At 63.0% G+C, this 57671-nt stretch carries 51 protein-coding genes (1 of these 51 cut by a window edge); 26 read left to right on the forward strand and 25 right to left on the reverse strand.

Going from position 1 to position 57671, the window contains the following annotated elements:
* From ACBG85_RS28125 to ACBG85_RS28135, 3 genes are all read right to left on the reverse strand, one after another.
* Positions 1–241, reverse strand: partial view of a glycosyltransferase family 87 protein gene (locus tag ACBG85_RS28125; protein ID WP_030537124.1) — the 5' end (the start) only. It extends 1337 nt beyond the left edge of the window; the window shows 241 of its 1578 coding nt (coding positions 1–241); it begins with the start codon at positions 239–241; its stop codon lies beyond the left edge, outside the window.
* 39 nt (positions 242–280) lie between these two features.
* Positions 281–2431 (reverse strand): transglycosylase domain-containing protein, encoded by a 2151-nt coding sequence (locus tag ACBG85_RS28130; protein WP_064689047.1) that lies wholly within the window; start codon positions 2429–2431, stop codon positions 281–283.
* Positions 2432–2993: 562 nt separating this feature from the next.
* On the reverse strand, positions 2994–3413 hold the full coding sequence (locus ACBG85_RS28135; protein WP_042448217.1) for a DUF5318 family protein: 420 nt from the start codon (positions 3411–3413) through the stop codon (positions 2994–2996).
* Positions 3414–3541: 128 nt separating this feature from the next.
* Between ACBG85_RS28135 and ACBG85_RS28140 the strand changes: the two genes are divergently transcribed.
* The 6 genes from ACBG85_RS28140 (at position 3542) to ACBG85_RS28165 (ending at position 8970) form a co-directional block, all read left to right on the forward strand.
* Positions 3542–4381 carry a DUF1707 domain-containing protein gene (locus tag ACBG85_RS28140; protein WP_372025632.1) on the forward strand — a complete coding sequence of 280 codons (840 nt, stop codon included), beginning with the start codon at positions 3542–3544 and terminating at the stop codon, positions 4379–4381.
* Positions 4382–4390: 9 nt separating this feature from the next.
* Complete coding sequence (locus tag ACBG85_RS28145) at positions 4391–5212, forward strand: DUF1707 domain-containing protein (RefSeq protein WP_075834979.1); 822 nt, start codon at positions 4391–4393, stop codon at positions 5210–5212.
* Positions 5213–5221: 9 nt separating this feature from the next.
* Positions 5222–5992, forward strand: coding sequence for a DUF1707 domain-containing protein (locus tag ACBG85_RS28150; RefSeq protein WP_064689044.1), 771 nt, complete (start codon positions 5222–5224; stop codon positions 5990–5992).
* Positions 5993–6108: 116 nt separating this feature from the next.
* Positions 6109–6672, forward strand: a complete 564-nt coding sequence (locus ACBG85_RS28155; RefSeq protein WP_003946014.1) for a PadR family transcriptional regulator — start codon at positions 6109–6111, stop codon at positions 6670–6672.
* Positions 6665–7768 carry an inositol-3-phosphate synthase gene (locus ACBG85_RS28160; RefSeq protein WP_003945979.1) on the forward strand — a complete coding sequence of 368 codons (1104 nt, stop codon included), beginning with the start codon at positions 6665–6667 and terminating at the stop codon, positions 7766–7768. The genes ACBG85_RS28155 and ACBG85_RS28160 overlap by 8 nt, the downstream gene beginning before the upstream one ends.
* 143 nt (positions 7769–7911) lie before the next feature.
* A complete protein-coding gene (locus tag ACBG85_RS28165; protein WP_019746062.1) occupies positions 7912–8970 on the forward strand; it encodes an isopenicillin N synthase family oxygenase in 1059 nt (352 codons plus the stop codon).
* 7 nt (positions 8971–8977) lie between these two features.
* Here ACBG85_RS28165 and ACBG85_RS28170 read toward each other — a convergent pair whose 3' ends face one another.
* The gene (locus ACBG85_RS28170; protein WP_372025635.1) at positions 8978–11095 is read right to left on the reverse strand and encodes an FAD-dependent oxidoreductase; all 2118 of its coding nucleotides are present in this window, start codon (positions 11093–11095) and stop codon (positions 8978–8980) included.
* Between the two features lie 59 nt (positions 11096–11154).
* Positions 11155–12540, reverse strand: coding sequence for a PLP-dependent aminotransferase family protein (locus ACBG85_RS28175; RefSeq protein WP_372025636.1), 1386 nt, complete (start codon positions 12538–12540; stop codon positions 11155–11157).
* Positions 12541–12637: 97 nt separating this feature from the next.
* On the opposite strand from ACBG85_RS28175, the gene ACBG85_RS28180 reads away from it, so the two are divergent.
* On the forward strand, positions 12638–13345 hold the full coding sequence (locus ACBG85_RS28180) for a pyridoxamine 5'-phosphate oxidase family protein (protein ID WP_019746065.1): 708 nt from the start codon (positions 12638–12640) through the stop codon (positions 13343–13345).
* Positions 13346–13410: 65 nt separating this feature from the next.
* Here the strand turns inward: ACBG85_RS28180 and ACBG85_RS28185 are convergent, their stop codons facing one another.
* From ACBG85_RS28185 to ACBG85_RS28200, 4 genes are all read right to left on the reverse strand, one after another.
* The gene (locus tag ACBG85_RS28185; RefSeq protein ID WP_372025638.1) at positions 13411–14649 is read right to left on the reverse strand and encodes a DUF222 domain-containing protein; all 1239 of its coding nucleotides are present in this window, start codon (positions 14647–14649) and stop codon (positions 13411–13413) included.
* Positions 14650–14708: 59 nt separating this feature from the next.
* Positions 14709–15524 carry a slipin family protein gene (locus ACBG85_RS28190; protein WP_003946040.1) on the reverse strand — a complete coding sequence of 272 codons (816 nt, stop codon included), beginning with the start codon at positions 15522–15524 and terminating at the stop codon, positions 14709–14711.
* Entirely contained in the window at positions 15521–15991 is a 471-nt protein-coding gene (locus ACBG85_RS28195) for an NfeD family protein (protein WP_054781168.1), read from the reverse strand. Before ACBG85_RS28195 ends, ACBG85_RS28190 begins: the two co-directional genes overlap by 4 nt.
* A gap of 118 nt (positions 15992–16109) precedes the next feature.
* Positions 16110–16859 carry an IclR family transcriptional regulator gene (locus tag ACBG85_RS28200; protein WP_030537941.1) on the reverse strand — a complete coding sequence of 250 codons (750 nt, stop codon included), beginning with the start codon at positions 16857–16859 and terminating at the stop codon, positions 16110–16112.
* Between the two features lie 247 nt (positions 16860–17106).
* Here ACBG85_RS28200 and ACBG85_RS28205 point away from each other — a divergent pair, with 247 nt between their 5' ends.
* The 9 genes from ACBG85_RS28205 to ACBG85_RS28245 all read left to right on the forward strand — a co-directional run bounded on the left by ACBG85_RS28205 (position 17107) and on the right by ACBG85_RS28245 (position 26319).
* The gene (locus ACBG85_RS28205; RefSeq protein WP_064113624.1) at positions 17107–18159 is read left to right on the forward strand and encodes an NrtA/SsuA/CpmA family ABC transporter substrate-binding protein; all 1053 of its coding nucleotides are present in this window, start codon (positions 17107–17109) and stop codon (positions 18157–18159) included.
* 4 nt (positions 18160–18163) lie between these two features.
* Entirely contained in the window at positions 18164–19021 is an 858-nt protein-coding gene (locus ACBG85_RS28210) for an ABC transporter permease (RefSeq protein ID WP_003946011.1), read from the forward strand.
* On the forward strand, positions 19018–19860 hold the full coding sequence (locus ACBG85_RS28215; protein WP_007735504.1) for an ABC transporter ATP-binding protein: 843 nt from the start codon (positions 19018–19020) through the stop codon (positions 19858–19860). The genes ACBG85_RS28210 and ACBG85_RS28215 overlap by 4 nt, the downstream gene beginning before the upstream one ends.
* Positions 19844–20884, forward strand: coding sequence for an ABC transporter substrate-binding protein (locus ACBG85_RS28220; protein ID WP_007735503.1), 1041 nt, complete (start codon positions 19844–19846; stop codon positions 20882–20884). Before ACBG85_RS28215 ends, ACBG85_RS28220 begins: the two co-directional genes overlap by 17 nt.
* Positions 20881–21990: an LLM class flavin-dependent oxidoreductase gene (locus tag ACBG85_RS28225; RefSeq protein ID WP_372025641.1), complete on the forward strand. Its 1110-nt coding sequence runs from the start codon at positions 20881–20883 to the stop codon at positions 21988–21990. The genes ACBG85_RS28220 and ACBG85_RS28225 overlap by 4 nt, the downstream gene beginning before the upstream one ends.
* Positions 21987–23141: an LLM class flavin-dependent oxidoreductase gene (locus ACBG85_RS28230; RefSeq protein WP_007735501.1), complete on the forward strand. Its 1155-nt coding sequence runs from the start codon at positions 21987–21989 to the stop codon at positions 23139–23141. The genes ACBG85_RS28225 and ACBG85_RS28230 overlap by 4 nt, the downstream gene beginning before the upstream one ends.
* Positions 23138–23845 (forward strand): class II aldolase/adducin family protein, encoded by a 708-nt coding sequence (locus ACBG85_RS28235; RefSeq protein WP_054781166.1) that lies wholly within the window; start codon positions 23138–23140, stop codon positions 23843–23845. Before ACBG85_RS28230 ends, ACBG85_RS28235 begins: the two co-directional genes overlap by 4 nt.
* Positions 23846–23886: 41 nt before the next feature.
* Entirely contained in the window at positions 23887–24828 is a 942-nt protein-coding gene (locus tag ACBG85_RS28240) for an ABC transporter substrate-binding protein (RefSeq protein ID WP_003946000.1), read from the forward strand.
* A gap of 240 nt (positions 24829–25068) precedes the next feature.
* Positions 25069–26319: a reverse transcriptase family protein gene (locus ACBG85_RS28245; protein ID WP_372025643.1), complete on the forward strand. Its 1251-nt coding sequence runs from the start codon at positions 25069–25071 to the stop codon at positions 26317–26319.
* A 13-nt stretch (positions 26320–26332) separates the two neighbouring features.
* On the opposite strand, the gene ACBG85_RS28250 is transcribed toward ACBG85_RS28245, so the two are convergent.
* Genes ACBG85_RS28250 through ACBG85_RS28260 form a run of 3 tightly spaced genes read right to left on the reverse strand, consistent with a single transcriptional unit; the run spans position 26333 to position 28353 of the window.
* Positions 26333–26719 (reverse strand): RidA family protein, encoded by a 387-nt coding sequence (locus ACBG85_RS28250; protein ID WP_003946047.1) that lies wholly within the window; start codon positions 26717–26719, stop codon positions 26333–26335.
* 42 nt (positions 26720–26761) lie between these two features.
* Complete coding sequence (locus ACBG85_RS28255; protein ID WP_007735499.1) at positions 26762–27574, reverse strand: alpha/beta fold hydrolase; 813 nt, start codon at positions 27572–27574, stop codon at positions 26762–26764.
* 2 nt (positions 27575–27576) lie between these two features.
* The gene (locus tag ACBG85_RS28260; RefSeq protein ID WP_007735498.1) at positions 27577–28353 is read right to left on the reverse strand and encodes an IclR family transcriptional regulator; all 777 of its coding nucleotides are present in this window, start codon (positions 28351–28353) and stop codon (positions 27577–27579) included.
* 195 nt (positions 28354–28548) lie between these two features.
* Here ACBG85_RS28260 and ACBG85_RS28265 point away from each other — a divergent pair, with 195 nt between their 5' ends.
* From ACBG85_RS28265 to ACBG85_RS28285, 5 genes are read left to right on the forward strand one after another with little or no spacing between them, the layout of a single operon-like run.
* Positions 28549–29553, forward strand: coding sequence for an ABC transporter substrate-binding protein (locus ACBG85_RS28265; RefSeq protein WP_054781165.1), 1005 nt, complete (start codon positions 28549–28551; stop codon positions 29551–29553).
* A 10-nt stretch (positions 29554–29563) separates the two neighbouring features.
* Positions 29564–30346, forward strand: coding sequence for an ABC transporter permease (locus tag ACBG85_RS28270; protein ID WP_003946012.1), 783 nt, complete (start codon positions 29564–29566; stop codon positions 30344–30346).
* A gap of 2 nt (positions 30347–30348) precedes the next feature.
* Positions 30349–31131, forward strand: coding sequence for an ABC transporter permease (locus tag ACBG85_RS28275; RefSeq protein WP_218959922.1), 783 nt, complete (start codon positions 30349–30351; stop codon positions 31129–31131).
* Complete coding sequence (locus tag ACBG85_RS28280) at positions 31131–31940, forward strand: ABC transporter ATP-binding protein (protein WP_372025646.1); 810 nt, start codon at positions 31131–31133, stop codon at positions 31938–31940. Before ACBG85_RS28275 ends, ACBG85_RS28280 begins: the two co-directional genes overlap by 1 nt.
* 22 nt (positions 31941–31962) lie before the next feature.
* Positions 31963–32973, forward strand: a complete 1011-nt coding sequence (locus ACBG85_RS28285) for a YdcF family protein (RefSeq protein WP_050656900.1) — start codon at positions 31963–31965, stop codon at positions 32971–32973.
* Between the two features lie 6 nt (positions 32974–32979).
* Here ACBG85_RS28285 and ACBG85_RS28290 read toward each other — a convergent pair whose 3' ends face one another.
* From ACBG85_RS28290 to ACBG85_RS28335, 10 genes are all read right to left on the reverse strand, one after another.
* Positions 32980–33813 carry an NmrA family NAD(P)-binding protein gene (locus tag ACBG85_RS28290; RefSeq protein WP_003945973.1) on the reverse strand — a complete coding sequence of 278 codons (834 nt, stop codon included), beginning with the start codon at positions 33811–33813 and terminating at the stop codon, positions 32980–32982.
* A gap of 14 nt (positions 33814–33827) precedes the next feature.
* Positions 33828–35771, reverse strand: coding sequence for a hydantoinase B/oxoprolinase family protein (locus ACBG85_RS28295; RefSeq protein WP_007735492.1), 1944 nt, complete (start codon positions 35769–35771; stop codon positions 33828–33830).
* Positions 35771–37870, reverse strand: a complete 2100-nt coding sequence (locus tag ACBG85_RS28300) for a hydantoinase/oxoprolinase family protein (protein WP_372025648.1) — start codon at positions 37868–37870, stop codon at positions 35771–35773. The genes ACBG85_RS28295 and ACBG85_RS28300 overlap by 1 nt, the downstream gene beginning before the upstream one ends.
* 281 nt (positions 37871–38151) lie before the next feature.
* Positions 38152–38823, reverse strand: coding sequence for a carbon monoxide dehydrogenase subunit G (locus tag ACBG85_RS28305; RefSeq protein WP_007735490.1), 672 nt, complete (start codon positions 38821–38823; stop codon positions 38152–38154).
* Positions 38820–41342, reverse strand: a complete 2523-nt coding sequence (gene cutA / locus ACBG85_RS28310) for an aerobic carbon-monoxide dehydrogenase large subunit (RefSeq protein ID WP_065456445.1) — start codon at positions 41340–41342, stop codon at positions 38820–38822. The genes ACBG85_RS28305 and cutA overlap by 4 nt, the downstream gene beginning before the upstream one ends.
* Complete coding sequence (locus ACBG85_RS28315; RefSeq protein WP_003946048.1) at positions 41339–41983, reverse strand: (2Fe-2S)-binding protein; 645 nt, start codon at positions 41981–41983, stop codon at positions 41339–41341. Before ACBG85_RS28315 ends, cutA begins: the two co-directional genes overlap by 4 nt.
* 2 nt (positions 41984–41985) lie before the next feature.
* Positions 41986–42888, reverse strand: coding sequence for a xanthine dehydrogenase family protein subunit M (locus ACBG85_RS28320; protein WP_047271858.1), 903 nt, complete (start codon positions 42886–42888; stop codon positions 41986–41988).
* 89 nt (positions 42889–42977) lie between these two features.
* The gene (locus tag ACBG85_RS28325; protein WP_003945984.1) at positions 42978–44417 is read right to left on the reverse strand and encodes a uracil-xanthine permease family protein; all 1440 of its coding nucleotides are present in this window, start codon (positions 44415–44417) and stop codon (positions 42978–42980) included.
* A 292-nt stretch (positions 44418–44709) separates the two neighbouring features.
* A complete protein-coding gene (locus tag ACBG85_RS28330) occupies positions 44710–45933 on the reverse strand; it encodes an aspartate aminotransferase family protein (RefSeq protein ID WP_261256158.1) in 1224 nt (407 codons plus the stop codon).
* Between the two features lie 40 nt (positions 45934–45973).
* Positions 45974–47452, reverse strand: a complete 1479-nt coding sequence (locus tag ACBG85_RS28335) for an amidase (protein ID WP_047270153.1) — start codon at positions 47450–47452, stop codon at positions 45974–45976.
* On the opposite strand from ACBG85_RS28335, the gene ACBG85_RS28340 reads away from it, so the two are divergent.
* Positions 47444–47584: a hypothetical protein gene (locus ACBG85_RS28340; protein ID WP_155277953.1), complete on the forward strand. Its 141-nt coding sequence runs from the start codon at positions 47444–47446 to the stop codon at positions 47582–47584. The two genes, ACBG85_RS28335 and ACBG85_RS28340, sit on opposite strands and share 9 nt — an antisense overlap.
* Here ACBG85_RS28340 and ACBG85_RS28345 read toward each other — a convergent pair.
* A complete protein-coding gene (locus tag ACBG85_RS28345) occupies positions 47578–48687 on the reverse strand; it encodes a ring-opening amidohydrolase (protein ID WP_007735206.1) in 1110 nt (369 codons plus the stop codon). The genes ACBG85_RS28340 and ACBG85_RS28345 overlap by 7 nt on opposite strands.
* 223 nt (positions 48688–48910) lie before the next feature.
* Here ACBG85_RS28345 and upp point away from each other — a divergent pair, with 223 nt between their 5' ends.
* The 4 genes from upp (at position 48911) to ACBG85_RS28365 (ending at position 54348) form a co-directional block, all read left to right on the forward strand.
* Positions 48911–49534 (forward strand): uracil phosphoribosyltransferase, encoded by a 624-nt coding sequence (upp, locus tag ACBG85_RS28350; RefSeq protein ID WP_007735207.1) that lies wholly within the window; start codon positions 48911–48913, stop codon positions 49532–49534.
* A gap of 92 nt (positions 49535–49626) precedes the next feature.
* A complete protein-coding gene (locus ACBG85_RS28355; protein WP_003946020.1) occupies positions 49627–51324 on the forward strand; it encodes a PucR family transcriptional regulator in 1698 nt (565 codons plus the stop codon).
* 289 nt (positions 51325–51613) lie between these two features.
* Complete coding sequence (locus ACBG85_RS28360; protein ID WP_007735210.1) at positions 51614–52840, forward strand: CaiB/BaiF CoA-transferase family protein; 1227 nt, start codon at positions 51614–51616, stop codon at positions 52838–52840.
* Positions 52837–54348, forward strand: coding sequence for a carboxyl transferase domain-containing protein (locus ACBG85_RS28365; RefSeq protein ID WP_204855182.1), 1512 nt, complete (start codon positions 52837–52839; stop codon positions 54346–54348). The genes ACBG85_RS28360 and ACBG85_RS28365 overlap by 4 nt, the downstream gene beginning before the upstream one ends.
* An 87-nt stretch (positions 54349–54435) precedes the next feature.
* On the opposite strand, the gene ACBG85_RS28370 is transcribed toward ACBG85_RS28365, so the two are convergent.
* Both ACBG85_RS28370 and ACBG85_RS28375 read right to left on the reverse strand, forming a co-directional pair.
* A complete protein-coding gene (locus ACBG85_RS28370; RefSeq protein WP_064075502.1) occupies positions 54436–55869 on the reverse strand; it encodes a uracil-xanthine permease family protein in 1434 nt (477 codons plus the stop codon).
* A 148-nt stretch (positions 55870–56017) separates the two neighbouring features.
* Complete coding sequence (locus ACBG85_RS28375) at positions 56018–57661, reverse strand: PucR family transcriptional regulator (RefSeq protein ID WP_007735212.1); 1644 nt, start codon at positions 57659–57661, stop codon at positions 56018–56020.
* Positions 57662–57671: the final 10 nt, after the last annotated feature.

Raw genomic sequence — 57671 nt, forward strand, 5'->3', positions numbered from 1 at the left:
CCTTGGCGAACCAGCCGAAAGCCAAGAACACCACGGCGAGCAGAAGGATCACTCGCATCGGTGTGAAGAAGCGAGTGCGCCCGATCAGTGCGTGACGACCTACCGGACCGCCGACGGTTCCCGACAGCGCAGACACCATCGCGTCGTTGCGACTGGGAACGTCCCGCCAATCCGCCGAACGAAGATCTTCGGCCAGCGGAGCGGGGGAGGTCGGTTCGGCATCATCAGCATTCGCGGCCACTCCGCGAGGTTACCGTCTTTCGAACCGACCACCCTCCAACTACTGGCCGGGGCTCACACCTGCCGGTTCTTCCTCGGTGGTCTCGCCTGCCCCTGGTACCTGTGGCGTGGTTGTCGTCGGCCGGGAGATGCCCGGAATCGGGATCGTGATGCCCGGCAGAACCTCGACCTGCGTCGTTGTCACCACGGGCGGCGGAGTGGTTTCCGTCGTCGTCGGTGCGGTGGTCGGCGGCGCCGACGTCTTGGGCGGTGCGGGAGCCGTGTACTCCGGAACACCACCGGCTTGACCGTTGATCTTGCCCGGCGTCGGGAACTTCTCGTTGTCGGTGCCCTCGAGGGCGCCGTCCATCGTGTCCTTCCAGATGTCCGAAGGCAGACCCGAGCCGTAGATCATCGCGCCACCGGAATTGGTGATCGCTTCACCGTCGGGAGTTCCGACCCAGACCGCGGTCGAAAGCGACGGCGTGTAGCCGACCATCCACGCGTCCTTGTTGGCTCCGGTGTCACCGAGCTGCGCAGTACCTGTCTTCGACGCCGACAGACGTCCGCCGGCCAGGTTGTGACCGCGCGAGTACGCCGCGATCGGCTGCATCGCAGCCGTCACGTTGTCCGCCACGGCAGCGTCGATGCGGTCTTCACCGGCGGGCGCGCCGCGGTCCAGCAGCACGGTGCCGTCGGCCGCGACGACCTTCTGCACGAAGTGCGGTGCGTGATACGTACCGGACGCGGCGAGTGTCGCGTACGACGACGCCATGTCGAGCACGCGGGCCTGGTACTGGCCGAGCACGATGCCGTTGTTGGGGCCGGAACCGTCGGCCTCGGTGAGCGACGGGCCGACACCCGGGATGTCCTTCGGGATGCCTGCCTTGTGAGCGATGTCCGCGATTTCCTGCGGGCCGTTGCCGTCGAGGCTGAGCATCTGACGGTAGAAGCTGGTGTTCAGCGAACGCTTGAGCGCCTCTGCGATGGTGCAGGTGCCGCAGCTTTCACCTTCGACGTTGCCGATGGAGATGCCGTTGACGGTCAGCGGTGAGCTGTCGTACATCTGCGAGAGCGGGATTCCCTGATCCAGGGCGGCTGCGAGGCCGAACACCTTGAACGAGGAACCAGTCTGAAGTCCGGCATTCGCGAAGTCGTATCCCGCGCCGTCCTCACCGCCGTAGTACGCCTTGACGGCTCCGGTCTTCGGATCGACCGAGACAACTGCGGTACGCAGATTCTCCGGCTCACCCTCCATGTTGGAACGGGCTGCCTCGACCGCTGCGGCCTGAGCCTGCGGGTCGATGGTCGTGGTGATCTGCAAGCCCTCGGTGTTGAGCAACTGCTCGCTGATTCCAGCGTCGCCGATCTCCTTGAGCACCTGACGCTTGATCAGGCCTTCAGGTCCGGTCGAGCCCTGGCTGCTGTTGTCGACCTGGGCGAGCGGGATGTAGGCGGGGTACTGCATCGGCGTGCGCGCGGCCTGATCCAGCGTGCCGGCGGACACCATGCCGTCGAGCACGTAATCCCAACGGGACTTCGCGCCGGTCGGGTTGGTCTCGGGATCGAGGAGCGACGGAAGCTGGATGGACGACGCCAGGACGGCGCCTTCTTCGATGGACAGCTGGTCGACGGGCTTACCGAAGTAAGCCTTGGACGCGGCTTCGATACCGTACGCACCACGACCGAAGTAGATGGTGTTCAGGTATGCGGCAAGAATGTCGTCCTTGGACCACTCGTTGGCCATCTTCGAGGAGAGAACGAGTTCCTTCATCTTTCGCGTCAGCGAACGCTCCGAGCCGACGAGCGCGGTCTTCACGTACTGCTGAGTGATGGTCGATCCACCACCGGCACTGTCGCGACCGAGGACGTTGTCACGGGCTGCGCGCGCGAAACCGGAGATCGAGAAGCCCGGGTTCGAGTAGAAATCGCGGTCCTCTGCGGCCAGAACGGCGTTACGAACGTGCATCGGCACCTGATCGAGCGAGACCTCGACGCGGTTACCTTCGTCCGGCGGGACGACGGTAGCGATCACGGTGCTTCCGTCGGCGGCGAAGACCGTCGCCACCTGATTGGTCTTTTGGTCACCGGGCTTGGGGACGTCCTGCACGATGTACGCGGCCATGAAGGCAAGGACGGGCAGAACAAGACCGAGCGCCACCAAGACGTAGGCCGAGCGGCGAACTGTGCGCCACTTGGACTTCTTCTTCACGGTGCTCTTTCTTCCCTTCGGGGGTTGTCCGTCGTTGCCACCGCCACCGGAGCCACCTGTCGGTGGCTTCGTCGGTGGAGGTCCGACCGGCGGGCGGGTGCCCGCGTTGCTACGGGTGGTCGCTGCTGCTGCCGCGACGCGCTGGGTCGGTTCGTTCGCCTGAGCGCCTACGGCGCGATCTCGAGGCGGCGGGCCGGCAGGTCGGCCTTGCGGCGGACGACCCTGAGGAGGGGGACCGGCGGGGCGGCCCTGAGGAGGCGGGCCCGAAGGTCGGGCTTGCGGCGGACGACCCTGGGGCGGGGGTCCCATTGGACGACCCTGAGGGGGCGGACCCTGAGGGGGCGGACCCATCGGAGGGCGTCCCTGCGGTGGTGGGCCCATGGGACGTCCCTGCGGCGGACGACCCTGAGGAGGTCCGGCGGGACGGTTGGGACCGACGGGACGGCCACCCGGGTTGTTGCCGCCCGGGTTGTTGTTGCTGGGGGAACTCACGAATCAAATCTCCAGTGGTCACGGACCGATCACGTGCAGACTTCGATCGGGCCCTTCTTCGGGTGTGGCGTTACTCGCTGGCGGTGCGCCGGCTTGGTGGGCGTGCTCGCCGCGGTCGCGGCGGCGCAGGTACTGCGCCGAGCACATAGGACTGCACCAAGTGGTTCCAACTGCAGGTACGGCACACCTCTACAACGTGCACCGTGAACTCCTCTGCTGTTTCCGCAAGCCGAGCGAGCTCGTCCGAGGTTCGGGCCGATCCCGAAACCTGACCGAGCTTGTCGCCGAACACCCAGGACACGAGCGTCAACTGTTCCTTGCGGCAAATGGGGCAGACGACGTCGCTGCCCCGGCCGTGGAACTTCGCGGCTCTGAGTAGGTACGGATCGGCGTCACACACCTGCTTGACGTCGGTCCGACCCGCAGACACTTCGGCCAGCACAGACCGACGCGCGAGCGCGTAGTCCACAACTTGCCGCTGTATCCGCACCTGACCAGCGTACGTGCGTCCGTGCCGCGACGGACGGTTCGGGAGGGTCACGATGAACACATTTCGGGGGCTGGGGGCATGGCGACCAGCCATTACGATCACTTCCTGTGAAGTCTTCTCGTTCTCCGATGACGCGCGCTCGTGATCTTGATCGCGTCGAAACGTGCAATGTGTTGGACGCCGCGTACGCCGAAGGGCAGTTGAGCGCGGAGGACTACTTCGACCGGACCGAGAAGGCGAAGTCCGCGAAGACCCTGCTCGCACTCGCACGCCTGGTCAACGATCTGCAGGTGCCGAAGATCGAGACCAAAACGGTGCCTCGGACGTCGACGGCACGAAAGGCCGTGTTCGTCGGTGCTGCTGCTCTGATCGTCGTCGGCGCGATCGCAGCAGTGGCGTGGAGTCGGTCACCGTTGACGCCCTCGGAAGACATCACAGCCAGTTATGCCAGCACTACTTCCCTCGCTCCGCCGTTGCCGACCACCACCCCGGTGCCGGAGCCGACCGTCGAACCGATCCTGATCGCACACATCGACACGTTGACGCCGGAAGGAATCGGCGCATTCATCGAGAGGTATCGAGAAGAGTTCGGTGACATGTTCGTAGACGACGCCAGCTTCCACGGCGACTACTCCTCAGTGAGCCGGGCGGTCCCCGATGCTCCCGCTCTCACCGAGTCCATCAGTTTTCGCGACGGCTTCGAGAGGGAAGTGACGTCCATTCCGCGGCGAGCGGGCCAGCCGACCTTCGACCTCGGTTCCATCCAGATCGACAAGCTCGCGCCGTACATGGTGAACATCGGCGACTATGTCAATGTTTCGGACGCCGCGATCACCCACTTGATCGTGGACGCGAACTACGGCGTCCCGGAGATCGCGATCTATGCAGAGAACGGACTCGGCCACCAAGGACGCATCGAGGTCACGCCGTGGGGCGAGATCTCTCGTTCCTACCCGTACGGGAGCTAGGGTGAGCCGGTGAGTGGGTCCCCGACTACTACCTCTACGCGCACCCGTGCGCGCGACGTCGACCGTTCCGATACCTGCGCCGTTCTCGATACGGCTCTGTCCGACGGACAGATCACGGTCGACGAGCACGCGAACCGAACGGCTGCGGCCATGACCGCGACCACCCTCGGCCAGCTCGATCTGCTGGTCCGCGATCTGCAGAAAGCAACGCTGCGCAACGCCGTCGCCAAAGTTCGTCGTATCGACAAGATCTGGTACCTCGCAGCCGCATCGACTATCTTCGCCGGCCTGATCGGGTACCTCACCTTGTCCGCCGACGATTCACCCCCACCGCCTCCACCGGCTGCAGCCGAACCTGTCGGACCGCTTGCCCCCATTGTGAGTTCGACGCTGAACACGGTCACTGCAAGCGGGATCGGGGAATTCATCACCAGATACAGCGCCAAGTACGGCACGACGCTGATCGATTCCGCCAACTTCTACGACGGCCATGCAAGCGTCACTCGCGCCGCCGCTGTCTCGCCGAATCTGGAGGAGGACATCGACTTTCGTGGAGGTTTCACACCAAGCGAGAGCTCCACATCCCGGGCGGCCAGCACGACTACCTTCGACCTCGCCTCGGTCGACATCGACAAACTCGCCGGATACCTGGCCGGAGCGTCCGCCAATCTCAACGTCCCCGACGCCAAGGTCTCACACATCAGCATGAGTTCGTCGGGCCAAGATCCACGTATTTCCATCTACGTGGACAACGAACTCGGCGCGAGCGGTTCGATGGAGCTGACCCCGGATGGCCGCCCGATCCGCTTGTCTCCCTTCACTCCTCGATAGGCCTCGGACATGCCAAACGATCTGACCCGGACCACCCGTGCTCGCGACGCCGACCGCGAGGCCACCTGCGCAGTGCTGGACTCCGCCTTCGCCGACGGGCAACTCACCGCGGCCGAGCACGACGAATTGACCGAACTCGCCGCGGTTGCAGTTACTCTCGGCGATCTCGAAGAATTGACGTTCGATCTGCAGACCGAGGCGTCCCTACCCGTTCTCCGGAAAGAACCTTCGCTGGACACGCGTTGGATCGCCGTTGTGATCATCGCTCTGTCACTGGTCTCGGCTATCGGTTTCGGAATCAAATACGCCGCGTCCGACGTCACGATCTTCTCGAGCCCCGAGCCACAGTTACACACCGTCGACGGCCTGGGGGCGATGTTCCATGCCATCGAAACGGAGTACGGCAGCGGACTGGTCGACGAGATGACCATCTATCCCACTTATGCACGCATAACGCGCGCCGATCCTGCCGCGCCGCGCAAGAGCCTGGACAGCTACTACCGAGGCGACCTCGAGGACACGACTTCAGGAGGATCACGCGAACCCGACGTGACACAGATCGACGTCAGACAGCTCGATCCTCGCATCGTGATCGCCCTGCTCGACGGCGCCGGAACCACCACCTCCGTGCAGAATCCGACCACGCGGTACCTCATGATCGAGAGCTCCGAAACCGTGCCGACCATCGAAATTCACGTCGGCAACGACCTCGACGAGAGCGGGTACCTGACCGCTGCCCTCGATGGCGAAATCATGTCGATTTACCCGTTCACCCCATGATCTAGCCGTGACACCTTGGTACACGTATCGGGCCGCAGTGTGGTTTTATATATCGGCGCGATATAGTTGGTTATCGCATCAAGCGGTTAGGTTCAACGACTCGGGAGGTTTGTCAGTTGCTCGAACTCGCAATCCTCGGGCTGCTCCTCGAGTCACCGATGCACGGATACGAGCTGCGTAAGCGGCTCACTGGTCTGCTCGGCGCATTCCGCGCGTTCTCGTACGGATCGCTGTACCCGGCACTGCGGCGCATGCAAGCCGACGGATTGATCTCGGAAGACGTCGACACTGCCACCGGCACGCTCAAGCGTCGGGCGCGTCGCGTCTACCAGCTCACTCCGGAAGGTCGGCAACGGTTCACCGAACTGGTCGCCGACACCGGGCCGCAGAACTACACCGACGACGGTTTCGGCGTTCACCTCGCCTTCTTCAGCCGCACCCCCGCAGAAGCGCGGATGCGGATCCTCGAAGGCAGGCGACGCCAGGTCGAGGAGCGCCGTGAGGGGCTCCGCGAGGCCGTCGGTCGGGCCAGCGGATCGCTGGACCGCTATACCCGTCAGCTCCATCAGCTCGGACTCGAATCGAGTGAACGCGAAGTGCGTTGGCTCAACGAATTGATCGCAGCCGAGCAATCGACAACAGGAACATCCCGGAAAGAAGGAGAACCCGACCATGGGTGAGAACAGCACCGCGGTGCGCGTAGCCATTGTGGGCGTGGGTAACTGCGCCTCGTCCCTGGTTCAGGGCGTCCACTACTACAAGGATGCCGACGAGACCCAGACGGTCCCCGGCCTCATGCACGTCAAGTTCGGTAAGTACCACGTCCGCGACGTGCAGTTCGTCGCTGCGTTCGACGTCGACGCCAAGAAGGTCGGCTTCGACCTCTCCGAGGCGATCCTCGCGAGCGAGAACAACACCATCAAGATCGCCGACGTCCCGCCCCTGGACGTTCCCGTTCAGCGTGGCCCGACCCTCGACGGCATCGGCAAGTACTACGCCGAGACCATCGAGCTGTCCGACGCCGAGCCCGTCGACGTCGTCAAGGCACTCAAGGACGCTCAGGTCGACGTCCTCGTCTCCTACCTGCCCGTCGGTTCCGACGACGCTGACAAGTTCTACGCACAGTGCGCGATCGACGCAGGCGTTGCATTCGTCAACGCTCTGCCCGTCTTCATCGCTTCCGACCCGGAGTGGGCTGCCAAGTTCAAGGACGCCGGCGTCCCGATCGTCGGCGACGACATCAAGAGCCAGGTCGGCGCCACCATCACCCACCGCGTGATGGCGAAGCTGTTCGAAGACCGCGGCGTCGTGCTGGACCGCACCTACCAGCTCAACGTCGGTGGAAACATGGACTTCAAGAACATGCTCGAGCGTGATCGCCTGGAGTCCAAGAAGGTTTCCAAGACCCAGGCCGTGACGTCCAACCTGACCGGCGCACTTGCCGGCAAGGTTCACGACCGCAACGTCCACATCGGTCCCTCGGACTACGTGGAGTGGCTCGACGACCGCAAGTGGGCATACGTCCGCCTCGAAGGCCGCGCCTTCGGTGACGCTCCCCTGAACCTGGAGTACAAGCTCGAGGTCTGGGATTCGCCCAACTCTGCCGGCATCATCATCGACGCCGTCCGCGCAGCCAAGATCGCCAAGGACCGCGGCATCGGTGGACCGGTTTACCCGGCTTCCGCTTACCTGATGAAGTCCCCGCCGGTCCAGATGGCCGACGACAAGGCTCGCATCGAGCTCGAAGCGTTCATCATCGGCGCAGACGAAGCTTAATTCGACTCACACTGATTCGGGGTCTTGCGCCAACGGCGCAAGGCCCCGATTCTGTTATCCGCAGGGTGTTTCCGCATCCGCGCGGGTAATCACGCCTGCGGCTGCCGAATTGCCGTGCGGGTCCGGGTGCCGCTCAGCATGGAATGATGGACATCAGAACCATCACACGGATCGAGGACCCCATGTCGATTACGTCGCTGCCAGTGCTCGATCTGTCGCTTGCGCAGAACCCCGACACCGCCGAGCAGTTCCGCACTCAGCTCCGCGAGGCCACCCACGAGGTCGGATTCTTCTACCTGGTCGGCCACGGAATTCCCGACGAACTGCAGCGCCGCCTCCTCGCCGTCGCCCGCGAGTTCTTCGCGCTGCCGACTGCCGAGAAGCTCGCGATCGAGAACGTCCGCAGCCCGCACTTCCGTGGGTACACCCGGCTCGGCGGCGAACTGACCGAAGGCAAGCAGGACTGGCGCGAGCAGATCGACATCGGGGCCGAACAGCCCGCGGCCGAGCGCACCGACACCTCACCGGCCTGGGAGATCCTGCAGGGCCCCAACCAGTGGCCCGACGCCCTTCCCGAACTCCGCGACGTCATCACCGAGTGGAACGACACACTCACCTCGATCGCATTGAGCCTCTTACGCGAATGGGCGGTAGCCCTGGGCCAGGATGCGAACATCTTCGACGACGCGTTCGCTCACGATCCGTCGATCCTCATCAAGGTGGTGCGTTACCCGGGCCGCCCGAAAGGTGCCGGCTCCCAGGGCGTCGGCGGACACAAGGACGCGGGTGTGCTGACTCTGCTCTATGTCGAACCGGGCAAGGGCGGTCTGCAGGTCGAGCACGACGGCGACTGGATCGACGCGCCGCCGATCGACGGGGCGCTGGTGGTCAACATCGGCGAACTGCTCGAGGTCGCTACCGGTGGCTACTTGAAAGCGACTGTGCACCGGGTAGTTTCGCCCGAGGGCGACGGTGAACGTATCTCGGTGCCGTTCTTCTTCAACCCGAACTACGCAGCGCAGATCCCGGAGTTCGACCTACCGCCCGAGCTCGCGGCGCGCGCCACCGGCGTCACCGTGGACGCGAACAACCCGATCCACGATTCCTACGGGGCGAACGCCCTCAAGAGTCGACTACGTGCGCACCCCGATGTCGCGGCCCGCTGGTGGCCGGACATCGTTGCGGCACAAAGCGCTACCTGATGCTGAACTACAGATCCATCGCGACTTTCCACGCCGTGTGCATCGCGCCCTCGATGTAGTCGACGTTCACCGCGTCACCGACCACATGTACGTCGGACACGACACCGATCAGAGAATCGGCCAGTGGCGCCTGCGCCGACACTCCCGACGCGACGACAACCATGTCGGCTGGAGCGGTCAGTGTCTTGTCACCGGAACGGAATTCGACGTGCTCCTTGGTGATTCGCTGCACCGTTGAATTGCGGTGAATGTTCACACCGACATGCTTGGCGTGGCGCACCGCCGTCCAGCGGCGCGGCATCGCCATCGGAATACCCAACTGCTGGCCTTCTTCGATCAGCGTCACATTGCGACCTCGCTCGGCCAGGAACTCTGCAAGCTCGAGTCCGACAAGCGAACCACCGATCACGACAACGTCCTTACCCATGGGCAGGAACTTGCGGGTCACAGCTCGGATCGCCGCGGGGCTCTTGGTGATACCGGACAGCTTGCCCAACTTGGCCATCGTCCGCAGGAACGGCGGTACCTGTGAGACATCTCCCGCTCCGGTCATCAACGCGCGCAACGAATCACCGGTGTGCACATGCGGGAGATCACCGCCCGGAACGCTAGGCCGCTCACGAACCGCACCGGTGGCCACGACTACGGCGTCGGGATTCAGTGCCCGGATCGAGGCAACCGAGGCTTCGGTCTTCAGTCGAACATCGACACCGAGACGCTCGATTTCCACTTTCAACCAGCTGAGCAGACGCCCGTTGTCCGGGGTAGTGAGGCTCGAGAACCACAGGGTGCCACCGAGGCGATCGGACTTGTCCAACACCGTGACTCGGTGCCCACGTTCAGCGGCCACGCGGGCCGTCTCGAGACCACCGGGGCCCGCTCCGACCACAACAATGCGTTTCGGAGTGCTGGTCCGGACGAAGGGGAGAAGCGCTTCGTTGCCGAGCGCGGGATTGACAGCGCACAGCGGCGTCTCGTCCCAGAAGTTCTCCTGCACGCAGACGTAGCAATTGATGCAAGGCCGAACCCGCTCGGGTACACCGTCTTTGAGTTTGTTCACCAGCTGTGGATCGGCCAGGAGCTGACGGCCCATTGCGGCGAAGTCCGTGCGACCTTCCGCGATCATCTTCTCGCCGACCTCGGGGAGCATACGTCCGACGGTGATCACGGGGATCGATATCGCCTGCTTGATTCGCGTTGCATTGTCGGTGTAGTAGCCGACCTTGTCGGGCAGTGGTCCGTCGGTGAAGTTGGCAAAAGCATTCAGCGCGGTACCGGTGACATGAATGGCGTCAGCTCCGGCCTCTTCGAACATCTTCGCGGCCGCAGCAGCCTCGTCGACCGTCAGCCCGTCGGTTTCGCCGTACTCTTGACCGGCCAGACGCACGATGACGGCAAGCGCACCACCGACCTCCTCCTTGACCGCCCGAATGACCTCACAAGCGAGGCGAGCACGGTTCTCCATGGAACCTCCGTACTCGTCGCCGCGCTGATTCGTGTACCGACTCAGGAACGCTCCGAGGACGTAGTTGTGGGCACAGTGAATCTCGACGGCGTCGCCGCCCGCCGCCTTCACCCGTCCGGCAGCCTCGGCGAACATGCGAACCAGCCAATCAAGATCTTCCTTGGTTGCCTCGTGGTACGTAGCCCTCTTGCCCTCGTTGATGGCAGCCATCTTGCCCAGTTCTTCTGGCGTGCAATCGGCCATCGCGCTCATGTCACCCGGCGGCTTCGGCGTGGACGGGACCAACTGCGGTCGGCCGTCGAGGGTATCGATGCGCGCCACCTTGCCGTGGTGTGTCATCTGCACACAGAGCTTGCTGCCTGCGTCGTGGACTGCGTCGGCCAACGCCTTGAGACCGGGGATGAACCGGTCTTCCGAAAGCCCCGGTTCCTTGCGGCTGGTGCAGCCCAGCGGATACGCAACAGCGCAGCAACCGGTGATGATCAGACCCGTTCCACCAGCTGCACGCGCCACGAAGTGGTCGATGTCGCCCTTTTCGATTTCCCCGTCTTCACACAGGTTCATGTCCATCGCAGGGAGAACCACGCGATTGGGCACGGTCATCGGGCCGATGGTGCCTGGTGCGAGCAGGTGCGGAAAGGTCTGGCTTCGGATCGTCACGAGCAGACGCTAGAACTGGACCACGCCCATCCGTTGCCGCACTCCCGATCAACGAGACTTCACGCGCTGTGACGTGCGAGGCACTCGGCTATCACCTCGAGCGCATATTCGAGGTCCGCGGATTCCACTCGCCCGTAGCCGATGACCAATCCGCCGGGGTCTCCGTGCGTTCGGGTGGACTCGACCAGGGTGGGCACTTCGACGCCGTGCAGGAGCGCCTCGCGAGCGACGGTCGCTGCCAGATCCGCGTCGAGCATGAGCGTCGTGTGCATGCCGGCGCCGAGACCCCGCAGTTCACCGAACGATGACAGCGCTTCCTCGACCGCCCGATCACGCTCCCGGTATCTGCGCCGGGCGGTACGCACCGCTCGATCCCATTCGCCGTCACGGAGCAGGGACAGGAGTGCTTGCTGCAGCGGAACCGACGGGAAGTCGCCGATTCGCTTGCGGTGTACTGCTATGCGGTCGACCAGGTCGAGGGGAGCTACCAACCAGCCCAATCGAATTCCGGCGCCGAGCGTCTTGGCAACCGTTCCGAGATACACCACCCGATCAGGAGCCAGCTGGGCAAGCGCAGGCAAAGGCGCTACGTCGTAACGGAATTCGGAGTCGTAATCGTCCTCGAACAGGACGACGTCGCGGGCGCGGGCGAACTCGATCAACTGGTTGCGCCGACCTACCGGAAGCAGCCCACCCGTCGGATACTGATGGGACGGTGTCACATACACGCCACGGAAGCTCTCCGACGCAGTTTCGAGTTGGTCGACACAGAGACCATGAGCGTCGACGGGCACGTCGAGCAGCGACCATCCACAGGCTGTAGCGGCCGAGGACGCATACCGGTATCCGGGATCTTCCATCGCCAGAACAGCACCACGGGTACGCAGAGCCGACAGGGCGAGGCCGAGACCATGCGTGGCACCTGAGGTGATCAGGATTCTCTCGGGTTCAACCGACATTCCGCGGGCTCTTGCCAGTAATTCCGATAGTGCCGAACGCAATTCGTAGTCACCCGCAGGATCGGGATCCTCGAAAGGTGGCGGTTTGGACCCGACGTCACGCCACGCCCGCCGCCACGCTGCCGATGCACGCGGTGGCGTCCACGGCACGCCCGGCCGGAGCTGCACCCTGGGTGACATCTTGTCGGCGGCCTTCTTCGGTGTAGTCGTGGGAGTGACCATGGGGGAGGGCGCCTCGGCAACGAAGGTGCCTGAGCCGTGCACAGCGACAAGCCAACCCTCGGCGATCAACTGCTCATACGCCCGTTCCACGACGCCCCGCGCCACCTCGAGCTCCGCCGCCAGCTTCCGGGAACTGGGTAACCTCAGACCCACTGCCGCCTTACCACTGCGGATATCAGCTCTGAGGTGGTCGGCAATCTGGACCGGGAGCGCCCGCCGATCTGTCCGGTCGAGGACGACGGCTACCGCCGAAGGCAGAAACATTCAGAACCCTCCCGGAAGTGGCAAATCGAAGTGGCCTATCGAAGTCTCCACTGATTGGACCATGACTTGAAGCCACTTTGCCACCAGCATTGTCTGCATGACAGATTCCGTTGTCTTTGCTGCCCCTGCTCCTGCCCCCACTGCACCTATTCCGCTGTCCCCGACAGCACGTACGACGCACAAGCGCGCCCGCCACCACGGCGTCGCAGAACGCGCGGCACTCGTCGACGTCTTGCAGTCCGCGAAGCTGTGCCACATGGGTGTGACCGTCGGCGGAGTTCCCATGGTGTTTCCCACCGCCTACGGGTTCGACCTCGACGGCCCCGACCGCGGCGGATCTATTTATGTTCACGGTTCAGTCGCTTCACGGAGCTTGGCTCCCGACAGCGAAATCTGCATCACCATCACGATCCTCGACGGGCTCGTGTTGGCTCGGTCGGGCTTCCACCACTCGATGAACTACCGCAGCGGCGTCATCATCGGATCACCTCGAGTCGTGACCGACGGCGACGAACGCGTGAAGGCTTTGAATCTGATCGTCGACCAGGTAGTTCCCGGACGTTCCCAACACCTTCGGGATCACACGCGCAAGGAAATGGCGGCAACCATCGTTCTTGCACTGCCGTTGTACGAGGCTTCCGTCAAGGCCCGCACCGGCGGCCCCGGCGACGATGCCGCCGACATTGGTGTCGAAACCGTTTGGGCTGGAGTAGTTCCCGCAGCTACGCACTTCGGTGAACCGATCCCGTCCGAGGATCTCGACTCAGGTGTCGCGCTTCCGGACCATATCTCGACGATGCTCTGACCGCACACGCCGTACACACCGGGGCATGGCTATGCCCCGGTGTGTACGTATTCAGTTGCGCCCGTTCAGGCTGCTGTAGGTGGGCTGTTCCCGCCGATCGGCTGTTGATACGGATCGATCGACATCGGTGGGTAGAATACCGATTTGCGATCCGGGCCGATCTCCACCCGCCACTCCGTGTGGTGCATCGTCCGATGATGATGACCGCACAACAAGATCAGATTATCGAGATCCGTTGGGCCGCCATCGTTCCAGTGAACAATATGATGGGCATCGCACCACCCCGATGGTGTCCCGCATCCCGGAAACGCGCACCCACCATCACGAACCGCCAACGCCCGCCGCTGGGGTACCGTCGCGGTCCTTGCTTCTTTGCCGCAGTCGAGCGGAACACCGTTCTCGTCCAGGAGGATCCGGGTGACGGTGCAGTCGCACGCCAGCATCCGGGCAGTATCGATACTGATCGGGCCCACCCAATCCGCCCACGCGAACCCCAGTTCCTGAGTCGACGGCAAGAGGTCCTTCAACGCCTTGAGGTCTGTCATGTCTTTCGCACTGGCGGTAACGGTGATGTGTGGTTTCACTCCGCCCTCGATCGGACCCAACCCCGCCCGCTCATACCGCCGCAGTAGTTCGCAAAACCCGTCCGCCCGCCGTAGCGCCGGCGTGCGGGCGTCCTTGACCCCGTCCTTCTCCGGCGTCGGCGCCGACAGACTCGACAACAACGTGATCAGACGGGCCCCGTTCACAGCATCCAGGTCGCCCTTCACCGACACGCGCCCGTACAAGCCTTTCGAGGCGTAGAACTCGTTACGCTCCGAATCCTCACCCACCGGAACGCCGTCCTCGCGTTTTCCGTACTGCTTCTCGATCCGCCGGATCGCCGCCCGCACCGCATCACAATCCGCGATGTTCTTCGACGCCAGGCCAAGCAAGATCCCGCGGGCCTTGTCCACATCCGCCAGGGTCATGTTCTTGGGCGGATGCTGACAAAACGACGCAACCTGCCGCGCCTTCAACGCATCAACGTCACCACGGTGAAACGCATCCGCGACAACAGGTTCGAGCATCAACAACCGCGCCAACCCGACCAGCAGACTGCACTCGCCGATCTCCAGATTCGTCGAACCATGCAACCACTGCGCGATCGCCCGAAAACCCTTCCTGCCGAGAACCTCACGGGAAAACATCTCCACGATCAGCAACACCATCCGCGACTGCAACTCGTGCCGGACACGCACCAGATCCAGAACCTCACCCTTGAGGCCCTCATCATCGAGTTGCCACGCTTCCCGACTGTCCATGCCGAAAGTCTAATCGAACATAGTTTCGAATACAAGGGATGGAGAACCGAAACTAGATGCTAATCAACAACTTTCGCATTCCAGGCGAAACGGGCAGGTTCTTGGGTCGCGGGAGTTGCCGCAACTCCGCCACCGATAAAGGGCCGGACAAGATCCAGCGGCAAGGGGAAGACAACGGTGGAGTTGTTCTCACTACCGATCTCGTGAAGCGTCTGTAGATAACGCAACTGCAGGGTGGTCGGATTGCGGCTGATCACCTCGGCCGCCTCGGCGAGCTTGGCCGAAGCCTGAAACTCGGCGTCGGCGTTGATGATCTTGGCTCGCCGCTCTCGTTCGGCCTCTGCTTGCCTGGCGATGGCGCGCTGCATGTTGGCCGGAATCTCGACGTCCTTGATCTCGACGGTCGTGACCTTGACTCCCCACGGCTCGGTCTGCTGATCGATTACCTTCTGCAAGTCCTCGTTGAGCCGTTCACGTTCGGAGAGCAGCGAGTCCAACTCAGCTTTACCGAGAATGGAGCGCAGTGTGGTCTGGGCGATCTGTGAGGTGGCGGCCAGAAAATCCTCGACCTCGACTATCGAACGGTCAGCGTCGACGACCCGAAAGTACGTGACGGCGGTGACCTTCACGGGGACGTTGTCGCGAGTGATCACTTCTTGGACCGGTATCTTCAGCGTGACGGTTCGCAGACTGACCCGCTCCATACGATCGATCGCCGGCACCAGAATCACCAGACCAGGACCCTTCAAGGTGATCAGTCGACCGAGGCGGAACACCACCGCGCGCTCGTACTCGCGCAGAACTCTCACCGACATGCCCACAAGGACTGCAATCAGCACGACAAACACGGACAACACGACAAGCACGGTGGTCATAGCGGCAGCTCCCACGGTTCACGACGGCGCACTTTCAGAGTCAGGCCTCGAACCTGCTCTACGACGACGGATTCGCCCACGGCGGGCACAGAATCGTCGTACCCGAATTCCATTCGAGCACGCCATAATCCGCCGTCGAGCTCGACCTGACCCTGCGCACCGGTCCAACTGCGAACGGTCGCGTCCGAGCCGACAAGAGATTCCGTCCCCGTACGCACGGGAGCGCGGCGCGCGGTAAGCGCTTTTCGACTCGCTACCGCCACCACGCCCAGGCCGACTACCGCGACCCCCGCCGTCACCGGAATCGCGATCAATTGCCCGATACCGTCGGACGTGAAGAGCATCCACACGCCGGCACCGATCATGAGTGCTCCAAGCACACCGAGCACCCCCGCGGTTGGGGCATGCGCCTCGACCACGATCAACAGGACGCCCAGCAACAGGGCAACGACACCGATCGTCGTCATCACTCGTCTCCACGCTCGCGAGGACGCGGTCACGTCGCGTAGCCATTGTGCGATCGCGCCCTCGACTTCAACGGTAATCACGTTCGGCCGGATCTGCCACAAGCGCTTTCACATCACGTCAGAGAAGGACCTCACCGATCTGTCGTGCAGTCACCTTGGCAAGATCGGCGAGGAACGGAATCCGTTCGTCGATCATCAGCTCGACCGGACCACGAAGCCCGAGAGCGTAACGCACAGTGCCAGATCCATCGATTATCGGAATTCCGATCGTTCGGAAATCCGGGGTCAACTCCTCGTCGTTGAATCCGTATCCTCGCTCACGAGTCAGTTCCAGTTCCCGGCGGATACCGGCGACATCGGTGATCGCACGCTGAGTGGTCGCTTCACGTGGCAGCGCAGCCAGCTCGGAATCGTCGACATCGGACCAAGCCAGAAAGGCTTTCCCCAGTGCGCTCGCATGCAAGGGAAGGCGGACACCCTGCAGCACGTGCCCGTCGGCCTCGCGCCACCGACTGAATCCGAGCAACACCACCTCACTTCCGCTTCGCACTGCCAGGGAAGCGGATGCTCCTGTCGTCGCGGCCAATTGCTCCAAATAGGGCTCGGACAGATAGATCCGATGCTGCCGGTAGGAGACCTGTCCGTAAGCCGCCAGCGCCGCGCCGATGCGATACCGACTGGTTGCGTCGTCCTTCTCGAGAAATCCCGCGTCGACGAGCGACTGCAGCAATCGATGCGTGGTGCTGACCGCAAGCTCTTGTCGCCGCGCAACTTCCGAGACTCCCAGTTCTTCGCCACTGCGAAAACATGTGAGCATGGTCAGGGCACGGGTTACCGTCTGAACTCCCGCGCCGCGTGCGTCCGTCACGAACGATCCTTTCGCTGTGGCCTGATCGACCTGAGAATCGGACGCTAACACGGACCCAGCAGTCCGGCCATCCTTTCCATCAGATGGAAAGGAACCGAGAGTGGAGCTACAAAAGCCCAGATGAACAGACTTCCGATGTTGTCAAGATTTCCAATCTCCAGAAAACAAACGGGGGTAAAACGGACAGGCACCCAATAGCGTCATCGTCGTCAGTTCTGACGATTCAACGCCTGAAGGAGCCACATACATGTCCCGCTTCCGCCGACTGCCACGAGCTGCCGCTGCGCTCGCCATGATCCCGCTGGCCGGGTTGGCGGTGGCGTGTGGGTCTTCCGATTCCGACAGCGCCGCAGGCAATTCCAGCGCAGACTTCACGCTCAAGGTCTTCGATCCCGGAAACTCCGGTGCCATCGCCGTCGGCAAGCGTGACGGAACCTACGACGAGGCGCTGGCACCGCTGGGCGCAAAGATCGAATGGGTCAAGACCACACCGGGATTCAGCTCCAACCTCAAACTCTTCAACAGCGGTGAACTCGACATCCAAACCGGCGCATACAGTCCCGTCGTCGGCGCACTGTCCAAGGACGTGGGTGTCCGCATCTTCGCCACGTCCGACCCGTACAACAAGGACCAGGCCGGCATCATCGCCACTCCGGAGTCCGGCATCAAGACCGTCGCAGATCTGGCCGGCAAGCGCATTGCCGTCAACCCTGCAGGCAAGGGCGAGTACATCACGCTCAAGGCTCTGACGCAGGCCGGAGTGCCGATCGATTCCGTCGAACGTGTTCCGCTGCAACAGGCTGACGCGGCGTCGGCATTCTCCACCGGGCAGGTCGACGCGTGGGCATCGTTCCTGATTCCGTATCAGGAGGCCAAGGCCAAGGGCGCGGTCGAGATCGCAACCGAGGCGAGCATCGACTCCGTGGACAGCACCATCATCGCCGGCCGCACCGTAGTACTCGAAGCGCATCCCGAAGTGGTCCAGAAGTTCCTCGAAGTCACCCAGGAACTCACCGCGAAGCAGCAGGCCGACCCGGCAGCATTCGAGAACGTCTTCGAACAGACCGGTCCGCGCGCACTCTCCGGACAGCGACTCGACGACGCGATCACCCTGGGCGGCCAGATCACCAACTTCCGCTACCCGACTGCAGCCGACGCTACCGACCTCGAATCGATCTCCACGTTGTTCGCCGACAACAAGGTGATCCAGCAGCCGATCAAGGGCAGTGACGTGATCTTCGACCTCCAGGGTGCTGTGGCAGGTTCGGCAGCGGCAGCGCCCACCACCGAGGGGAAGTGACCCGATGGTGACGCTGACCCGGCCCGCACGAACTGCGTCGCCGTCAGTGGAGCATCCCCAACTCGAAACGCCCCGCTACCGCCGCAATCGCAGCAGGCCCAAGTGGGTCTCGATCCCACTCCGCTTCCTCGTGCCCGCGCTGCTGGTTGCCGGATGGTGGATCGGATCCGCTACCGGACTGATCCGCGAAGAGATCCTGGCCGGACCTCCCGCGGTGTGGACGGCATTCGCCGAGCTGTACCAGTCGGGTCAGTTGGTCGACTTCGGCCTCGCGTCGCTTCAACGTGCCGCACTCGGTGTTTCGGTCGGTGTGATCGTCGGATTGGTGCTCGGGGTTCTGTCCGGTCTCTCCTCGCTCGGCGAAGAACTGATCGACTCGACCATGCAGATCAACCGCGCGGTTCCGTTCCTCGCGCTCGTTCCGTTGTTCATCGCCTGGTTCGGTATCGACGAAACCTTCAAGGTAGTCCTGATCGCCGTCGCGACCGTCGCCCCCATGTACGCGTACACCTACCTGGGAGTGCGCGGAGTCGATCGCAAGATGGTGGAAGCGGCACAAGGTTTCGGCTTGACGGGTTGGCGACTGGTGTTCGGAGCGATTCTTCCGACCGCCCTCCCCGGTGTTCTGATGGGGCTTCGAATCTGCCTGTCGCTCAGCATCACCGGATTGATCGCCGCCGAGCAGGTCGGCACACGTGAGGGCATCGGATATCTGGTCACCCTGGCGCAGGAATACAACCGCACCGACTACATGGTTCTGTGCATCGTCATGTACGCGGCACTGGGACTCATCTTCGACGCAATCGTCAGACTGATCGAGCGGTACTCCATGCCGTGGCGGAGATTGTCGGTGGCGCGATGACGAATACAACCATCGGCTCGCTGCCATCCACCGAAGCACCTCTGCCGCCGTTGGCAGCCCGTGAGCGGACCGGCACCACTGCGGCCGAGCGACGTGCCGGATCACCGGTAGCGGTCTCGCTCACCGGAGTGCGTAAGTCGTTCGGTGACAAGACTGTTCTGGGCGGTATCGACCTCGAGATCACACGCGGAGAGTTCGTCGTTCTCCTCGGCCCCAGCGGCACCGGCAAGACGACCCTGTTGCGAGTGCTCTCCGGTTTGGAAGCACCGGACAGCGGCGAGGTGCTGGTTCCGCGCGACCGCACGGTTGTCTACCAGGAACCGCGATTGATCCCGTCGAAGCGAGTTCTGGCCAATGTCACAGTCGGACAGAAACGGTCACGTCAGGTGACCGACAATGCACGCAACGCACTCGCCGAGGTCAACCTCGCGGACAAGCACCGCGCCTGGCCGGCCACCCTCTCCGGCGGCGAGGCCCAACGCGTCGCACTGGCGCGCGCTCTGGTTCGCGAACCTGAACTATTACTGCTCGACGAACCGTTCGCAGCCCTCGACGCTTTGACCAGGCTCCAAATGCAAGACTTGGTAGGCGATCTGGTCGCCCGCCACCGTCCGGCAGTACTGCTCGTCACGCACGACGTCGACGAAGCCGTACGACTTGCCGACCGTGTGCTCATCCTCGACAAGGGCGGGTTTGCCGTGGATGTCGACATCGACCTGCCACGCCCCCGCGATCGGAACGATCCCGAATCTCTGCGCTACCGAGCGAGTTTCCTGAAGGAACTCGGCGTCGGTCGCACCTTCCCCGACGGACAGGACAGTCATGACATTGATCGCTGATTCCGCAATCGACACACTCTGGTACACCCGCTGCCCCGTTCCCACCGCCAGCGGCCTCGCCAACAGTCTCGGTTGGCTCGACCGGACGGCAAACGAATCCGGAGTGCGTTTCGGCGTACTGCAAGATGCCGGACCGGAATTGGCAGTGCGCCATTTCGATCACCACCTCTCCGGACTCATTCGCGAAGGCGGCAACGTCCCCGCACTGGCCGCGCGTGCCAGTGGTTCTCCGACGAGGCTCATCGGGCTCACCTGGATCGACGAGGCCCAGGCAATCCTGGTGCGCGGAGACTCCGACATCCGAGAAGCCGGTCTTCTGGCAGGCGCTCGGATCGGCATCCCGGCCTGGGCGGCAGATCAGGCCAGGAGCTTCCCCCGTGCCATGGCCCTGCACGGCTTCGCCTCCGCACTTCGACTCGGCGAGTTGAGTTTTGCCGACGTCACTCTCGTCGAGGTTGCGACGACGGCGGCCCCCGAGGTCCGCACCGCCTCGTCCACCCGCAACACGACGTGGGGCGTCGAATCCCTGCTACGCGGCGACGTCGACGCAATCTACGTCAAGGGCGCCCGAGCCCAGGAAGTTGCCCGCGAACACGGTCTCGCGGTGGCCGTCGATCTCGATTCCACTGCATCCCTGCGTGATCGCGTCAACAACGGCACCCCACGACCGATCACAGTTCACGCCGATCTACTCGAACAGCGCCCGGACATCGTCGTGGGTTTCCTTGCCGAGAGCCTGAGAGCGGCGGACTGGGCCGCAGCCAACATCGACGAGGTCCGAGCCGTTCTGCAAACCGAAACACAGTCGGGGCCCGAAGGTGTGGTGGCAGCGTACGGCGAGAACTTCCACACCGGACTGCATTTGAGCCTGTCTGACGAGCGTGTGGACCTGCTCGGCGTGCAGAAACAATTCCTGTATGCGCACGGCTTCCTTGCCGCCGACTTCGACCTGCAGTCCTGGGTGGCGCACGAACCACTGGAACAGGCACGCAACCTTGTTGCGCAGAAGGGCACAGCAGAATGACGGACGTCTACTGGGAGCTACCGTCTCGCGGTGACGGACGCCGGGCGGTGGCCGCACTGAACAGTCGCGGCGGATTCGGGCCGCAGCGACCGACTACCGTTGCGACCGATGTTCGTCCCGGAAACTTCGGGCCCTTCGACGAATTGGCACAGATCGTTCTCGCAGCCGAACTGTCGGGCGTCGACGGCGTTGTCGCATCGTACGATCCGAATGGCGAAGAGTCCTGGATCGTTGCTGCCGCCGCCCTACGTCAGACGCGTCATTCGCGAGTGGTCGTGGAGTTTCACCCCACTTTCGGCACCCCCGTCTACGCCGCCAAAATGTCGGCGACACTTCAGCGCCTGTCGGCAGGTCGTCTCGAATGGCGAGTGAAGGTAGAGACGGACCCCGAAGACGCCGCTGCTCGCGGCGACGTGGTTCGAGGAGCCGACCGCTACGCGCGCGCCGCGGAGTTCCTGACCGTCGCCCGTGGCGTATGGAACGAGGAGCAGATTCTCCCTGGCGGATTCGGCGGCACGGGTTACGACTTCGACGGCGAATACTACGACGTACTCGGCGGCGGATTCCGAGGCATCTTGTCGGGACTCCGTTTTCCCCGAGTGCATCTGACCGGGGACTCGCCGGAAGCTCTGGAACTCTCGGCCCACCATGCCGATGTCCATCAGTTCACCCTTGCCGGCGACGAGTTGTCGACACGGATCACCACCCTCGACGACCGAGCATCCGAACTCGGCAGGACCGTCGAGAAGGTCCTGCGCATCCCGATCATCGCGAGGGAAACAGCGGACGAAGCCTGGGCTCGCGTCGAACGGCAACTGAGAGAAGCCGATTCCGCTGCACTCGAGATCGATCGGGGCGGCATCCTGTGGTCCGGATTCGACCGCATCGGCTACGAGCACAGTATCGGCCTCGTCGGAAGCTACGAGGAGGTGGCGCAGCGATTGTCGTCGTATCGCGATATCGGCGTGGACGGTTTCGTCTTGTCCGGTCGGCCACACATCGAAGAGCTGCACCGGGCGGGCGAGCATCTCCTGCACCTGGTCGATCCCGAGGGTCGGATTCGCAAGGAAGAGAAGGCCACCACAGAAGAGAAGGCCACCGCATGAGCATCGATTTCTATTGGCGGATCGGGATGGAAGGCGACCACGCGTCGCTGCGTACTCCGCGTCGCTACAACCGCGGCGATGCCGGTGGATACGGGCCGGGCAACATTGCTCCCGCGATCCGCGGCGGCGAATTGGACGGATACAGCTACATCGACCACATGGCCGCGGTGGCAAAGGCTTCCGAGTCCGCAGGGTTCCTCGGTGGACTGCTGCCGTCTTTCCCGATGACCGAGGATCCGTGGGCGACCGCAGCAGCGTTGGCCGCCGAGACCACCACCTACCGTTTCATGGTTGCGTTCCAACCAGGGTTCCTGCACCCGGTCCAGGCCGCGCGAATGTCGGCCAGTCTGCAGCGCGCAACCGGCGGACGTCTGGTTTACAACATCATCAGTGGTGGAGGCGGAGCGCCTCAGCTGTGGTGGGGCGACAAAGTCGACCACGACGATCGCTACACCAGGACGTCCGAGTTCCTCGATGTCCTCAAGGGTGTGTGGGACGGTGAACCTTTCGACTTCGACGGTCGCTTCTTCCAAACCCACGGCGCCGCACTGCCAACCGGACTGGCCGGCCAACCGTTTCCCGAGGTGTACTTCTCCGGATCTTCGGCCGCAGCCGTCGCCGCCGCCGGACTGCACTCCGATTACTACCTTTCCTGGCTGGAGCCGTACGCCGATCTCAGAGCCAAGATCGACGGTGTGCGGGAGAACTCGGCCAAACTGGGACGCACGCCGAAATTCGCCGTACGCATCGACGTCGTAGCCCGGCACACCGAAGAAGCCGCGTGGGCCGAGATCGAGAAAGGCTGGGCCTTCGTCGACAAGGGGGCCGCCGACCGTGCAGCCCAGGGTGACTCGGTGGGCGCCGCCCGCATCAAAGGCTGGGTACCCGAACACATCACCGGCTACCGAGATCTGGAAGTGCAACCCAACGTGTGGTGCGGCTTCAGCCTCATCCGCGGCGGACCGGCGTTCGGACTGGTCGGCAGTTACGAGCAGGTCGCCGAAAGACTCGACGAGCTGCGCGAACTGGGCGTCGACGCCTTCATCCTCGCCGGTAACCCGCATCTCGAAGAGGCATACCGCGTCGGCGAAGAAGTTCTTCCCCTCCTGCAGCGCACCCCGATCACACCTTCTGGACTGGAGACTCGATGACCACCACCGAAACTCGACTCGACACCGATACCACAGCATTCGTCGAAGAGGCGCGTAAAGCAGCGGACAAGGCATTCGACGTCTTCCGCAAGACCGGAACGGTTGCAGCCAACGGGACCGTCAACTTCGTCGAACGCGTGCCCGGCACCGAAATCGCAGTTGCACTGAACGATCCGGGACCGTGGGCGGATGACCCGTCGGTGTCACCGGTTGTCGCCACCTTCGATGGAGAGGTGCTGTCCGGCAACGGATCGGCCGGTTTTGTCACCGGCTACGCGTCGGTCTTCCGTCAGCATCCGGAAATCACCAGCGTTGTCCACATCCACACACCGTGGCTCGGCGGTTGGGCACAGACACATCGGACGCTACCCATCCGCTATGCGGCTTCGCAGAGGCTGACGCTCTCCCGAGAGATTCCGCCGCACATCGATCGGTCCCGTTCTGCAGGCGATTTCATTCTCGAGCGTCTCGAACACGATCCCGATCTGGTGGCGATCTTCGAAGCCAACGGCGGGGTCAACGTCATCGGCCGCAGCGGGTTGCTCGACCTCGCGAAGTTCGTCGTCCTCCTCGAGGAAGGCGCCCAGTTCCAGACGATCGCCGAATCCCTCGGCGGTTCGGTTGAATTCGATCCATCCAACCTCGTCGTGCAGTGGGGCCGTAGCGGACTCGCCGACGAGGCGCGTCGACGCGGCCTCATCTAGCCACCCCCATCACTGATTCAGAACAGGAAACCGTAGATCTCATGACCGTTCGCGTCGGATACTTCCCACACAACAATTCGCTGTTCGTACTGCGCCACACCGGAATCCTCGAACGCCGTCTCCCCGATGTCGAGTGGGTGGACCTGCGTGAGCTTCCCGCCAAGCCTGCAGTGAACCCGGAAAACGCCTTGCCGACCCTGCACTCGGACTGGCTGTTCGAGGAGGGCGGATACGACGTGATCGGAACCGGATTCACGCCGCCCGTCACCGGATTGGCCCAGGGCCGCGATCTCGTCTACATCGGAATCTCCGGCCCCCGCGTGGAGAACGGGCGCCTGGTAGTCAAGGCAGAGTCCGAGATCAACACGGTTGAGGACCTGCGTGGCAAGCGCGTCGGCATCGCGCACGGATCGTGGCAGACCACACTTTTGTTGTTCGCCTTGGATCAGGCGGGGCTGACCTGGTCCGACATCGTCCCTGTCGACACCGACGTACGCGGTGGTGGAGCGGACCTCGTCGACGGCACCATCGATGCCTGGGTTGGCGCGTACCCGGGGCTGACGGACATCGAAGCGAACCACGAACTGCGCACGCTGATCGCCACCGACGGACTCTTCAGCCACCCCTCACTGTGGTTCACCCGGCGCGATTTCGCGGATACCAACCCGGAGGCCCTCCAGGCGATCATCGAGGCCCTGCAGGAATCCGACGCCTGGATCGAAGCCAACCCCCGCGAAGCCGCCCAGGTCTTCGTCGACGACGTCGAGAAGCGTGGCGGGTCCGCGAGCCTCGATGCCTGGGAAGCTGCACTGCGCGGACGTCCTTTCGGTGTCAACCCTGTCACCGACGAGTTCCTGGACGAGCAGCAGCGCGCGGCCGATCTCCTGCTGAGCAACGGACTACTGCCGAAAGCGGTCACCGTCCGCGAAGCAGTCGTGCCGTGGATCAGCGAGTTCGTCGGTTCGGATCGTTCGTCGATCTGAGGACCCACTCCTGACAGATCCGCTTCACACGTGACAGATACCGAACGGTCTGCCATTGTGAAGGAATGCGGCGGCGCGTGGGTGAGAGTTGGTCCACGCGACCAGTCTCAGGGGTAACCCCTGGGTCGGCCAGAAGAATTGGATACTGCGTCCACCGGCGTTCGGCACGCTCCGCGTGCTTGCCGCCGCACCGGACAAAGGATTTGGTCACCCCGCCCCGTCGCATCCCGGAGTCGAATCATGCGTGACTTCGAGCTCGATCCCGAGTTGGCGCGTCGTCTGGCCGTTGCGGCCGCTGACGCTCCGTGGACCCTCAGCGGCCTCGAGGAGGCATTCGGAACCGTCTTCGGCGTTTCCCCGACGCTCCTGGCCGTGCGCGTTCTCGACCTCACGCCCGCTCCACCGTTCGAACCGCAGACTCTGTATCGATTGCTTCGCGAACTACCTCGCCTGCGGCCTGTTCCTCTCTCACTGGACACCAATGAAACCTCGGTGTGGCGGTTCGACGTTCCCCGCTACAACACCAGTGTGGACCTGGCTCGTTCACTGGATCTGACGATCTCCGAACTCGAGTGGTTCGCCGACCGAGGGGAATGGCTCCGCACGAAACCCCGACCGCTACGCCACTACCGGCCGATGCAGATCAGCAAGAAGGCCGGCGCTCGCCTCCTCGAGGTACCGAAACCCCGATTGCGCGAAATTCAGCGGAAGATCCTGCGCCGCATCCTCGACCTGGTGCCCCCGCACGACGCGGCACACGGATTTGTCCGTGGTCGAAGCCCTCTGACTTTTGCAGCGCCGCACGCACAGTCGGAAATCGTGATCGGCGCGGACCTCGCGCAGTTCTTCCCTTCGATCAGCGGCAGCCGCGTTCATGCCGTCTTCGCCGCCCTCGGCTATCCACCCGCAGTGGCAGGCGTTCTCACCGGATTGTGCACTGTTGCAACGCCTGCCGATACCCTGCGCGGCCTACCGTATGCACAGGCATCACAGCTACGCACCGCGCATCTTCCGCAAGGCGCACCCACTTCTCCTGCACTGGCGAATCTCGTCGCACGCAAACTCGACATCCGCTTGAGTGGACTCGCACAAGCGAACTGGCTCACCTACACCCGATACGCCGACGACCTCGCGTTCTCCGGAATCGAAGTAGTCGACGTCGGCACCCTCCTCTGGACGGTCGAGCAGATCGCCAGAGACGAAGGGTTTGCCATCCATCCACGAAAGACCAAGGTGATGCGCCCTCATCGACGCCAACACCTCACCGGGTTGGTGATCAACGACCAACCCTCGTATCCGCGCGACGACTACGATCGCTTGCGCGCCCTGCTGCACAATGCCGCCAGTACTTCTGCGCAGGAACAGAATCGGGATGGCGTGGAGAACTTCCGCGCCCACATCTACGGCCGGATCGCGCACATCGGCGAAACCAGCACTACACGCCGACGCACATTGCTGCGCCTGGCTGAACGTGTGGATTGGGACGGTTAGTGCCCGCGAGCAGTCAGACCCGCGGGGTGTAGGCCATGCATTCGACTTCCATGTGCGCACCCAGCGCCAGTCCGTCTGTTCCGAACGCACTGCGGGCCGGCAGTCTCGACGCCGGGAAGTACTCGAGGTAGACCTTGTTGAACTCCTGCCAACGTGACATGTCGTCGAGCATGACAGTGCATTTGAAGATCGCTTCGACACCGGAACCGTAGGCGATCAGCGAAGCCACGATATTCTCCATCGTCTGGCGAGCCTGCGCTTCGAAGCCGTCTGCCAAGGTCCCGTCGGGAAGCATGCCGATCTGACCCGACAGATACAGAACGTCTCCGACGCGCACTCCGGTGGAGAACGGCGTATCGAAAGCGGGTGGGATGAACTCGACGGTCTGAGATGAATCCATTAGATCTCCTCGGAGTTGGAATATGCGTGACGAGTTGGCGTTTCAGTGCACTGGGCGCGCACGAACATCGGCCAGGAAGTGCGCCACCAACTCGTTCCACGCGTGTGGGTCCTCGAAGTAGGGGGAGTGGCCGCGGTCGGCAAGCTCGACCACTTCGGCGTGAGGCAGGAACTCGGCGGCGCCGCGAATCCGCTCGGGTGTCATCAAATCGTCCAGCTCACCTGCGATCAGGAGAACCGGCGCAGCCACCGCCGCGAGTTCGGCCACCGAATAGTTGTGGGCCTTGAGAATTCGGAAGAACTCGGTGTCAGGTGGGCGATGGCCGAAGGTGCCGAGAGCTTGGTACAGGTATGCCCTCGCCATGTCCAAGCTCGGCAACCGTCCGCCCACAGCGGGATGCTCCCCCAGGGGCCGCGCGGTGACGGGTGCTGCGGTGAGGGGAGGTGCGCTGTCCGGACCGAATCCGACGGGAATGCCGCCGGTCGTGCAGGCCAGGACTACCGACTCCACCCGGTCCGGAACAGCGATCGCGGTCCCCAATGCGGCCCAACCGCCCATCGACTGGCCGACCACGTGCGCTCGATCAACCGCCAACAGGTCCATGATTTCGATCAGATCAGAGACTGCCGCTACCGGGCCGTGGTTGCCGTTCTCGTTGGTAGAGCGGCCGAATCCTCGCTGATCCCAGCTGATCACCCGATAGTGCTGAGCGAAGTAGGGCACCTGCTGGTACCAGACGGCCGCATTTCCGCCGAGACCGTGCGTGAGAATCAGATCCGGGCCCTCGCCGGCAGTCTCGTACCAGACCCGTTCGCCGTCTGCGACGGTGATGAAGCCCTCGGTCCGTGAAATCATCCTTATTCTCCTGTGTCGGACGGGCGCTTGCCCGAAGTGTGGTCAGTGAGGAGTTGCTGCACTTCATCGGTGGCCCGCAGCAGGTGTTCTTCGACCATTCGCGTCGTCTTCGCATCGAAGTCGGTATCGAAACCGATCACCGTCAACGCACAGAGCGGAGACCCCTTGCGGGAAGACACTGCACGCGAGACCGAACCGATGATGTCCTGAGATCGTTTGTGGACAACGGCGAATCCGGTTTTCTGCGTCTCGGCGATGTCGGCGAGAAAGCCGGTGGGTCCTTCCAGCGGATAGCCGCTCTTCTCCACCATCGCCAGGTAGGGCGCCCGGGTGTTGTCCTCGAGTGCCGCCACCAACGCGAGCGGACCCGCGAACCGGTGCGGCGGAAGCAGATCCCCGAGCATCCGAGTGATCATCTTGAGTCTCTCGGGACGCAGCGCCGCGATGATCCGCGTCCCGCCGCTCTCGAGAACCTGCAGATTCACCATCATGTCCGTGCTCTCGGACAGCACCCGCATGGTCGGATCGCACAAGGCCGCCAACGAATGCGCTGCCGCTTCGTGGGAAACCTGCAGTGCAGCCGGGCCGGGGAGATAGCGACCGTCGTAGCGGAAGACCCAACCACGGTTCGCGAGTTCTCCGAGCACTCGGTGCGCAGTCGGGCGGAGCATCCCGACTTCTTCTGCCAGTTCGCTGAGCTTCATCGGCGTGGTCGAGCGCGCGATGGCCTCGAGTAGATCCAACGCTTTGTCGACGGCGGACGCAGAACCCTTCGTCATCCGATCCCCTCCCGGTGCCGTGGATGTACCCGGCGATCCGAAATCTCGTGTTCTTGGAAAACCCTTGGCATTCGTCTTAGAAATTACTATAGTCACAACAATCGTTCCGGCGTACGGAATTCTTTGAGCTTCTTCACCTTCCCACCGGATTACCGGCAAGGAAGTCATATCTTTCCCAGCGAGAGGTTTTCGGACATGACGGTTGGACTTACCCTTCGGTCGACACCACGGTTCAGAGTTGTTGCCCTAGCCGCGGTCGCGACCGCGGCATTGGCACTGACAGGCTGTTCGAGCGACGCCACGGCCTCCGACGACGGGGGCACCCAGACCACCACGATTCGAATCGCACCTCAGCCGATCGCGGACTTCGCACCGATTTGGCTCGGCATGGAGCAGGGGTACTTCACCGATGAGGGACTCGACATCCAACTCGTGGAGGGCGGCGCTAGTTCCTCGGCTCAAATTCCGTTGTTGCTCAGCGGAAATGCAGATATGGCAGCCACGACCGCCGCTGCCGCAATTCAGGCACGGAGCCAGAACATGCCCGTCACCATTGTCGGCGGGCTCACGAATTTTGCCGCAAATGACAGCGTCGACCAGTCCGGTCTCGTGGTCGCCAAGGACAGTTCCATCAGCGGCTTCCGTGACCTCGAAGGCAAGACCGTCGCGATCAGCGGTTTGAAGTCCGTCAGCGAAGCAGTCATCTCTGCCGCGGTGGAGAAATCCGGCGGAGCAGCGAACAAGGTCTCGTTCATTCAGGCGCCCATGCCCAACCTCGGCGACCTGGTTTCCACCGGCGGGGCCGACGCGGCGTTCCTCATCGATCCGTTCCTGAGTAAAGCAACCGACTCGGGGCTGAAGATCCTCGGCCACCCCTTCCCCTTGGCCGCGCCCGGTGTGCCAGGGACCTCGCTGGTCGCTTCGGAATCGTTTGTCAATGCGAACCCTGACTCACTCGCGAAATTCCGTACCGCGCTTGCCAAATCAGTTGACTACGCCAATCAGAATCCGGGCGCGGTCAAGGCTGCACTCTCGACACAAGCCAAGATTCCGCTAGAAATGCTGGCCAACAGCAAGAATCCTCAGTTCGTCGCAGTAGTGGAACCGGGTGCTCTCGGCACGGAGATCGAACTGCTGGTCAAGTACGGGGTACTGACGGATTCGGTCGAGGCCGAATCCCTGCTGACCCCGGCCAACTGAGTTGTCCGCCTTGACAACCCTGCAGACTCGCCGCAGGCAGGTTCTGCTCGGTCGGCTGCTGACGCTCTTCGCGTTGGCAGCCGCCTGGCAGATCTTCGGAATGCTCGGCGACGAGGACGTCCAAGGTATTCCGAAGTTCAGCGACGTGGCAGTGGCCTTTGTGAACGAACTCGGCACGTCCTCGTTGTGGACATCACTGGGACAAACGGTGACCACCACGGCGATCGGATTGGCACTGTGCCTGGTGATCGGAATCCCGGCAGGGCTGCTGCTCGCCGCGCACCCGTTCCTGACGGTCTCCTCCCGCTTCGTCATCGACTTCTGCCGAACCGTTCCGCCGCTCGCAATCATTCCGCTCTTTCTGCTGATCATGGGCCCGACGCAACGGATGGCGGTGGCACTGATCGTGGCAGTAAGTGTGTGGCCGATTCTGCTCCAGACGATTCACGGTGTGCGCAACGTCGACCCGGAACTGCTGGCCACCGCACGATCCTTCCGACTTCCACTGTGGCGCAGGCTCGCTCTCGTCGTCGCACCGGCATCGATGCCCTACATCTTCACCGGGATTCGCATCTCGGCAACACTGAGCTTGCTGCTGACCATCGGTGCAGAATTGATCGCCGGCGTGCCGGGACTCGGTAAGGAGATCCTGCTGAGCCAATCCGTCCCCGATCGAATGTTCGCACTGATCATCGTCGCCGGACTACTCGGAATGCTGCTCGCCTTCGCCGTGATGGCGATCGAGAATCGTTTACTTGCCTGGCATTACATCCCGAGGAGGATGACGACGTGAAGATGATGTCAGGACTTCGACTCCTCGCGTGGGAGTTGTGGCTGCCGATCTTGATCGTCGTCGTATGGTACTTCGGTTCGGAGTCGAGCAAGTCGCCTTACTTCCCGCCGCTGTCGCGTATCTGGAAAGCGTTTGTGGACAACTGGTTCGGTCCGGGATTCGCCCACGATGTCGTACCGAGCTTGACCAACCTTGCCTTCGGTCTCGCCGTGGCACTGGTGGTCGGCGTCGGTGCCGGTCTCCTGCTGGCACTGTTCCCGCTGGCTGCCGACATTGCCGATCCGTTTCTCCAGTTCTTCCGCGCTATTCCGGCGCTGGCCGTATTACCCGCTCTTTTCATCGTTTTCGGAACCGGTTCGACGGGTAACGTTGCCGCCATCGCCTTCGGCGCGGTCTGGCCGATACTCCTCAACACCCTCGACGGCATTCGCTCCATCGACCCGAGTATCCGATTGGTGGCGCGCAGCTACCGGATCCGTACACCCCTCCTGGTGACGCAGGTACTCCTCCCCGGAGCGATGCCGCAGATAACAGTCGGTATCCGCACCAGTCTCGCGATCGGTGTCGTCATCATGGTCGGAAGCGAAATGTACGTCTCCACTGCAGGAATCGGTCACTTCGTGATCGTCGCGCAACAGACCTTCGCGATCGCCGACATGTGGTCCGGAATTCTCCTGCTGGGAATCATCGGATACGTGCTCAACCTCGGATACGGCGTGATCGAACGATGGTTGCTCAGATGGCAGCCGCGGACCCACGACGCTCTCGCAGTGAAAGGAAACTGATGTCATCCACAGAATCTGCGGCATCGATACCCGCAGTCGAACTGAACGGCCTCGGGGTGACCTACGGCGGTCCCACCGGCCGCGAAGTGCTCCGCGGCATCGATCTGTCCATTGCACCCGGAGAAATCGTCTGCATCGTCGGCCATTCCGGCATCGGCAAGAGCACGCTGATTCGTTGCATCGCCGGTCTGCAGAAGCCGACCACCGGTGAGGTCCGCATCGCCGGGATCGCGATCGATGCACCGCCGGCCACGCTGGCTCTCGTGTCACAGGACTACGGACGCACACTGATGCCGTGGCTTCGAGTGGGCGAGAACGTTCGCCTGCCGCTACGGGGCAACGGTCTGGCGCGGAAGGTTCAGAACGAGAGGGTTAGCGATGCACTTGCCGTTGTCGGTCTAGGCGGTGCTGCGCGTTCCTACCCCTGGCAGTTGTCCGGCGGAATGCAGCAGAGAGTGGCGATAGCTCGCGCTCTCGCCTATCGGCCGCAGGTACTCCTCATGGACGAACCCTTCGCGTCGGTCGATGCGCAGACCCGCGCGGAACTCGAAGACCTACTGCTGACGCTTCAGCGTGATCTTGGCATCACCGTCCTCCTCGTCACCCACGACGTCGACGAATCGGTGTACCTGTCCGATCGAGTGGTCGTCCTCGGCGGAACTCCGGCATTGATGCAGGACATCGTCGACGTCCCGTTGACCGGAGCTCGAGATCAACTGACCACCAAGGCAGACCCACTGTTCATCGAGTGCCGTACCAGGGTCCTGTCCGCGATCCAGCAGTCGAAGGTGGTGGCGCCCGTGCCGTAAGCGCCTCGCCTAGGCTGGCTCCGTGATCCTTCTCCTCATCGGCCTCGCGCTGCTCGGATTCTGCGGCTACCGGTTCAGGCAGGATCGACGGAGGCTGAGCAACGGCGTCTATCTACTTCTCGGACTGATCTTCACCGGTCTGTGGATGTTGCAGTCGGGTGCGCCGGGAACCGAGGTCCCGTCGTTCGTCATCGCGACGATCGCTCTGCTCTCGCCGTTGCTGGTGCTCATGCTTGCAGGATTCCTGATCGTCAACGGAGTCACGATGCTGCGGCGCGAGGGATTCAGCGTCGCGAATCTGCTCTCACTCGTCGCCGGACTCGGCCTGCTCGTTCCCTACGTGTTGCTCGCATCAGCGCTGCTGACGCAGAGATATTGGCTCGCAGTCGTTCTCGGATCGTTCAGCCTGGTCGCGTCGTACCTGGGGTTTCTGTTCACGAGCTTTCTGCTCTACTCCTACGTCTACGGACGCCAGAAGTACCAGCCCGGAATGGACGCGATAGTGGTTCACGGCGCCGGGCTTTCGGGCGCCGACGTGACGCCCCTGCTTGCCAGCCGTCTGGACAAGGCGGCCGACGTCTTTCGCGCCGAGGTCCGCGAAGGACGTTCACCACTGTTGGTCGTGAGCGGCGGGAAGGGTTCGGACGAGGTGGTCAGCGAGGCGGAGGCAATGTGCGTCTACCTCGTCGATCACGGGATACCGCGCGAGAGCGTGATTCTCGAGGACCGCTCGACCACCACGCTCGAGAACCTCGAGTACACCAGGGACCTTCTCCGTGCCAACACCACGAAGCCTCGAATGGTGCTGGTCACCAGCAACTTCCACATCCTCCGAACTGCGACGTTTGCCCGAAGCCTCGATCTGGATGCGGAAGTCATCGGTTCCCACACCGCCCGGTACTACCTGCCGAGCGCCATTCTGCGCGAGTTCGCCGCCGTCACGGTGGAGCACAAGTGGCTCAACGGAACGGTCTGCCTGATCCTGGCCGCCCTGCCCCCACTGGTGGTCTGGGCGGCAGGAGGCATTTCGTAGCCGGATTCAGCGAATCAGGCTCTCGACGGCCATCGGTCGGCGACCCAGAAGCAGTTCGACGGCCGCGCTGCCGGCAAGAAAATCGTGGTGGTTGTAGAACTCGAACATCGCCGCCAGACGCGAGCTGGCGTTGACGTCAAGGCTGCTGCCGATCTGTTCGCGCCATTGATCCACGCTGATCTGATCTATCGCGACGGTCCGTGACGTCTGCTTTTCCACCATCTGTGCCACCTCCATGACGCTCAGAGCTTGCGGGCCGCCCACCTCGTACGTCGCTCCGTGATGTTCACCCGAGCCCTCGCTCAGTACGACCGCGGCAACAGCCGCCACGTCCGCCAGACTCACGAACGAGAACTTCGTTTCCGCGCTGTACGGCAGGACGATGGTGTCAGATCGGCCCGTGAGTACCGCCTCGAAATTCTGCGCGTACGCACACGGTTGCAGCACAGTCCATTTCAAGGGTGAACGATGCAGTTCGTCCTCACACCTGGCTTTGTCCAGGTGATGCGGCATGGACGGGCTGAACGGCCACGCGACGGAGTGATAGACAAAGTGCTCCACTCCCGCCGATGCCGCTGCCGTCAGCGCATTGCGAAGCAGTGCGGGCTCGTCGGGATGGACGTTCGGGGCAATGAAGTACACGCCTCGGCACCCGGCGAGCGCCTTGCGCAGTCCGCTTCCGGTTTCCAGTTCTACCTCGAAGTCCCCGTCGACACGCGCCTTTCGCACCAGTCGCCGAACTGTCACGCTCGGCGGCAGTGCTGCGACGACGGCCTCACCGGTCTTACCCGCGGCGCCGATCACCGCGATGTCGGCGCCGCGAGCAATTCCGTTCTCCATGAGAGTTTTCCGTCCTAGACGTAGTCGTAGACCGCTGAGGTGGCGCCACCCGAAAGCTGCGCGTAGCCCGGACCCCGATCGAAGAAGGGCTCGTTCTCACCGCGTTCCGAGCGCAACTGATCCCGTAGCTCCGTGGTAGCAGCCTCGTCGACGGTCGGCTCGTCACCCTCGATCACAACGACAACGCCGTAGTCGTCGCGTGCACCCTCTACGGAAACCTTGCGCCACTGAATGTCTCGCAAGACCTCTTCGGTCGGGCGCTCCAGTGGATCTCCCCAACCGCCACCACCGGTGGTGCGAATCCGTACGACCTCGCCGGCCTTGATCGGCTCGGCATCGGTCAGCGCGTCGAACTCACGCTCGTTCGGTCCACCCGGATCCAGGACGACGGAGAACGGCCGACCGGCCTTGCCGCCCTTGACTCCCCAGCAGGCGAGAATCGAACGGTCCGCGATGGACATGAAGTGAGCATCCTTGAGCATGCGGATGTGCTTCTCGTATCCCAAGCCGCCGCGGTAACGTCCGGCTCCGCCCGAATCCATGGCCAGACCGAGCTTTTCGACGATGAAGGGAAAACGGCTCTCGGTGAATTCGGTCGGCAGGTTCCGTGAATCGGGAACGACGTGAATCGTGTCCTCGCCGTCGGCGTAGTAGCGTCCGCCGGAACCTCCGCCGAGCACCTCACGCATGAGATACGAGTGACCCTCGAAGTCCTCACCGTACACACCGGTGTACCTGATGGTCTCCTGATCGGCGGGCATGTTGCCGTCCACAGCCTTGGCCACGACGCCGGCCAGCACTCCGAGCAGACGGAGGATGACAAACGTGCGAGCGTTGGTGGGGGCAGGGAAGATCGGGGTGATCAGTGTTCCCTTTTCGGGGAACTTCATCTCGATCAGCGGTACGACGCCCTCGTTGACATCCAGTTCGGCCATGCGCTCCGGGGTGTCCGCGAGGTTACGCAGAATCGGGGCCAACCACTTGATGAGGAAGTTTCCGTCCGCGTAGTCACCACAGTGGTTGATCGGGCCCTTTGCCTGCGGTCCGGTTCCGTTGAAGTCCAGGATGAGTCGCTCGCCGCCCTCGTCCTCCGGCCGCGTCTTCGTGAGCGTGATCCGCTGGATGTGGAGCATCGGTTCGTCGACGCCGTCGTGCTCGGCGTAGTCCTCCCACGTGTACTCACCGACCGGGATCTTGCTGAGGATCTCGCGGCGGTACGTCTCGGTGGTCGCGTCCATCATCGCGTCGAAGCACGACTCGACGGTGTCGACGCCGTAGCGCTCGAACAGTTCGGTGAGTCGGCGCGCACCCATCAGGCACGCCGAGCACTCGGCGTCGAGATCGGCTGCGAGAGCGTCGGGCATGCGGGAGTTACGCGTCATGATGCGCAGCGCCGCCTCGTTGGGAACTCCCTGGTCCCACAGTTTGATCGGCGGAACCATCAGTCCCTCTTCGTACACCGTGGTGGCGCCGGACGGCATGGAGCCGGGGCAGCAACCGCCGATGTCGTCGTGGTGACCGAATGCCTGAACGAACGCAACAACCTTCGGCTCGGCATCGGGAGTGACGCGGGCGAAGACAGGCACCGTGACGCAGAGGTCGGGGAGATGGCCGATGCCACCTTCGGACAGGTAGACGTCGTTGTGGAAGTACACGTCTCCCGGCTTCATCGTCTCGAGTGGGAAGTCCCGGGCGATCGGATGAACCAGTGCGGAATACGAACGGCCCGTGAGCTTGCGGAGGTTCCGGTCGTGAATACCCGCGCGGAAGTCGTGAGCGTCACGGATCATCGGCGAACGCGAGGTGCGCGAAATGGAGGTCTCGACTTCCATTTCCACGCTGGCGAGGTAACCGGCGACGATCTCGACCAGAATCGGATCAGGTGACGCGCCGTCGGTAGCGGTGAGTCGGTACGGCTTGGCCGCGGTGGCAGCAGCAGCATCGAGAATGGCGGTCATCACTTCACTCCGTTCGAGTCGGGAGACTTCGAGATACGAATGTTCCCGAAGGTGTCGATACGTGCCGAGAATCCGGGATGGATCGGGACAGTCGAGCTGAACTCCTCGATCACGGCCGGTCCTTCGATGACGTCACCCGCACCGAGCAGTGTGCGATCGTAGGTGGCCGTTTCGACCCAGCTGTCGAAATACGATTGACGCGAACCGGTTCGAGCGGTGTCGGCGCCGGTGCCGGCCGGGATCTCCTTGAGCGTCGGACGCTTGATCGGGCCGATGCCACTCACGCGCAGGTTGACCCATTCCACGTGCTGCGACGGGTCTCCCCGGAAGTCGTAGCCGTACAGTTCGCGGTGCGCCTGGTGGAACGCCTCGGCCGCGTCGTCCATGGTCTGCGCCGTGACGGTACCTTCCGCCACCGGGACGCGCACCTCGAATGCCTGACCGAGGTAGCGCAGATCCGCAGTACGAGAGTACTTGCGCTGCGTCTCGTCGAAACCCTCTTCGGCAAGCGCAATCTCGGCTTCGCCGGCCAGCGCGTCGAACTGGCTCTGCAGGTCTTCAGCCTTCAACCGGTCGTGACGACTGACATGCGTCTGGACGTAGTCGTTGCGGACATCGACCGTCAGCAGACCGAACGCGGAGACGTTACCCGGATTGAGCGGGACGAGAACGTCTTTCAGACCCAGGATGTCGACGAGACGGCAGGCGAGCAGCGAGCCGGAGCCGCCGAACGTCACGAGGGTGAAGTCGCGAACGTCGAGGCCACGCTTGACGGTGATCTGACGCAGGGCGTTGGCCTGGTTCCACGCCGAGACCTCGAGGACGCCGACCGCGCACTCCTCGAAGCCCAGACTGAGCTGTGTTGCAAGCTCTTCGAGGCCCTTGCGTGCCAATTCCGTGTCGAGAGGAATCTCGCCACCGAGCAGGTGGGGTGGGATGCGACCGAGCAGGACGTGCGCGTCGGTGATGGTCGGTTCGCTGCCGCCCTTGCCGTAGCACAACGGTCCGGGATCGGCGCCGGCCGACTGAGGGCCGACTCGGAGGGTGTGTTCCGGCGTCATCCACGCGATCGACCCACCACCGGCGCCGACGGTCACGACGTCGATCATCGGGATCTTCGACGGGTAGTTGCCCACTCGCCCTTCGGTGGTCAGCGCGGGCTCGCCGCGAACCACGACGGTGACATCCGTCGACGTTCCGCCGCCGTCACAGGTCAACACCTGCTCGACGCCGGCGGCGTCGGCGATCAGCGCAGCACCGAGGGCTCCGGCGGCCGGTCCCGACAGGACTGTCGTAATAGGCTGGTGAACAACCTCTTTGGCCGACAGGACACCGCCGTTGGACTTCATGACGTAGAACGGGATGTCGCGGGGTTCACCGTCGGTGGTCGAGAACTCACGCAGACGATTCGCGATGTTGTTCACGTAGTTGCGGATGTTCGGCTTGACCGCGGCGTCCACGAGTGTGGTGATGGACCGCTCGTATTCGCGGTACTCACGCAGCACCTGGCTCGAGATGCTCACCGTCGCATCGGGGAAAACTTCGAAGAGGATGTCGCGTACGCGCTCCTCGTGCGTCGGATCGGCGTACGAGTGCATGAGGCAGACGCCGATGGTCCGGATCCCGCGGTCCTTGAAGAACTGCGCTGCGCTGCGAACGCTCTCTTCGTCGAGCGGACGAATCTCGCTGCCGTCGAAGGAAAGGCGTCCACCGACGGTGCGTACACGATCGGCGGGGACGATGCGTTCGGGCTTGACCCAGAAGTACGAGTTGCCGTAACCGTCCGGCACCGACTGACGAGCGATCTCGAGAACGTGCTCGTAGCCCTCGGTGGTGATGAAGCCGAGGTTCTCGACCTTGCCTTCGAGCAGCTTGTTCGTCGCTACGGTCGTGCCGTGGCTGACCGCACCGATGGAGTCGCCACTCTCACCGAGCTTGGCGAGTACCTTCTCGATACCGGCGAGAAAGCCCTCGGCGGGGTCCGCCGGGGTGGACGGGGTCTTGGTGGTGACGATGGCGCCGGTTTCGTCGTCCACTGCCACGATGTCGGTGAACGTTCCGCCGGTATCGATACCGACCCGAATCTTCCTGGGTTCCACGCTTCCTCCTGAGATCTTTGGCTCGTCTCGTCTGGTACCGATCGACGGTTGCGGCCTAGCCGGTAAGTGGCTCGTACCTGACGTGTAGAGCTATTCCACAGGTTCGGAAGAGCGGATTCTTTGTCACAATTCGCCGAATCGGGGGACCAAGGTTCGGCGCACGATCACGAGCGGATCTTCGCCGGCGCCTCCATGGGTTACGCGGACGTGAAAAACGCCCCGAACCTGGTCGGTTCGGGGCGTTTCCCTCATCGCAAATCAGCTGTTGACACCTGAGTGAACTACTCGCGACAACCAGAACGCGCCAGGAATCCGCCTATAGCAACACCTGACAAAGCAATGGCTGCGCCGACGACGGCGCTGACCATCACCGTGCGAGCATCTGTGCCGCCCGCTGTCGGTGCAGCGGCCGGAAGAACCGCCGGTGCCGCGACAGCTCCGGAAACTACCGGCGCGCCTTCGACCGCCACTGCCGGTACCGCCGCCGCCACGGCGGCAGTGACCTTCTCGGGAATGCCGTTGGCAATGACGCCGTCGATGCTCTTGAAGAACACCCCGGCCATCTTCTTGGCTACACCGGTGATCATGCGCTGCCCGACGCCGCCGACCATCCCGCCGACCACGGCGTCGGCGTCATACGAAAGCAGCGTGCCACCCTCGTTCTCCGTCAAGGTGACCGTGACGTCCGCCTTCACCGTGCCGGGAGCACCCGCCCCCGAAGCCGTCATGACAAACGAATTGGGCCGATTCTGTTGCGACAGAACAACCTCGCCGTCGTAGACGCCCTTGATCGACGCAACTCCCGCCATGATGGAGAGCTTGTAGTGATTGTCCGTGAGCTGCTCGAGCGACTGCACACCGGGAATGGTCGCGGCCAGTACACGACCGTCCTGGAGCTTGTCGTAGACCTCTTCGCGAGGTGCCGTCAGCTGCGCGGTGCCGGCGATTCTCATGCATTCTCCTCTGATGACGAACCCGCGTGTGCGAGTCGAAGTTCGAACAGTTCGGACGGTGAAATGGGCATGGACGTGATCGAGATTCCTTCGGCGTCCTCGATGGCAGCCGCGATGACGGCGCTGGTGGGGATCACACCGGCCTCACCGGCACCCTTCATTCCGAGTGGGTTGAGTCCCGACGGCGTGACGGTGTGATCCATCTCGAGCGAATCCGGCATCTCGGTGACGAACGGCATCAAGAAGTCCATGTACGACGCGTTGAGCATCTGCCCGTGCTCGTCGTAGACGATCCGCTCGTAGAGTGCGCCGCCGATACCTTGCGCGACGGCGCCCATGACCTGACCTTCGACGATGCGGGGGTTGATCACGTTTCCGCAGTCGTGGATGACAACGTAACGACGGACCGTGATCTCGGCTGTCACGGGATCGGTTTCGACGATCGCCGCGTGCACTCCCGAAGCGAAGGTGGAACTGGGCGGCGAGTAGTAGCCGGTTGCTTCCAGACCGGGCTGCTCACCCTCGGGAATCGGCGGCTTCGACATGTCCGTGTCGGTCTTGGCGAAACCGGTGGCCAGCTTCGACTCACGGTCGAACGCATATCGTAGCGGGTTCGACAGCACGGCAACAACACTCAGCGGTACGGACGTACCCTCCACTCCGGCTTCGGTGCCGATCTTGCACACGTGGCCTTCCCGGAGTTCCAGTTCGGTTTCCGGCAGATCCAGGATTCCGGACGCGATCTTCTTCGCCTTCTCCGCGACCATCTGCGCTGCGACGTGGAAGGCCGAACCTGACATGACCGCACCACGCGAGGCGAAAGTGCCGACGGCATAACCGAACCGGCGGGTATCACCCGTGACGATCTCGACGTCGGAGACCTTGACTCCGAGGTCGTCCGCAACGATCTGGGCGAACGCGGTCTGGTGGCCCTGACCCTGCGTCGTCAGGCCTGTTGCGGCCTTGACCTTTCCGGACGTCTCGACCACGACGTGCGCACCCTCGTAGGGTCCGGGTCCGGTTCCCTCGACGTACGCGCCGATACCGATGCCGACCGACCGACCTTCGGCACGAGCCTTCCTCTGGTACTCGGGAAATCCGTCCCAGTCGATGAGCTTCTTGAGCTTGTCGATGCCCGCCTGGTAGTCGCCCGTGTCGTAGATCAACGGGCGTCCGTCCTGGAACATCAGGCCGAAGTCGTACGGCATGTCCTCGGGGCGAATGAAGTTCGCCTCCCGCACCGCGATCTTGTCCTTGTTCAGGTACTTGGCGATGGCGTCCATGGATCGCTCCATCGCGAACACGGCCTGCGGACGTCCGGCGCCGCGGTACGGGGTCACGATCACGGTGTTGGTGTAAAGCGAATAGGCGTTGACCCGGAACGACTTCGGCTTGTACGGCCCGAGAACCTGCGTCGCGGTGTTGATCATGACGATGATCCCGTACGGCAGGTAAGCGCCGTTGTCATGCCAGAACGTGAAGTCGAACGCCAACAGACGACCCTCGTCGTCGAATCCGATGTCGACCTTCTGGATCTGCCCACGCTCGTGTGCGCTCGAGATGAAGTGCTCACGGCGATCCTCGACCCACTTCACCTCACAGGAGATGCCGGCCTGGCCGAGTCGTCGAGCGGCCCACGTGATCATGACTTCTTCGGGCCACGGGTGAACGATCTTGACGCCGAATCCGCCGCCGACGTCAGGAGCGATGCAGTGAACCTTGTTCAGCGCCATCCCTAATCGCGCGGCGATTGCGGCGCGGGCGGACGTGGACGTCTGGGTGGAGGTCCAGAACGTGAGGGTGTTCTCGTCACCGTCCCAACGTGCGTAGACGCCCTTGCCCTCCATCGGCATGGAAGCCGAACGCTCGATTTCGAGATCCAGCGTCAGTCGGTGCGGCGCGGCGGCCAGTTCGTCATCCAGATCTCCGAACCCGTGCTGCAGGTGAGCGGCGACGTTGTCCGGAACGTCGGCGTGGACGGCGTTGGCGGCGGTGCGAGCGACGTCGATCCCCACTACAGGCTTCAGCGCCTCGTAGGTGACGTCGATCTTCGCGCAAGCGTCCTCGGCGATGTACCGGTTGTCGGCGACCACCATGGCGATGGCTTCTCCGACATGCTTCACCTCGTCCTTCGCGAGGGGATACCCGTTGCGCGGAGCGATGATTCCCGGATGAGGAATGAGCAGTGGCAGGTTCTCCGCCATTTCCGGCGTGTCCGCGAGGAGATCTTCGTAGGTGTAGATGGCATGTACGCCAGGCACTTCCAGCGCCTGATCGATGTCGATGTCGATGATTCGCGCATGGGCGTGCGGCGACCTGACGAATGCCGCGATCAGCGCGTTGTGGCCCAGATCGTCGAGGTATCGCCCCTGACCGCTGAGCAGACGCGTATCTTCCTCGCGCGGAATCGGTTTACCGAAGAACTTGCCGTCGTCGGCAACCGAATGATCGGCCGTCGAATGATCGGAAGCGGGGTGCTTCGCCCCGTTGCGCTTTGCTGGTTTGACCGGAGTACTCATGCCTTACCCGCCCGTCCTCCGACAGGATTCGTTGTTCCCCGCACCTTGCGATCCAACGCCTCCCGAGTGGACGCGTCGTCGATTCCGAGCGGGAACTGCCCGGCCCGTTCACGCTTGATCTCGGCCGCGCGCAGAACCGACGCCCTGATGTTCTGGTACCCCGTACAACGGCAGAGGTTTCCCGCTATCGCGTCGGTAGCTTCCTCCCGCGTGGGGTTGGGGTTCTCCTCGAGAAATGCCGCGATGGTCGTCACGAATCCCGGAGTGCAGAATCCGCACTGCAGACCGTGACAATCCTTGAACGCCTGCTGAACCGGATGCAAAGTGCCGTCCGGCTCGACGAGGCCTTCGACGGTGGTGATCGATCGACCTTCGAGGCTGGCCGCGAGGACGAGACAGGATCGAACAGGCTTTCCGTCGAGCAGCACGGTGCACGCACCACACACGCCGTGTTCACAACCCACGTGCGTGCCCGTCTTACGGAGGTGGTGACGAATGGCATCCGAAGCCAGAGTGCGGGAGGGAAGAACGACGGTGTTCGTCACCTCGTTGAGCGTGAACGTGACAGCTACATGGTGCTCACCGGTGTCTGCTGCCAGCTCGGCAAGTTGATCATCGATGGAGCGATCGTTTTTGGACATTGTCACCACTTTCCTGCCAGTACTGCGTTCTCACTGAGAGCATCCGTTGCCGCCGCGAAGCCGACCCGCGCCGTGAGCGCGGACACCAACTGCGAGCGGTACGCCGCCGTCCCGTGAATGTCTGCCTCGGTATCTATCTGCGCGCGGGCGCATTCCCCGAGGGTGCGCCACCGCGGGTCTCGCTGATCCGTCGCGGACGCCCCCGCCAACACGTTCGTGTAGTCCACGACCTGCCCCAGCTCTCCGGCGGACACGTACGTCATGTGCGCTTCGGCCACCAGACCGTCGACCACACGAATCCGGGCGACGACGCCGACCAGTGCATAGTCACCGTGACGACGCGCGATCTCGTCGATGGCGGTTCCCACGCCGGGTTCGGCGGCGGGCACCGACACCGACACCGCGATCTCGTCTGATTCCAGGCTCGACTCGAGAGGGCCGGCGAAGAGATCCGTCGACGCGATCTCGCGGGTGCCACGCACCGACTGGACGGTCACGCTGCCCCCGAGCAGCGTCAGGACTGCCGGCATCTCCGCCGACGGATCGGCATGGACGATGGAGCCGACGCTCGTCCCGCGGTTACGGATCGTGGGGTGCGCTACCAACTGCAGAGCACGGTTCAGCAGAGGCTGGACTCGACGAGCACCTTCGTCGGCCGCCAGCACCGAGTGCGTGGCCAGGGCCTGGAACCGCACTCCTTCGTCTTCGGACGAGGTCACCGAAGCGAGGTTCGGGATCGATCCGATGTCGACGATGTGGGCGGGCGCGGCGAGGCGCATGGACAGCAGCGGCACAAGCGATTGCCCACCGGCGAGCACCTTCCCCTCGTGAGAGACCTCGGAGAGGATTCGGCACGCGTCCTCGACCGAGGACGGTCGGTGATAAGTCAGCGGCGACGGTTTCATTACTCAATCCTGCCTCTATGAGTCACTTCACGTTTTGTGCAGATGTGACAACGGTCACGGGTCATACCTGGCATACATTCAACTTGGCATCACGTGAGCTGCGCCACGGGCTCTTCGCGTTCGTCATCTGACGCATTCGCCCCCGGCGTTGCGCCCGGCCGCCTCCCGGACTTCGGCCTGTTCAGTTCAGGGTTCCAGGACCCCACGAGCCGGCAGAGGTGGTACATCACGATCAAGACGATGGTGCCGAGCGCGATACCTCCGAGCGAGAACGTGTCACTGAACTTCAGCGCCGTGTCGCCGATACCGATGATCAGACCGGCGGCAATCGGCATCAGATTCAGCGGGTTCCCGAAGTCGACGCCGTTCTCTTTCCAGATCTTGGCGCCGAGCAGACCGATCATGCCGAACAGAACCACAAGAATTCCGCCCAGGACGCCGCCGGGCGTCGCCGCCATGACTGCTCCGAACTTGGGCGAGAAGCCGAGCAGGATCGCGATGAAACCCGCAATCACGTACGCGGCGGTCGAGTACACCCGCGTGGCAGCCATGACACCGATGTTCTCGGCATGCGTCGTCGTAGGGGAGCCGCCTACTGCGCTGGCGATGGCGGTGGCAAAACCGTCACCGGCAATGGCGCGTCCGATGTACGGGTCGAGATCGTCGCCCGTGATCTCGGCGACGGCCTTGACGTGTCCGGCGTTTTCCGCGACCAGTGCGATGACACCGGGAAGCACCAGAACGATGAACGTGAGGCTGAACGAGGGAGCGTGGATACCGACGATCCCGTTGGCTTCGTCCGAGAACGGCGGCAACCCGAACCAGGACGCCGAGTGCACCGAATCCCAGTTGACACGAAAGTGCTCGGTGGGTGCGCCACTACCACTGGCGGACGTGATCGGACCGGAGAGCCGGTCGAGGACCCACGAGAAGATGTAGCCGAAAACCAGCGCGACGAGAATGGCGATACGCCCCAGGAAGCCGCGTAGCGCAACGCTCATCACGATCAGTGCAACCATCACGATCAGTGCCACCCACTGATCCTGCGGCCAGTACAACCCCGCGACCACAGGCGCCAGGTTGAAGCCGATCAACATCACCACAGCGCCGGTGACCACCGGCGGTAGCGCTTTACTGATGACGCCACCGCCGAGAAAGTGGATGGCGATGCCGACGAATCCCAGAACCAACCCCGACACCAGAATCGCACCGGTCACTTCGGCCGTCGTTCCACCTTGGGCACGAATGGCGGCAACGCCACCGACAAAAGCTGCGGATGTTCCGAGGTAGCTGGGGACGTGCCCCTTGACCACCAGCAGGAAAAAGAGCGTACAAAAGCCTGACATCATCACGGCAAGTTGAGGATTGAGGCCCATGATGATCGGGAAGACGAACGTCGCGCCGAACATCGACACGACATGCTGGCCGCCCAACCCGATGGTTCTCGCCCAACTGAGTCGCTCGCCGGGAGCGACCACTTCACCGGCTCCGATGTTCTTTCCGTCTCCGTGCAACGTCCAGATCGGCATGACGAGACCTTTCGCAAAGGAGGAAGGTGTTCGAAATGCTTTGTGCCCCAGCTCACAAACACCGTGTCTGGAGTGAAACGCTAATGCAGGACCGAGATTTGGACGTGATGACAATCTGCCAGAACCCACTCACCGAGATTGGCAACAATGGTGGCAGATGATGCGGGCAGGGGTCATCGTCAGTGTTGGAGGCAGTTTCGACCGAAATGAGGACCACGCCACGAAGGGCCCAAACATTTTCTTCGGCTTAATGATTCCGTAACACGATGTCTGTCAACGGAAAACGACAGTCCTAGCCGAGGGCTGCGAGGATTCCTGCTGCCATCTCCGCGACCTGATCGTCGGTCATGACGAACGTCGGCGAAATCTGCATCGCACCCTGACCCGCCGCGCGACCCGAAATACCGTGCTCACGAAGCGTCTTCACGAACGGCAACGCCTCCGCCGGATCAGCCAACTGCACCGCAGCAACCGCACCGAGCCCACTACGAACCTCCGCCACCCGCGGATGCTCCGCCAACGGCTGCAGATGCGTATGCAACGACGCCTCCAAACGCTTCGACTCCGCGAGCAGATTCTCACGCTCGAGAATGTCGAGGTTCGCCATCGCCGCAGCAGCAGCACCGGCATGCCCGCCGTAGGTGTACCCATGGCGCCACCACGAACCCGCATAGAACGGCTCCGCCACCCGCGGCGCGATGAACACCGCACCCATCGGAACGTAACCCGACGTCAAACCCTTTGCCGTGGTCATCATGTCGGGCTGCAAATCGAAACGGGTGGACGCGAACCACTCACCACCGATCCGGCCGAAACCGGTCACGACCTCGTCGACGACAAACAAAATGTCGTGCTCACGGCAGATGTCACGCACCTCCGCCAGATACCCCTCCGGCGGCAGATACACCCCACCCGCACCGATGATCGGCTCCGCGAAGAACGCAGCGATCTTGTTCGCACCGACCCGCTCGATCAACTCGAGCAGACTCTTCGCATCATCCCAGCCGACCGTCGCCGCATCCGCCATCAGCTCGCCGTACCCCTCACGGTTCACCGGAATACCAGCAAGAGCCGTTCCGGCAACGTGCATTCCGTGATACGCCTTCTGGCGTCCGACGATGATCGTCTTCTCCGGCTGCCCCACCTCGTGCCAGTACCGGCGAGCCAGCTTCGCCGCAGTGTCCACCGAATCCGAACCACCCGAGGTGAAGAAGATCTTGCTCCCGGCAACCGGCGCGATGGCCGCCAGACGCTCGGCCAACACCTGCGTGGTCTCGGGAACGAAATCACCGAAGTTGGAGAAATGAGCGATCTTCGACAACTGAGCCGCTACCGCATCCGCGATCTCGGTGCGCCCGTGCCCGACATTGGTGAACCACAGGCCCGCCGTCGCATCCAGATACCGCGTGCCCTCGCGGTCCCAGATGTACGCGCCCTCACCGCGTGAGACGACAAACGCGCCGTTCTTCTCCACAGCGCCCATGTCCGCGAACCCGTGCCACAATGCCGAAGCCATCGTCGTTCTCTCCCAACTGGATACGTTCGAAATAGATCGGTCAGTTCACGCGGAGTGCGGGCGGAAGAACCCGCTCGACCCACTGGGTTGCCTGCTCGAATGCGTAGGCGAGTTGGAGTACGTCCAAGTCGGCTCCGTGCCGACCGATGATCTGGATACCCATGGGAAGCGAACGATCATCGAAGCCGACCGGCATCCCCGCAACCGGAACCCCGGCCATCGTCCAGGGAACAACCGTCTCCATCCAACGGTGATACGTGTCCATCGACCGGCCGTCGACGGTCTCGGGCCAGTGAGTGTTCTTGTCGAAAGGAAACACCTGGGCACTGGGCGCAAGGATGTAGTCGTAGGTTTCGAACATCTTGGTAATGGCCGACAGCCAGCCGTTGCGGGCCTCCGCGGCCTTGGTCACGTCGAGAGCCGACAGTGTGACCGCGTGCTCGAGTTCCCACAACAGTTCGGGCTTCATCAACTCGCGCAAGCTCGGATCGTTGTACTGATCGATCAAGCCGAGCTGTGCCCACCAACGCCATCGCAAGAACAGTTGCCAGATGTCCTCGGGTTTGAAGTCGGGAAGCGCCGCCTCGACGCGGCACCCCAACTGTTCGAAGACCTCGAACGAGGATTCGCACAACTCGAGAACTCCAGGTTCGGTTGCCAGGTAACCGTTCCAGTCACCGACCCATGCGATCCGAGAGCCCTTCAGATCCCGTGCGAGGCTTTCGGTGAACACAGCGGGATTCTCACGAATCCCCAACGGTGCATAAGCATCCGGCCCCGCCATCGTGGAAAGCAGGTGAGCCACGTCGGTGACGGTTCGGCCCATCGGACCCACAACAGCGCCCTGAGCGATGAATCCCGTCTCCGGTATCCGACCCCAGGATGGTCGAAACCCAACAACGTTGTTGAATGCCGACGGGTTTCGGAGCGAACCCATGTAATCGCTTCCATCAGCCACCGGCAACATGCGGAGCGCCAACGACGCTGCGGCGCCACCGCTGCTACCGCCGGCAGTGCGCGAATTGTCGTACGGCGACACCGTCGTACCCCACACCGGGTTGTACGTCTGGGATCCGAGCCCGAACTCCGGTGTGTTCGTCTTGCCGATCACAATGGCACCGGCAGACCTGATCCGCTTGACGAACAGTTCGTCATCTTCGGCGATTCGGTCCGCGAACATCGGCGACCCGGACGTGAACGGCAGACCCTTGGCTGCCGAAAGATCCTTCACCGCATGCGGAAACCCGTGCATCCAACCGAGATACTCCCCACTCGCCAACTGCGAATCACGCTCGCGCGCCTCCGCCGTCAACGCTTCCCGATCCCGCAATGCGACGATCGCGTTCACCGCCGGGTTATGTAATTCGATCTGATCGAGGAAGCTGTCCATCACCTCGACACACGACACTTCACGCCTGCGTATCAGACCACTGAGCGTGACCGCATCGGCCATGACGAGTTCGCGATTCTCGGGCGCACCGGAAACGCTCTCGTCGACAGGGTCAGCAGCATGAACCATCGTGAATCCTTTCAAGCAGTGAAGTGGGGTACGCCGCGGCGGACTCGCCGACACCGGCAACTGATTCGAGGACGAATTGCCGGTGGCGGCGCGACTGTCGAGGTTTCCAGCGAGGTTCTTGCCTACTACTGACCGAGATCGACGATGGCAGCGACTGGGCCGCCGCCCTCGGGACCCTGGTGCGCTGCCGATACCGAGACGAACACTGCCGGATCGCCGGTGACAGCTGCCGTGACTCCGCCGACACACGACTTGATCTGGCGGTGCCAGTGCACGTCGGAGTCGTCGAGCATCGCATTACGACGGCCACGGACCGTTCCGTCCTGACTGGCCTCGCACTTCAAGAACACGTTGACGAGTTGACCGTCCAGGTCGCTCGAGTGCGGCCGCTCCGGAAGTTCGAGTCCGGCGTCACGGATCGCCGCCCAGATGCCGTCCTGGTCGAGCGGATCCTTCATCACGCTGTGGCCGATCCGGTAGCGTCCGCCGACGCCGCGTGCGTTACCGACGACGACGATCTGCGCGCGGTCCAACTCGACGCCGGACGAGCAGGATGCGACAGAGGAGAAGAGTTCGCGGCTGTGCATGACATCCTCGTCGGTCGGCATGTCGATTTCGCCGAGCGCAACCGCGATCCCCAGAGCCGTTCCGCCGTTGGACAGGTCCATCGACTCATGAGTCTGTTCGGTCCACACAGTCTTGCCGCGGCTCTTGGCGTCACGGATGGTGTGAATTGTCAGCAACGGAGTCTTGGTCTGTACGTAGTGCACGTCGGCGGGATCGGTGATGCCGGCATTGGCCATCGCGTCTTTCACGGCCGCAGCAACTTTGGTGATCATGGCCGTACGGCCGATGTCCTCGGGCAGCAGTTGCTCACTCATGGCGACACCCACGGTCAGTCGCGGCTCGTCGGTCTTGGTGACCTTGTCTGCCGGCACGGTCGCGAAGATCGTCGCGTGCGGGCTGATCACGCCGTCCGTGCCGCCGGACCAGACGATCGGCACCTCCGCCACTTCTTCGGGGCTGCGATTACCCTTGGCGGAGAGAACCTCTCGGAACGCTCGGTCCGCGATGATGCGCGTGTAGTCGTTGACGCCGCCGTTACCCTCGGTTTTGCCGATGACTGCAATGACGCGGTCGGCCTCGAGGACACCGTCGTCGATCAGCTTGGCGAGCTCACTGGCGTCGGAGACGCTGTGTAGCGGAACCTTACGGACCTCGATTGCTTCGGGCATTGGCATCTCCTTGTATAGGGAATCGTGGAGGCAAAATTGGGCCTTGACAGCTCCGGGCGCCCAGTCCAGCCGAGCGGTTCGGAACTGCCGTGTCGACCACGCTATGACGACTCGAACCCATCGGCATCGTCAATACTTGCCCAAACGAAAACCGCGATTGGTTATTTCGACTCCGAATCACCGGTTGTGCGCCGCCCCATCGGTTCTCACTTACGATTCGACCATGGACACCACTGTTGTCGACCATCCGCTGGCGGCATCGCTGCTCACGACCATGCGCGACGCTCGCAGCGACAACGCAACGTTCCGGTCCGCCTTGCGCAGACTGACCCATATGTTGGTCTACGAGGCCATGCGCGGCGCAGAACTGGAACAGTTCGACATCGAGACGCCAGTTGCTCCGACGCTGGGGGTGCGGCTGGCGAATCCACCGCTCCTGGTCCCGGTCTTGCGAGCGGGCCTCGGCATGGTCGAACAGGCGAGTGCCCTCATTCCGCAGGCAGGCGTCGGTTTCGTGGGAATGGCACGAGACGAGAAGACACACCAGCCGGTTCCGTATCTCGAGTCCCTGCCAGCTGATCTGTCGAGCACCCCCGTCTACGTCCTCGATCCGATGTTGGCGACCGGTGGATCCATCGTCCGCACAATCGATCTGCTCATTGCACGCGGAGCCACCGATGTGACTGCAATATGTGTCGTCGTGGCTCCGGAAGGGATCGAAGCACTGAAGAACTCCGGACATCCGGTCCGGCTCCTCACAGCGAGCATCGACGACGGCCTGAACGAAAATGCTTTCCTGATACCTGGACTCGGAGACGCGGGCGATCGCCAATTCGGGCCGCGGTAGTTGGCAGACATACGGAGAACCGCTCATTTCGAGAGGCTATTTTCGTCAACTGTTGACAATGTTCGTCGCGTGATCGAGCGTAGTCTCGCGACATGGATAGATCTGCCAAATATTCGAGCGAAGAGCTTCAACATTTGCCAGAAGGTGGCGACTACAGACTCACAGTTCGGGATGTCCTCGAGCTGCCCAGTCTGCGTGGAGCCGAAGTCCTTGCCGGGCACGGGGGCTTACGCCACCTCGTTCAATCGGTGAACGTGATGGAAGTACCGGACATCCTCGCTTGGGTGAAGCCGAACGAGTTGTTGGTGACAACCGGGTTCCCGCTGCGCTACGGGCGAACCGGCGAGCTTCTCGACGACACAGATCTCAGTGACCTCGTCGACGGTCTTGCACGTCGAGGAGTCGCGGCACTTGCCGTGAAAACGGGCCGTTATCTCGACGAGCTGCCCGAGGCGATGCTGCACATGGCAGAGCAGCGAGGGCTTCCGCTGTTGGTTCTTCCCGTCACCGCGGGATTCGACGAGGTGATCTCGGAGGTCTTCACCAAGTTGGTGGCGAAGCAGTCCGCGGCACTCGACATTGCCGATCGACTTCACCGCTCGTTGACGTCGATCGTCTTGGAAGGTGGCGATCTACCTCAGATTGCCGCAGAATTCGCCGCGCTTTTCGACGTCAGCGTTCTCATCTGCTCGCCGGACGGAAGGGTATTGACCGAGGCCGGGGATTCAGCCGCGCTGAACGCGCTTCCGTTGTTCGAAAGCACCGGTCGGTTCCTGACCGAGCGGGTCGCCGTCGGTTTACAGAACGCGCCCAAGGGATTTCCCGGCCAGTTGGCGCTCACCCGAGTGGTGGCCGGCGGCACCGACCACGGCCGGATGGTGGCGTACGCCGGCACCCACGAACTCGGCGCAGTTGTCGTTCAAGCGCTGGAGCGAGCGGCCACCGTTGCCGCGCTGGCCGTCACCAAACAGCTGGCAGTTGCGGCAGTGGAATCCAAGTTCCGCGGCGACTTCCTCCGTGACGCACTGATAGGCGAAGCCGGCTCGCCTGCGGAAGTGAGCGCGCACTTCACCCAGTTGGGGTGGGATGTCACTCGTCCACTTGCCGTTGTGGTTGCAGAACTCGACGTCGATCACCCGGAATCCCAGCACGCGAATTCCACTCGCACGGACCAAGATCGACTCAGCGACGGCTGGCAACAAGTGGTCCGAACACACGAGCGGACGGCGCCGTCCGTCGGGTTTCGACACGAGGTGGTCACGCTTTTCCCGACCAGCACCGACCGTGCGGTTCGGGACATCGAAGGGTTGGTGCGCAAGGTTGCCGGCGATCGCACCAGCGGCCGCCGATCCTTCAGCACGGGAGTGAGCCGGGTGATCTACTCCCTGGCCGATCTACCCGCGGCCTACGACCAAGCCTGTACAGCCGTGGTCGTCGGCCGACGTATCAACGGGCCGGGGCAGATCGCACACTTCGACGAACTCGGTGTACACCGACTCCTCTCGCTCCAGACGGACAAGAGCGAACTGCGTTCGTTCACCGATGACGTTCTGAAGTCCTTGTCGGCGGACAACGCCGAAGCCGCTGACCTGCGTCTGACACTCCAGACCCTGCTCGACTGCAATTGCAATGTCGCCGAGGCCTCCCGGGCGCTGCACATGCACTACAACACTTTGCGTTACAGAATCGGAAAGCTGGAGAGCGTCGTCGGATCGTTCACCGACGACCCCGTCCTTCGATTGAACGTCTCACTCGCCCTGCAGGTCATGAAGATGCACGAAATGTCATGACTTCGCACGATATGAGCTGACAGAACGTCCCGATAACGGTTCGATACAACCGCAATCGCGCCGCCCGGTGAGCGTTCGTCACTTCTTACCCACCACTGACACCCGTCGTCGGCAAGGTTACCCATGTGCCGTTCACCGGTGCCCGCTTACGGTTCGAAAGACGGGCCGCACATACCTCCTTCAGTGGCCCTGGCCGGTTTCTCGGTCCAGCGGACCGGAGTCGACCGAACTACGGAGGCCTCAACCACCAACTGGCTCAGCCAATTACACCAGAACACGGCGGTGCGACATGAACTCGACTTCGAAGCCTCACAACACAAGTGCTCGTAGTGGTCCGTTACACGACGTGATAGTCGTCGACCTCACGCGCGCACTCGCGGGTCCTCACGCGGCAATGATGCTCGGCGATCTGGGTGCCGACGTGATCAAGGTCGAATCACCTCACGGCGGCGACGACACCCGTGGGTGGGGGCCGCCTTTTGTGGAGCCCACGTTGGAACCACCGAACACGCAACGGGAATCGACGTATTTTCTGTCCACGAACCGGAACAAGAAGTCGATCACGCTCGATCTGAAATCCGACAGTGGGCGAGCGACCCTCGAAGATCTCGTCTGCCGCGCCGATGTTCTCATGGAGAACTTTCGCACCGGAGTTCTCGATCGACTCGGATTCTCGACCGAGCGGCTGGCCGAACTCAATCCTCGACTGATCGTTCTGTCCATCAGCGGTTTCGGCCACGACGGCCCGGAAGGCGGTCGCGCCGGCTACGACCAGATCGCCCAGGGGGAAGCCGGACTCATGTCGCTGACCGGCTCGAGTCCGGACGACGTTCAACGAGTCGGAGTTCCGATCGCCGACCTTCTCGCCGGAATGTACGGGGCGTTCGGTGTCGTCGCGGCTTTGAAGGAACGCGAACAGACGGGGAAAGGCCGCGTTGTCCGAACGTCGCTCTTGGCCAGCGTGGTCGGTGTTCACGCGTTTCAAGGAACGAAGTGGACCGTCGCCGGTGAGGTAGGCACAGCGCAGGGCAACCACCATCCCTCCATCGCACCGTACGGACTCTTTCGTACCGGCGATGGCGCAGTACAGATCTCGGTCGGCAGCGAAAGCCTGTGGAGAAGATTCTGCGAAGGATTCGACCTCGACCCTGACGCCCCGGGTATGGCAACAAACGCCGAACGCGTCGAAAATCATTTCCAGGTCGTCGAATTGATCGAACGTACCTTCAAGCCGTACTCGCGTGACGAGCTTCTGACCGAACTCGACCGCATCGGAGTACCGGCAGGACGGGTTCGGACGATCTCCGAAGTGTACGAATGGGAGCAGACCCGATCACAGGGATTGCTCGTCGACGTCGACCACAGCACGCTCGGAAACATCACACTGCCCGGTCCACCGCTACGATTTTTCGATCCGGACGGAACCGAAGTGACGGAGACCCGCCACACTGCACCTCCGGTTCTCGGTGAAGACACTGACGAAATCATGTCGTGGCTACAAGGATTCACCCGATGAACCGCCTGACGGCTCGCGACTTGCTCGACCTGGTGATCGATGCCGGCACCTGGGAATCGTGGGATACCCCTCCGATTCCCGTCGCGACCGACTCCGACTACGCCGAAGCACTTCTGCGGGCCCAGGAGAAGACCGGGCTCGACGAGTCCGTCCTGACCGGAAGCGCCTCCGTCCGAGGCCGCCGTGTGGCAATCATCGTCTGCGAGTTCGGTTTTCTCGGTGGTTCGATCGGCGTGGCGGCGGGAGAACGCCTCGTCGTCGCCATCCGTCGAGCCACCCAAGAGCAGCTGCCCCTTCTTGCGCTTCCCACGTCCGGGGGAACGCGTATGCAGGAGGGGACGACGGCGTTTTTGCAGATGGTCAAGATCACCGCGGCGCTCATCAAGCACAAAGAAGCGCACCTGCCCTACATCGTCTATCTCCGAAACCCCACCACCGGAGGCGTATTCGCGTCCTGGGGATCACTCGGTCACGTGACGATCGCGGAACCGGGGGCCCTCGTCGGATTCCTCGGCCCTCGAGTGTTCGAGGCCTTGTACAACTCACCTTTCCCCGCCGGTGTCCAGACAGCGGAGAACCTTCACGAGCACGGACTCATCGATGCAGTGAGGCCGCCAGACCAGCTCGCCGAAATCGTCGAACGCGCATTGCGCATCATCACCGGGGCGCATCGTGGGTACTTATTGCCCAGTGACCCGTGCTCGTACGATTGCCCACCCGATACGTCGGCGTGGGAATCCGTCGTCGCATCCCGACGCGAAGACCGACCGGGGATACGGGAAGTGTTGCTCAATTCCGCCTCGGACATGCTCCCGCTCAACGGAACCGGCCAAGGCGAGAACGATCCCGGCATCATGCTCGCGCTGGTTCGCTTCGGCGACATGCCCTGCGTCCTTCTCGGACAGGACCGGCGCGGACAGACTGCTCACTCCCCACTCGGCCCCGGCGCTCTGCGGGAGGCTCGGCGAGGTATGCGGCTGGCCGCAGAACTCGACCTGCCGCTGGTGACGATCATCGACACAGCGGGCGCGGCACTGTCGAAGGAGGCCGAAGAAGGCGGACTTGCGGGCGAGATCGCTCGGTGCATAGCCGACATGATTTCACTCGAGGTCCCCACCATTTCCCTCCTGCTCGGGCAGGGCACGGGCGGCGGCGCCCTGGCACTGATTCCGGCCGATCGAGTGCTGGCGGCCCGCCACGGTTGGCTCTCGCCCTTACCTCCCGAAGGTGCGAGCGCGATCATGTTCCACGACGTCACGCACGCGCCGGACATGGCAGCCAGTCAAGGGATCAGGTCCTTCGATCTGCTCGCGGGCGGCATCGTCGATCGGGTCATCCCCGAATTTCCCGATGCCGCGGACGAATCCGCCGCCTTCTGCACTCGCGTCGGAGCGGTACTGCACTACGAGCTGAGCCTGCTCAGTGCTACCGATGCGACTGAACGGCTCAACACCCGCACCGAACGCATCGACCGTATCGGCCTGGTCGAAGCCAGTACCTCCGTCTGATCGATCAGTACCCAGAACACCGGAAAGGCCGGACATCCTCCGCGGCGGATGTCCGGCCTTCGTCGATCGAGCACACTCAGCCAAGCGTCACGTGAGTTGCTTGGCGGGTTCCTCCCGATCGCCGCCGGGAGTCTTCGAATCCGGCTTGTTCGGTTCCGGATTCTTCGCATTCAGTTCCGGGTTCTTCGAACCGATGAACTGGCACAGGTGGTACATCCCGATCACGACGATGGTGCCGAGCGCGATGCCGCTGAGCGAGAACGTGTCACTGAACTTCAGAGCCGTGTCGCCGATACCGATGATGAGGCCGGCCGCGATCGGCATGAGGTTGAGCGGATTCCCGAAGTCGACGCCGTTCTCCTTCCAGATCTTGGCGCCGAGCAGACCGATCATGCCGTAGAGCACCACGGTGATTCCGCCGAGAACACCGCCGGGCGTCGCCGAGATGACGGCACCGAACTTGGGGGAGAAGCCGAGCATCATGGCGACGATGCCGGCAACCGCGTAGGCGGCGGTGGAGTACACACGGGTCGCTGCCATGACACCGATGTTCTCGGCGTACGTCGTGGTGGGCGAACCGCCGACGCTGCTGGCGATAGCGGTGGCGAAACCGTCACCGGCGAGCGCACGTCCCATGTACGGGTCGAGGTCGTCCCCGGTCATCTCGGCCACGGCCTTGACGTGGCCCGCGTTCTCCGCGATCAACGCGATGACACCCGGAAGGACCAGGATGATGAACGTGAGGCTGAACGACGGAGCGTGGATGCCGACGATTCCGTTGGCCTCGTCCGAGAACGGAGGAAGCCCGAACCACGACGCCGACTGCACCGAATCCCAGTTGACGCGGAAGTGCTCGGTGATCTGACCGGTGCCTGCGTCGTAGGAGGTGATCGTCCCCGAGACCCGGTCGAGGATCCAGGAGAGGACGTAGCCGAAGATCAGGGCCAGGAAGATGGCGATGCGCGCCATGAAGCCGCGTAGCGCGATGCTCATGACGATCAGGGCCACCATGACGATCAGAGCCACCCACTGGTCCTGCGGCCAGTACAGCCCCGCGACGACGGGTGCCAGGTTGAATCCGATCAACATCACCACCGCGCCGGTCACCACTGGCGGAAGAACCTTGAACACGACCCGGCCGCCGAGGAAGTGGATCGCGATACCGATGGCCGCCAGGACCAGTCCGGACACCAGGATCGCGCCGGTCACCTCTGCGGACGTTCCGCCCTGGGCGCGAATGGCGGCGATACCACCGACAAAAGCCGCCGACGTACCGAGGTAGCTGGGGATGCGTCCCTTGACCACCAGCAGGAAGAAGAGCGTACAAAAGCCCGACATCATCACGGCAAGTTGAGGATTGAGCCCCATGATGATCGGGAAGACGAACGTCGCGCCGAACATCGACACCACGTGCTGGCTGCCCAGCCCGATGGTTCTTCCCCAGCTGAGCCGCTCGCCGGGAGCGACCACTTCACCCGGTCTGATGTTCTTTCCATCTCCGTGCAACGTCCAAATCGGCATGATGGGACCTTTCGTGCAGAGGAAGGTGTCCGAACGCTGAGTGTGCTCCAGCTCACAAAACACCGTGACTGGAGTGAAACGCTATTACAGCGCAGGGGTATCGACGTGATGACAATCTGCCAGAACCCACGGACTCGGATTGGCAATATTAGTGATTGATGCCGCGCATCGCGGTTATCTTCAGTGCTAGAGACAGATCCAGCCGTAGCTCGGGTTGCGCCGTGAAGGGTCCCAGCATTTTCTCCAGCTTAACGACCCTGTAACGCAGTGTGTTGTAATGGAAGTGGAGCTTGCGCGCTGTCTCGGCGATGTTGATGTTGGTCGCGAGCAAGACTTCCAATGTCTTGCGCATGTCCTGCGCTTCGGCAGTTTCCTCCGTCAGTTCCCGCAGTGTCTCCCGCGCGAACGTCTCCAGCTCGTTTTCGTCCTCGACCAGACTGAGCAGTCTGTACACACCGAGATCGTCGAACTGAGTCACCGTCCACGGACCGGAGATCCGTCGCCCGACGGTCAGTGCGGTGCGCGCCTGACTGTAGAGCGCCGGAACGGCGTCGATCGCCGCTGTCGGCCGGGACACCCCGACACTGAACGGCCTTCTCCCGCCGCCACCTTCACCGCGAACGACCGTGACGAGGTCCCGCACCAATGCCATCGTGTCAGTGCCGACGCCCATCACGATCACCGTCTCGCCCGTCAGCGCGGTCACCGCCGCACCGGGATCACGGTGGGCGATCGCCCCGGAGAACGCCATCGCCTGGCGATCGACGACGGGCAGCCGAGCGGGCGCCGCCGAGGCCGGTTCGTCGATCGGGTCCGGCTCGATCGAGACGATCACCAGCGGGCGGTCGAAGTCCCAACCGAATGTCTTGGCATGGGAGACAACGTGATCGTGGTCCCCGGCCCGACCGAGGAGCAGGTCGTGAACGAAGTTGGCGCGATGGCGTTCCTCCACCGACGCCACGGCTTGTTCGCGGGTGATGACCAACGCACACACCGACGCGGCCCGCTCGACCAGGTACTGGTCGTAACTCGTCATCACGCGCTCACCGGTGAACAACGCGAGACGCCCGTGGTCGATGTGATTGGCGGAAATCGCGGACACCGCGATGAATTGACCGTCGAACTCGTGCAGACCCAATCCGCCCTCGACGGTGTCGGTCCGCAGACGACCGGTGGAATCGACGGCGGGACAGGCAGACAGATGCTTGCGCTCCGCGGCGTCCCCGGCGCGGCAGATCTCGCGTCCGTCCGAGGTGGTGATCAGGGCGGCGCCCTTCATCTCCCGTGCGATGACTTCGGTCAATTGCGGGAGGCCGCCGCCGCCCATCACGACGTCGACCAGCAGCCGTCGCAAGCGCTCGGCCCCGAACATGGCGTCGATCTGGGCCGACTCCGTCTGCTCACGGTCTCTCGCCGCAGGGTGATCACACGCACCGTGAAAAACCAGGAGCGGGAAGCCGGCGCTTTCGGCCGCGTCGACCAGCTCCGGCGCGAGAGTGTCCCCGTCTGCGCCGAATTGGACGGCAAGTGCCGCAACACCTCGCGTCGACAACCGTCCGACAAATGCTTTGAAGGTTTCGGTGACCCTGGCGAGGGTTTCCGGCGTGGTGATCAGCAACTGTCCGTGCCGCAGCCACGGTCCGATGTCCGGAACCGCCATGAATCCCACCCGGGCTACCGTCGGGTCTTCGCAGCCGCCGGCGACCTTTCGAACACCAGGAAGGAGCTGGGTTCGAAGAAGTTCGGAGAGAACAGCATTCACCTCGGATGCCGGTACGGCCGGGTTTGCCACTTGGCAGGCA

It is taken from the genome of Rhodococcus sp. NyZ502, assembly GCF_041464245.1.
In the GTDB taxonomy this organism is placed as follows: domain Bacteria; phylum Actinomycetota; class Actinomycetes; order Mycobacteriales; family Mycobacteriaceae; genus Rhodococcus_F; species Rhodococcus_F qingshengii.

What these genes read in the sequence shown, in the direction of transcription:
- ACBG85_RS28215 (WP_007735504.1), top strand. Translation starts at nt 19,018, where the DNA reads ATGACGAATACAACCATCGGCTCGCTGCCATCCACCGAAGCACCTCTG.
- ACBG85_RS28240 (WP_003946000.1), top strand. Translation starts at nt 23,887, where the DNA reads ATGACCGTTCGCGTCGGATACTTCCCACACAACAATTCGCTGTTCGTA.
- ACBG85_RS28365 (WP_204855182.1), top strand. Translation starts at nt 52,837, where the DNA reads ATGAACCGCCTGACGGCTCGCGACTTGCTCGACCTGGTGATCGATGCC.
- upp (WP_007735207.1), top strand. Translation starts at nt 48,911, where the DNA reads ATGGACACCACTGTTGTCGACCATCCGCTGGCGGCATCGCTGCTCACG.
- ACBG85_RS28225 (WP_372025641.1), top strand. Translation starts at nt 20,881, where the DNA reads ATGACGGACGTCTACTGGGAGCTACCGTCTCGCGGTGACGGACGCCGG.
- ACBG85_RS28175 (WP_372025636.1), bottom strand. Translation starts at nt 12,540, where the DNA reads ATGTTTCTGCCTTCGGCGGTAGCCGTCGTCCTCGACCGGACAGATCGG.
- ACBG85_RS28320 (WP_047271858.1), bottom strand. Translation starts at nt 42,888, where the DNA reads ATGAAACCGTCGCCGCTGACTTATCACCGACCGTCCTCGGTCGAGGAC.
- ACBG85_RS28265 (WP_054781165.1), top strand. Translation starts at nt 28,549, where the DNA reads ATGACGGTTGGACTTACCCTTCGGTCGACACCACGGTTCAGAGTTGTT.
- ACBG85_RS28295 (WP_007735492.1), bottom strand. Translation starts at nt 35,771, where the DNA reads ATGACCGCCATTCTCGATGCTGCTGCTGCCACCGCGGCCAAGCCGTAC.
- ACBG85_RS28210 (WP_003946011.1), top strand. Translation starts at nt 18,164, where the DNA reads ATGGTGACGCTGACCCGGCCCGCACGAACTGCGTCGCCGTCAGTGGAG.
- ACBG85_RS28275 (WP_218959922.1), top strand. Translation starts at nt 30,349, where the DNA reads ATGATGTCAGGACTTCGACTCCTCGCGTGGGAGTTGTGGCTGCCGATC.
- ACBG85_RS28290 (WP_003945973.1), bottom strand. Translation starts at nt 33,813, where the DNA reads ATGGAGAACGGAATTGCTCGCGGCGCCGACATCGCGGTGATCGGCGCC.
- ACBG85_RS28325 (WP_003945984.1), bottom strand. Translation starts at nt 44,417, where the DNA reads ATGCCGATCTGGACGTTGCACGGAGACGGAAAGAACATCGGAGCCGGT.
- ACBG85_RS28235 (WP_054781166.1), top strand. Translation starts at nt 23,138, where the DNA reads ATGACCACCACCGAAACTCGACTCGACACCGATACCACAGCATTCGTC.
- ACBG85_RS28280 (WP_372025646.1), top strand. Translation starts at nt 31,131, where the DNA reads ATGTCATCCACAGAATCTGCGGCATCGATACCCGCAGTCGAACTGAAC.
- ACBG85_RS28355 (WP_003946020.1), top strand. Translation starts at nt 49,627, where the DNA reads ATGGATAGATCTGCCAAATATTCGAGCGAAGAGCTTCAACATTTGCCA.
- ACBG85_RS28255 (WP_007735499.1), bottom strand. Translation starts at nt 27,574, where the DNA reads ATGATTTCACGGACCGAGGGCTTCATCACCGTCGCAGACGGCGAACGG.
- ACBG85_RS28370 (WP_064075502.1), bottom strand. Translation starts at nt 55,869, where the DNA reads ATGCCGATTTGGACGTTGCACGGAGATGGAAAGAACATCAGACCGGGT.
- ACBG85_RS28250 (WP_003946047.1), bottom strand. Translation starts at nt 26,719, where the DNA reads ATGGATTCATCTCAGACCGTCGAGTTCATCCCACCCGCTTTCGATACG.
- ACBG85_RS28245 (WP_372025643.1), top strand. Translation starts at nt 25,069, where the DNA reads ATGCGTGACTTCGAGCTCGATCCCGAGTTGGCGCGTCGTCTGGCCGTT.
- ACBG85_RS28185 (WP_372025638.1), bottom strand. Translation starts at nt 14,649, where the DNA reads ATGGACAGTCGGGAAGCGTGGCAACTCGATGATGAGGGCCTCAAGGGT.
- ACBG85_RS28190 (WP_003946040.1), bottom strand. Translation starts at nt 15,524, where the DNA reads ATGACCACCGTGCTTGTCGTGTTGTCCGTGTTTGTCGTGCTGATTGCA.
- ACBG85_RS28150 (WP_064689044.1), top strand. Translation starts at nt 5,222, where the DNA reads ATGCCAAACGATCTGACCCGGACCACCCGTGCTCGCGACGCCGACCGC.
- ACBG85_RS28340 (WP_155277953.1), top strand. Translation starts at nt 47,444, where the DNA reads ATGAACCATCGTGAATCCTTTCAAGCAGTGAAGTGGGGTACGCCGCGG.
- ACBG85_RS28260 (WP_007735498.1), bottom strand. Translation starts at nt 28,353, where the DNA reads ATGACGAAGGGTTCTGCGTCCGCCGTCGACAAAGCGTTGGATCTACTC.
- ACBG85_RS28330 (WP_261256158.1), bottom strand. Translation starts at nt 45,933, where the DNA reads ATGGCTTCGGCATTGTGGCACGGGTTCGCGGACATGGGCGCTGTGGAG.
- ACBG85_RS28230 (WP_007735501.1), top strand. Translation starts at nt 21,987, where the DNA reads ATGAGCATCGATTTCTATTGGCGGATCGGGATGGAAGGCGACCACGCG.
- ACBG85_RS28205 (WP_064113624.1), top strand. Translation starts at nt 17,107, where the DNA reads ATGTCCCGCTTCCGCCGACTGCCACGAGCTGCCGCTGCGCTCGCCATG.
- ACBG85_RS28220 (WP_007735503.1), top strand. Translation starts at nt 19,844, where the DNA reads ATGACATTGATCGCTGATTCCGCAATCGACACACTCTGGTACACCCGC.
- ACBG85_RS28345 (WP_007735206.1), bottom strand. Translation starts at nt 48,687, where the DNA reads ATGCCCGAAGCAATCGAGGTCCGTAAGGTTCCGCTACACAGCGTCTCC.
- ACBG85_RS28315 (WP_003946048.1), bottom strand. Translation starts at nt 41,983, where the DNA reads ATGTCCAAAAACGATCGCTCCATCGATGATCAACTTGCCGAGCTGGCA.
- ACBG85_RS28180 (WP_019746065.1), top strand. Translation starts at nt 12,638, where the DNA reads ATGACAGATTCCGTTGTCTTTGCTGCCCCTGCTCCTGCCCCCACTGCA.
- ACBG85_RS28305 (WP_007735490.1), bottom strand. Translation starts at nt 38,823, where the DNA reads ATGAGAATCGCCGGCACCGCGCAGCTGACGGCACCTCGCGAAGAGGTC.
- cutA (WP_065456445.1), bottom strand. Translation starts at nt 41,342, where the DNA reads ATGAGTACTCCGGTCAAACCAGCAAAGCGCAACGGGGCGAAGCACCCC.
- ACBG85_RS28160 (WP_003945979.1), top strand. Translation starts at nt 6,665, where the DNA reads ATGGGTGAGAACAGCACCGCGGTGCGCGTAGCCATTGTGGGCGTGGGT.
- ACBG85_RS28140 (WP_372025632.1), top strand. Translation starts at nt 3,542, where the DNA reads ATGACGCGCGCTCGTGATCTTGATCGCGTCGAAACGTGCAATGTGTTG.
- ACBG85_RS28360 (WP_007735210.1), top strand. Translation starts at nt 51,614, where the DNA reads ATGAACTCGACTTCGAAGCCTCACAACACAAGTGCTCGTAGTGGTCCG.
- ACBG85_RS28335 (WP_047270153.1), bottom strand. Translation starts at nt 47,452, where the DNA reads ATGGTTCATGCTGCTGACCCTGTCGACGAGAGCGTTTCCGGTGCGCCC.
- ACBG85_RS28195 (WP_054781168.1), bottom strand. Translation starts at nt 15,991, where the DNA reads ATGACGACGATCGGTGTCGTTGCCCTGTTGCTGGGCGTCCTGTTGATC.
- ACBG85_RS28165 (WP_019746062.1), top strand. Translation starts at nt 7,912, where the DNA reads ATGATGGACATCAGAACCATCACACGGATCGAGGACCCCATGTCGATT.